At 69.4% G+C, this 56,990-nt stretch carries 53 protein-coding genes (1 of these 53 running past the window's edge); 26 read left to right on the top strand and 27 right to left on the bottom strand.

The features are described 5' to 3' along the window. Nucleotides 1–142: 142 nt before the first annotated feature. Nucleotides 143–1,024: a radical SAM protein gene (locus ACFWPX_RS17380; protein WP_378928230.1), complete on the bottom strand. Its 882-nt coding sequence runs from the start codon at nt 1,022–1,024 to the stop codon at nt 143–145. A gap of 215 nt (nt 1,025–1,239) precedes the next feature. On the opposite strand from ACFWPX_RS17380, the gene ACFWPX_RS17385 reads away from it, so the two are divergent. Further along, complete coding sequence (locus tag ACFWPX_RS17385) at nt 1,240–2,496, top strand: amidohydrolase family protein (RefSeq protein ID WP_378928231.1); 1,257 nt, start codon at nt 1,240–1,242, stop codon at nt 2,494–2,496. Nucleotides 2,497–2,504: 8 nt separating this feature from the next. After that, nucleotides 2,505–2,807, top strand: coding sequence for a hypothetical protein (locus ACFWPX_RS17390; protein ID WP_378928232.1), 303 nt, complete (start codon nt 2,505–2,507; stop codon nt 2,805–2,807). 57 nt (nt 2,808–2,864) lie between these two features. Here the strand turns inward: ACFWPX_RS17390 and ACFWPX_RS17395 are convergent, their stop codons facing one another. Genes ACFWPX_RS17395 through ACFWPX_RS17410 form a run of 4 tightly spaced genes read right to left on the bottom strand, consistent with a single transcriptional unit; the run spans nt 2,865 to nt 7,885 of the window. Next, nucleotides 2,865–4,025 carry a thiolase family protein gene (locus tag ACFWPX_RS17395; RefSeq protein WP_378928233.1) on the bottom strand — a complete coding sequence of 387 codons (1,161 nt, stop codon included), beginning with the start codon at nt 4,023–4,025 and terminating at the stop codon, nt 2,865–2,867. Then, nucleotides 4,022–5,194, bottom strand: coding sequence for an OB-fold domain-containing protein (locus ACFWPX_RS17400; protein ID WP_378928234.1), 1,173 nt, complete (start codon nt 5,192–5,194; stop codon nt 4,022–4,024). Before ACFWPX_RS17400 ends, ACFWPX_RS17395 begins: the two co-directional genes overlap by 4 nt. A 19-nt stretch (nt 5,195–5,213) precedes the next feature. Beyond that, entirely contained in the window at nt 5,214–6,422 is a 1,209-nt protein-coding gene (locus ACFWPX_RS17405; RefSeq protein WP_378928235.1) for a CaiB/BaiF CoA transferase family protein, read from the bottom strand. Then, nucleotides 6,419–7,885 carry an aldehyde dehydrogenase family protein gene (locus tag ACFWPX_RS17410; RefSeq protein ID WP_378928236.1) on the bottom strand — a complete coding sequence of 489 codons (1,467 nt, stop codon included), beginning with the start codon at nt 7,883–7,885 and terminating at the stop codon, nt 6,419–6,421. Before ACFWPX_RS17410 ends, ACFWPX_RS17405 begins: the two co-directional genes overlap by 4 nt. A gap of 208 nt (nt 7,886–8,093) precedes the next feature. Between ACFWPX_RS17410 and ACFWPX_RS17415 the strand changes: the two genes are divergently transcribed. The 9 genes from ACFWPX_RS17415 (at nt 8,094) to ACFWPX_RS17455 (ending at nt 16,330) form a co-directional block, all read left to right on the top strand. After that, the gene (locus ACFWPX_RS17415) at nt 8,094–8,801 is read left to right on the top strand and encodes an SDR family NAD(P)-dependent oxidoreductase (RefSeq protein WP_378928237.1); all 708 of its coding nucleotides are present in this window, start codon (nt 8,094–8,096) and stop codon (nt 8,799–8,801) included. Nucleotides 8,802–8,832: 31 nt separating this feature from the next. Further along, nucleotides 8,833–9,693: a mycofactocin-coupled SDR family oxidoreductase gene (locus ACFWPX_RS17420; protein WP_378928238.1), complete on the top strand. Its 861-nt coding sequence runs from the start codon at nt 8,833–8,835 to the stop codon at nt 9,691–9,693. 14 nt (nt 9,694–9,707) lie between these two features. Then, nucleotides 9,708–9,905: a ferredoxin gene (locus ACFWPX_RS17425; RefSeq protein ID WP_378928239.1), complete on the top strand. Its 198-nt coding sequence runs from the start codon at nt 9,708–9,710 to the stop codon at nt 9,903–9,905. After that, nucleotides 9,902–11,248 (top strand): cytochrome P450, encoded by a 1,347-nt coding sequence (locus ACFWPX_RS17430; RefSeq protein ID WP_378928240.1) that lies wholly within the window; start codon nt 9,902–9,904, stop codon nt 11,246–11,248. Before ACFWPX_RS17425 ends, ACFWPX_RS17430 begins: the two co-directional genes overlap by 4 nt. Before the next feature lie 15 nt (nt 11,249–11,263). Further along, nucleotides 11,264–12,925, top strand: coding sequence for an OB-fold domain-containing protein (locus ACFWPX_RS17435; RefSeq protein ID WP_378928241.1), 1,662 nt, complete (start codon nt 11,264–11,266; stop codon nt 12,923–12,925). A 25-nt stretch (nt 12,926–12,950) separates the two neighbouring features. Continuing rightward, a complete protein-coding gene (locus ACFWPX_RS17440) occupies nt 12,951–13,907 on the top strand; it encodes an alpha/beta hydrolase (protein WP_378928242.1) in 957 nt (318 codons plus the stop codon). Nucleotides 13,908–13,912: 5 nt separating this feature from the next. Next, nucleotides 13,913–14,446, top strand: a complete 534-nt coding sequence (locus ACFWPX_RS17445; RefSeq protein ID WP_378928243.1) for a DoxX family protein — start codon at nt 13,913–13,915, stop codon at nt 14,444–14,446. Then, entirely contained in the window at nt 14,446–15,279 is an 834-nt protein-coding gene (locus tag ACFWPX_RS17450; RefSeq protein WP_378928244.1) for an NAD(P)-dependent oxidoreductase, read from the top strand. Before ACFWPX_RS17445 ends, ACFWPX_RS17450 begins: the two co-directional genes overlap by 1 nt. 241 nt (nt 15,280–15,520) lie before the next feature. Beyond that, the gene (locus ACFWPX_RS17455) at nt 15,521–16,330 is read left to right on the top strand and encodes an NAD(P)-dependent oxidoreductase (RefSeq protein WP_378928245.1); all 810 of its coding nucleotides are present in this window, start codon (nt 15,521–15,523) and stop codon (nt 16,328–16,330) included. 84 nt (nt 16,331–16,414) lie between these two features. Here ACFWPX_RS17455 and ACFWPX_RS17460 read toward each other — a convergent pair whose 3' ends face one another. After that, nucleotides 16,415–16,603: a ferredoxin gene (locus ACFWPX_RS17460; protein WP_378928246.1), complete on the bottom strand. Its 189-nt coding sequence runs from the start codon at nt 16,601–16,603 to the stop codon at nt 16,415–16,417. After that, complete coding sequence (locus tag ACFWPX_RS17465; protein WP_378928464.1) at nt 16,603–17,892, bottom strand: cytochrome P450; 1,290 nt, start codon at nt 17,890–17,892, stop codon at nt 16,603–16,605. Before ACFWPX_RS17465 ends, ACFWPX_RS17460 begins: the two co-directional genes overlap by 1 nt. A gap of 143 nt (nt 17,893–18,035) precedes the next feature. Between ACFWPX_RS17465 and ACFWPX_RS17470 the strand changes: the two genes are divergently transcribed. Then, nucleotides 18,036–19,172 carry an acyl-CoA dehydrogenase family protein gene (locus ACFWPX_RS17470; RefSeq protein WP_378928247.1) on the top strand — a complete coding sequence of 379 codons (1,137 nt, stop codon included), beginning with the start codon at nt 18,036–18,038 and terminating at the stop codon, nt 19,170–19,172. A 31-nt stretch (nt 19,173–19,203) separates the two neighbouring features. Beyond that, the gene (locus tag ACFWPX_RS17475; RefSeq protein WP_378928248.1) at nt 19,204–20,433 is read left to right on the top strand and encodes an acyl-CoA dehydrogenase family protein; all 1,230 of its coding nucleotides are present in this window, start codon (nt 19,204–19,206) and stop codon (nt 20,431–20,433) included. Between the two features lie 136 nt (nt 20,434–20,569). On the opposite strand, the gene ACFWPX_RS17480 is transcribed toward ACFWPX_RS17475, so the two are convergent. From ACFWPX_RS17480 to ACFWPX_RS17490, 3 genes are read right to left on the bottom strand one after another with little or no spacing between them, the layout of a single operon-like run. Next, nucleotides 20,570–21,337, bottom strand: a complete 768-nt coding sequence (locus tag ACFWPX_RS17480; protein ID WP_378928249.1) for an enoyl-CoA hydratase/isomerase family protein — start codon at nt 21,335–21,337, stop codon at nt 20,570–20,572. Next, nucleotides 21,337–22,608 (bottom strand): acetyl-CoA hydrolase/transferase family protein, encoded by a 1,272-nt coding sequence (locus ACFWPX_RS17485; protein WP_378928250.1) that lies wholly within the window; start codon nt 22,606–22,608, stop codon nt 21,337–21,339. The genes ACFWPX_RS17480 and ACFWPX_RS17485 overlap by 1 nt, the downstream gene beginning before the upstream one ends. Further along, a complete protein-coding gene (locus ACFWPX_RS17490) occupies nt 22,605–23,828 on the bottom strand; it encodes a CaiB/BaiF CoA transferase family protein (protein ID WP_378928251.1) in 1,224 nt (407 codons plus the stop codon). Before ACFWPX_RS17490 ends, ACFWPX_RS17485 begins: the two co-directional genes overlap by 4 nt. Nucleotides 23,829–23,902: 74 nt before the next feature. On the opposite strand from ACFWPX_RS17490, the gene ACFWPX_RS17495 reads away from it, so the two are divergent. From ACFWPX_RS17495 to ACFWPX_RS17515, 5 genes are all read left to right on the top strand, one after another. After that, nucleotides 23,903–25,420, top strand: a complete 1,518-nt coding sequence (locus ACFWPX_RS17495; RefSeq protein ID WP_378928253.1) for a class I adenylate-forming enzyme family protein — start codon at nt 23,903–23,905, stop codon at nt 25,418–25,420. Continuing rightward, nucleotides 25,417–26,193: an SDR family NAD(P)-dependent oxidoreductase gene (locus tag ACFWPX_RS17500; RefSeq protein WP_378928254.1), complete on the top strand. Its 777-nt coding sequence runs from the start codon at nt 25,417–25,419 to the stop codon at nt 26,191–26,193. The genes ACFWPX_RS17495 and ACFWPX_RS17500 overlap by 4 nt, the downstream gene beginning before the upstream one ends. 102 nt (nt 26,194–26,295) lie before the next feature. Continuing rightward, on the top strand, nt 26,296–27,279 hold the full coding sequence (locus ACFWPX_RS17505) for an MDR family oxidoreductase (RefSeq protein WP_378928255.1): 984 nt from the start codon (nt 26,296–26,298) through the stop codon (nt 27,277–27,279). Nucleotides 27,280–27,291: 12 nt separating this feature from the next. After that, a complete protein-coding gene (locus ACFWPX_RS17510; protein ID WP_378928256.1) occupies nt 27,292–28,485 on the top strand; it encodes a MaoC family dehydratase N-terminal domain-containing protein in 1,194 nt (397 codons plus the stop codon). 12 nt (nt 28,486–28,497) lie between these two features. Continuing rightward, a complete protein-coding gene (locus ACFWPX_RS17515; protein WP_378928257.1) occupies nt 28,498–30,189 on the top strand; it encodes a class I adenylate-forming enzyme family protein in 1,692 nt (563 codons plus the stop codon). 89 nt (nt 30,190–30,278) lie between these two features. Here ACFWPX_RS17515 and ACFWPX_RS17520 read toward each other — a convergent pair whose 3' ends face one another. From ACFWPX_RS17520 to ACFWPX_RS17555, 8 genes are all read right to left on the bottom strand, one after another. Next, nucleotides 30,279–30,875, bottom strand: coding sequence for a GNAT family N-acetyltransferase (locus ACFWPX_RS17520; RefSeq protein ID WP_378928258.1), 597 nt, complete (start codon nt 30,873–30,875; stop codon nt 30,279–30,281). Next, the gene (locus ACFWPX_RS17525; protein WP_378928259.1) at nt 30,872–31,480 is read right to left on the bottom strand and encodes a TetR/AcrR family transcriptional regulator; all 609 of its coding nucleotides are present in this window, start codon (nt 31,478–31,480) and stop codon (nt 30,872–30,874) included. Before ACFWPX_RS17525 ends, ACFWPX_RS17520 begins: the two co-directional genes overlap by 4 nt. 78 nt (nt 31,481–31,558) lie before the next feature. After that, nucleotides 31,559–32,557 carry an NAD(P)H-dependent flavin oxidoreductase gene (locus ACFWPX_RS17530; RefSeq protein ID WP_378928260.1) on the bottom strand — a complete coding sequence of 333 codons (999 nt, stop codon included), beginning with the start codon at nt 32,555–32,557 and terminating at the stop codon, nt 31,559–31,561. A 197-nt stretch (nt 32,558–32,754) separates the two neighbouring features. Further along, nucleotides 32,755–33,795 carry an acyl-CoA dehydrogenase family protein gene (locus ACFWPX_RS17535; protein WP_378928261.1) on the bottom strand — a complete coding sequence of 347 codons (1,041 nt, stop codon included), beginning with the start codon at nt 33,793–33,795 and terminating at the stop codon, nt 32,755–32,757. Further along, nucleotides 33,792–35,189: an acyl-CoA dehydrogenase family protein gene (locus tag ACFWPX_RS17540; protein ID WP_378928262.1), complete on the bottom strand. Its 1,398-nt coding sequence runs from the start codon at nt 35,187–35,189 to the stop codon at nt 33,792–33,794. The genes ACFWPX_RS17535 and ACFWPX_RS17540 overlap by 4 nt, the downstream gene beginning before the upstream one ends. Continuing rightward, entirely contained in the window at nt 35,186–35,959 is a 774-nt protein-coding gene (locus tag ACFWPX_RS17545) for an enoyl-CoA hydratase/isomerase family protein (RefSeq protein ID WP_378928263.1), read from the bottom strand. The genes ACFWPX_RS17540 and ACFWPX_RS17545 overlap by 4 nt, the downstream gene beginning before the upstream one ends. 4 nt (nt 35,960–35,963) lie before the next feature. Then, nucleotides 35,964–37,109 carry an acyl-CoA dehydrogenase family protein gene (locus ACFWPX_RS17550; RefSeq protein WP_378928264.1) on the bottom strand — a complete coding sequence of 382 codons (1,146 nt, stop codon included), beginning with the start codon at nt 37,107–37,109 and terminating at the stop codon, nt 35,964–35,966. Nucleotides 37,110–37,138: 29 nt separating this feature from the next. Beyond that, nucleotides 37,139–38,308 (bottom strand): acyl-CoA dehydrogenase family protein, encoded by a 1,170-nt coding sequence (locus tag ACFWPX_RS17555; RefSeq protein WP_378928265.1) that lies wholly within the window; start codon nt 38,306–38,308, stop codon nt 37,139–37,141. Nucleotides 38,309–38,432: 124 nt separating this feature from the next. On the opposite strand from ACFWPX_RS17555, the gene ACFWPX_RS17560 reads away from it, so the two are divergent. The 8 genes from ACFWPX_RS17560 (at nt 38,433) to ACFWPX_RS17595 (ending at nt 49,298) form a co-directional block, all read left to right on the top strand. Beyond that, complete coding sequence (locus ACFWPX_RS17560; protein ID WP_378928266.1) at nt 38,433–39,239, top strand: FadR/GntR family transcriptional regulator; 807 nt, start codon at nt 38,433–38,435, stop codon at nt 39,237–39,239. A 311-nt stretch (nt 39,240–39,550) separates the two neighbouring features. Continuing rightward, complete coding sequence (locus ACFWPX_RS17565; RefSeq protein ID WP_378928267.1) at nt 39,551–41,146, top strand: SMP-30/gluconolactonase/LRE family protein; 1,596 nt, start codon at nt 39,551–39,553, stop codon at nt 41,144–41,146. After that, nucleotides 41,143–42,000, top strand: a complete 858-nt coding sequence (locus tag ACFWPX_RS17570; RefSeq protein ID WP_378928268.1) for an SDR family NAD(P)-dependent oxidoreductase — start codon at nt 41,143–41,145, stop codon at nt 41,998–42,000. Before ACFWPX_RS17565 ends, ACFWPX_RS17570 begins: the two co-directional genes overlap by 4 nt. A 29-nt stretch (nt 42,001–42,029) precedes the next feature. Further along, nucleotides 42,030–43,403 (top strand): aromatic ring-hydroxylating dioxygenase subunit alpha, encoded by a 1,374-nt coding sequence (locus ACFWPX_RS17575; RefSeq protein ID WP_378928269.1) that lies wholly within the window; start codon nt 42,030–42,032, stop codon nt 43,401–43,403. Between the two features lie 25 nt (nt 43,404–43,428). Next, on the top strand, nt 43,429–45,252 hold the full coding sequence (locus ACFWPX_RS17580) for a flavin-containing monooxygenase (protein ID WP_378928270.1): 1,824 nt from the start codon (nt 43,429–43,431) through the stop codon (nt 45,250–45,252). Beyond that, nucleotides 45,249–46,181 (top strand): SDR family NAD(P)-dependent oxidoreductase, encoded by a 933-nt coding sequence (locus ACFWPX_RS17585; RefSeq protein WP_378928271.1) that lies wholly within the window; start codon nt 45,249–45,251, stop codon nt 46,179–46,181. Before ACFWPX_RS17580 ends, ACFWPX_RS17585 begins: the two co-directional genes overlap by 4 nt. After that, on the top strand, nt 46,162–47,868 hold the full coding sequence (locus ACFWPX_RS17590; protein WP_378928272.1) for a thiamine pyrophosphate-binding protein: 1,707 nt from the start codon (nt 46,162–46,164) through the stop codon (nt 47,866–47,868). The genes ACFWPX_RS17585 and ACFWPX_RS17590 overlap by 20 nt, the downstream gene beginning before the upstream one ends. A 2-nt stretch (nt 47,869–47,870) precedes the next feature. Beyond that, the gene (locus ACFWPX_RS17595; RefSeq protein WP_378928273.1) at nt 47,871–49,298 is read left to right on the top strand and encodes an aldehyde dehydrogenase family protein; all 1,428 of its coding nucleotides are present in this window, start codon (nt 47,871–47,873) and stop codon (nt 49,296–49,298) included. 46 nt (nt 49,299–49,344) lie between these two features. On the opposite strand, the gene ACFWPX_RS17600 is transcribed toward ACFWPX_RS17595, so the two are convergent. The 9 genes from ACFWPX_RS17600 to ACFWPX_RS17640 all read right to left on the bottom strand — a co-directional run. Continuing rightward, the gene (locus ACFWPX_RS17600; protein WP_378928274.1) at nt 49,345–50,496 is read right to left on the bottom strand and encodes an acyl-CoA dehydrogenase family protein; all 1,152 of its coding nucleotides are present in this window, start codon (nt 50,494–50,496) and stop codon (nt 49,345–49,347) included. A 15-nt stretch (nt 50,497–50,511) separates the two neighbouring features. Continuing rightward, on the bottom strand, nt 50,512–51,654 hold the full coding sequence (locus ACFWPX_RS17605; RefSeq protein ID WP_378928275.1) for a thiolase family protein: 1,143 nt from the start codon (nt 51,652–51,654) through the stop codon (nt 50,512–50,514). A gap of 2 nt (nt 51,655–51,656) precedes the next feature. After that, nucleotides 51,657–52,493 (bottom strand): enoyl-CoA hydratase/isomerase family protein, encoded by an 837-nt coding sequence (locus ACFWPX_RS17610; protein ID WP_378928276.1) that lies wholly within the window; start codon nt 52,491–52,493, stop codon nt 51,657–51,659. A gap of 114 nt (nt 52,494–52,607) precedes the next feature. Further along, on the bottom strand, nt 52,608–53,882 hold the full coding sequence (locus tag ACFWPX_RS17615; RefSeq protein ID WP_378928277.1) for a CaiB/BaiF CoA transferase family protein: 1,275 nt from the start codon (nt 53,880–53,882) through the stop codon (nt 52,608–52,610). Continuing rightward, nucleotides 53,882–54,646 (bottom strand): SDR family NAD(P)-dependent oxidoreductase, encoded by a 765-nt coding sequence (locus ACFWPX_RS17620; RefSeq protein WP_378928278.1) that lies wholly within the window; start codon nt 54,644–54,646, stop codon nt 53,882–53,884. Before ACFWPX_RS17620 ends, ACFWPX_RS17615 begins: the two co-directional genes overlap by 1 nt. Continuing rightward, nucleotides 54,646–55,812 carry an acyl-CoA dehydrogenase family protein gene (locus tag ACFWPX_RS17625; protein ID WP_378928465.1) on the bottom strand — a complete coding sequence of 389 codons (1,167 nt, stop codon included), beginning with the start codon at nt 55,810–55,812 and terminating at the stop codon, nt 54,646–54,648. The genes ACFWPX_RS17620 and ACFWPX_RS17625 overlap by 1 nt, the downstream gene beginning before the upstream one ends. Before the next feature lie 29 nt (nt 55,813–55,841). Then, on the bottom strand, nt 55,842–56,201 hold the full coding sequence (locus tag ACFWPX_RS17630) for a hypothetical protein (RefSeq protein ID WP_378928280.1): 360 nt from the start codon (nt 56,199–56,201) through the stop codon (nt 55,842–55,844). Continuing rightward, nucleotides 56,198–56,959, bottom strand: a complete 762-nt coding sequence (locus ACFWPX_RS17635) for an ABC transporter ATP-binding protein (protein ID WP_378928281.1) — start codon at nt 56,957–56,959, stop codon at nt 56,198–56,200. The genes ACFWPX_RS17630 and ACFWPX_RS17635 overlap by 4 nt, the downstream gene beginning before the upstream one ends. Further along, nucleotides 56,956–56,990, bottom strand: partial view of an ABC transporter ATP-binding protein gene (locus tag ACFWPX_RS17640; RefSeq protein WP_378928282.1) — the 3' end only. Its footprint extends 679 nt past the window's final position; the window shows 35 of its 714 coding nt (coding positions 680–714); its start codon lies beyond the right edge, outside the window; its stop codon occupies nt 56,956–56,958. The genes ACFWPX_RS17635 and ACFWPX_RS17640 overlap by 4 nt, the downstream gene beginning before the upstream one ends.

A 56,990-nucleotide genomic window follows, 5' to 3' on the forward strand; every position in this document is an offset into this window, starting at 1 on the left:
ATATGAGCCGGGTTTTCACGCACCTGCTCACCTCACAATCGCCGCTACCCCACCCCCCCCGCCCGCGCGCGCCCCGTGGGGCGCGGGGGGCGGGCGTCGATTCGGTGCCGCTAAGCGGCCGCGAACAACATGACCGGACCGCTCAGGCGCCGCGCGCGACCGCGGGTGCGGCCGGGCAGCCGCCGGTGCGGGCGTGGGCGAGCAAGGGTGCCTGTTGCCAGAGTGCGGCGAAGCCGCCCTTGGCCCGGATGGTGCCGACCGGTGGTGCCGGGCGGGGCACCGGGCAGGCGAACACCAGGCCGGTCGCATCGATGCGGCAGGTGTCGATGCCCGCGCCGCAGGTCTCGGCGAGGTCGCCGGTGAGGTGCGGGCCGAGGCGGATCTCGCCGCCGTGGGCGCGCAGCCAGGCCGCCAGTGCGCGGCGTTGTCCGGCATCGGGGGCCGAGTCGGTGGGGCGGTCGCCGGTCAGCCGGAGTCGGGCACCGAACAGGTCGGCGACACCGGCCAGCGCGTCGAGGTGATCGGCCGTGTGCCGGGTGAGGGGTGCGGTGACCTCGAACTCGTAGTCGCCGGTTGAGGCGAGCAGTTCCATGGCGCGCACACTCGCGCGGTACGCACCGGCGCCACGCACTACGTCGTCGGCGGCCGAAGTGGCCGCGGACAGGCGGATCCGGGCGGTGAGCCGGTGGTCGCCGGCCAGGCGCCGGGCCACCGCCGGGGTGATCCCGGTGCCGTCGGTGTCGAAGGCCAGGCTCATCCCCCGCTCGCGCACGCGGTCCACGATCGCCCAGAAGTCGGCGCGCTCGGTGGGTTCGCCGCCGCCGATCTCCACCGCGTCCACCCCGATCCGGGCGAGATCATCGATCAGCTCGAAGCAGGCGGTGGTGCCGAGCAGATGATCGCCGGGCACCACCGGCCGACGCCGGGCGGGGTCGTCGCGACGGGTGGCGAGTTCCCAGACGACCGAGGTAGGTGGGTCGAGCGGCACCGAACCCGCTCCGGACAGATACCGACGAGCCGTCATGCGCCCTCCAGGTGAGAATGTCATTCTTTTCGGCCATGTTACCCATCAGTGCCGGAAACAGGCCATTATCGGCCCACCGATCCTCCCTACCTTCAGTCCGATCACCGTTCTCGTGCGGTATGATTTTCCAATTGCGAGAATTTCATTCTCGCTAGGTGGGTCGCCTGTTTCGATCGTGCGATCCCAGCGCAGCACCTGACAGAGCGAGGAGTCCCGTGAACACCGACGACCTGATACTCGTGAGCATCGACGACCACGTGGTCGAGCCACTCGATATGTTCGACCACCACGTCCCCCGCAAATGGGCCGATTACGCACCGCGGGTGGTCGCCGACGAGAAAGGCATCGACCACTGGATCTACCGGGACCGGCCGACCGGCGTCGCCGGGCTCAACGCCGTGGTCACCTGGCCCGCCGAGGAGTGGGGCCGCGACCCGGCCGGGTACGCGGAGATGCGCCCCGCCGTCTACAACGTGCACGACCGCGTGCGCGACATGGACGCCAACGGCGTGCTCACCTCCATGTGCTTTCCCACCTTCACCGGTTTCAGCGCGGGACATCTGAGCCGCGGCGGCCAGGACGAGATCACCGTCGCGATGATCTCGGCCTACAACGACTGGCACCTCGAGGACTGGGCGGGCGCCTATCCCGGCCGCTTCATCCCGATCGGCATTCTGCCCATGTGGGATCCGCAGCTGGCGGTCGCCGAGATCGAACGCCTCGCCGCCCGCGGCTGCCACTCGGTGACCATGCCCGAACTGCCGCATATCGACGGCCTGCCCAGCTATCACGACATCGACTACTGGGCGCCGGTGTTCCATGCGCTGCAGGACAACGACACAGTGATGAACCTGCACATCGGCCAGGGCTTCGGCGTGCTGCGCCTTGCCCCGGACGCACCGATCGACAACCTCATGGTGCTGGCGCCGAGTATTTCGCTGATCGCGGCCCAGGATCTGCTGTGGGGACCGGCTTTCCGGCAGTTCCCGAAGCTGAAGGTCGCGCTGTCCGAGGGCGGTGTCGGCTGGATCCCGTTCTTCCTCGACCGCTCGGACCGGCACTACACCAACCAGCGCTGGCTGCGCCGCGACTTCGGCGGCAAGATGCCCAGCGACGTCTTCCGCGAGCACGTGCTCGCCTGCTACGTCACCGACCGGACCGCGCTGAAGTTCCGCCACGACATCGGCATCGACAACATCGCGTGGGAATGCGACTACCCGCACTCGGATTCGATCTGGCCCAACGCGCCGGAGTTCGTGCTCGAGGAACTCCTGGCCGCGGGTGCCGACGACGACGACATCCACAAGATCACCTGGGAGAACGCCTGTCGGCACTTCAACTGGAATCCGTTCGGGCACATCCCGCGCGAGCGGGCCACCGTGGGCGCGCTGCGCGCCACCGCCACCGACGTGGATGTCTCCACCCGCTCGCGCGCCGACTACGCGGCCGCCTACACCCGCCTGCACGGCTGAGGACTGCCATGACAGCTCGACTGATGGTATTCGCCACCCCGCACGACGGGATGGACGACGAGTACAACCGCTGGTACACCGACGTGCACATCCCGGAGATGCTCACCATCCCCGGTGTGGTGTCGTGTGAGCGGCACAAACTGGCCAGGGGCGGACCGGAGGAGGCCCGCTACCTGTCGGTGTTCGTGCTCGACGGCGAACCGTCCACCGTGCTCGCCGAACTCGGTGCCCGCGCCGCGGACGGCCGGATGACCGTGACGGCGGCGGCCGACTCCGCCCGCACCCGGCTCACGGTCTGGCATTCCCTCTGACCACCACGAGAGCCCGGTCCCCGTTCGGGGGCCGGGCTCTCGTGTGTCGCGCCGGACTCAGCGGGCAGGGCCCTCGAGAATCGTCACCGCGGCGACCGCGGTCGGCCCACCCAGGTTGTGCGCCAACCCGAAACGCGCGCCGTCGACCTGGTTCACCGCGCTACCGCGCAATTGCTCGAACAGCTCGACGCACTGGGCGATGCCGGTGGCGCCGGGCGGGTGCCCCTTGGTTTTGAGACCACCGCTGGGATTGACCGGCAGCGCACCGCCGACCGAGGTCGCTCCGGTCTCGAGGAGCTTGTGTGCCTCGAATTTCTCGGCGAAGCCGAGATCCTCGTAACTCATCAGCTCGATGCCGGTGAAGTAGTCGTGTACCTCGGCCACATCGATGTCGGCCGGGCCGAGACCGGCCATGGCGAACGCGCGGCGGGCCGCCCGCAGGGTCGCCGGGAAGGTGGTGAGATCCGCCCTGTGCTGCACCATGATCGAGTCCAGCCCCAGCCCGACCCCGCGCACCCACACCGGCGCGTCGGTGTAGCGGTCGACCACGTCCTCGGCGACGAGCACCAGCGCCGCGGCACCGTCGCTCTGCGGCGCGCAGTCGTACACCCCGAACGGGTCGGCCACGATCGGCGCCTGCAGCGCCTGCTCCATGGTGATCTCGAAAGGCAAGCGCACCTTCGGATTCCGCGCACCGTGCCGGTGGTTCTTCACCGCCACCATGGCCAGGTGCTCGCGGGTGGCCGGTGACTCGTGCAGGTAGCGACTCACGTGCAGGGCGAAGCCCGCGGGTGCGAACAGGCCCAGCTCGTAGTCCCAGGCGCGATGCCTGGTCATCGACTCCCATTCGCGGAGCATGTCCTTCTCCGCAGTCTCGCGCAGCTTGTCCGCGCCGATCACCAGCGCGACGTCCACCGCACCGGAAGCGATGGCGTACAAGGCATTTCGTACCGCGTCGTTGCCGGTGGCGCACGAGTTCTCGATGTGGGTCACCGGCAGGTCGGGCAGGCCGAGCGCTTCGGCGAGGATCCCGGACGGGAACCCGTCGGTGGTCCGCAGCGCGCCGAACCACGCGGCCTCGATGTCGTCGATGCGCAAGCCCTTGTCGACGGAGGCTGCGCATTCGGCGAAGGCCATCGGCAGCAGATCGCTCAGACCGAAGGCGAAGTGTTCGGCGAACGGGGTCATCCCCGCGCCGACGACGGCGACTCTTCTCATACCGTTTCCCTTTCCGGCTCGAACGCGTATCCGTAGTCCGGGACGCCCGAACGTATCGCCACCCGGCGCAACACCATTCGGCCCCGCACCCCGATCCCGGCGGTGCCTGCGTCGGCGCCGGTCACCTTCGCCAGCGCGCGCACGCCGATGTCGTCGAGTTCGACGACCACCAGCGTGTACGGGCTCTTCTGACCGGGCACGGGCATGCGCACGGTGGTCGCGGTATAGACGGTGCCGGTGCGCGGCAACGGCACCAGGGTGTAGGCGGTGGCGAGGCTGCCGTCCGCGCCCAGCCGATAGCGGGGCGGGAAGTCCAGCTCGTCGGTGCCCTCGTGTCTGCCCGCCTCCCAGCGCACCTTGGCTTCGAAGGCGCGCTCGTAGGCGGCCAGCGAGAGCGGCAGGTCCGTCCCTGGTTCGATGACGCCCTCCAGTTGCGGGCGCGCGGGCGGCTCGAGCCGCCGCAGCGCCAGCGGGCCGGGCACCACCGTGACACCGGACAGGCTCGCCTGCTCCACCCCCACCAGCAGCCCCGCGGCATCCCGTTCCGCCATCGCGGCCAGCGCGAACAGCGCCGACGACGCGCCCGTGGTCGGCAGCTGGGGCGGCGTCCCGCACAGGGCGGCCGCCTGCTTGTACTCCACTCCGGCGACCGCGACCGGGGTGTCGAGCCAGGCCGCTGACAGCGACGCCACCAACCCGCGCTCGCGCAGCAGCCGGGGATCGCCGTAGTCGTGGACACCGTCGGCGTGGCGGGTCCGCACCGGCAGACTGCGCGCGACCCTGGCCGTGGTGCGCACCTGCACACCGTTGCGGTCGGAGATCCACGCGGCGGCCGCACCGGCGGGCTCGAGATCCACGCCGATCACCAGCGTGCGCGGCCGGGCCGAACTCAGCGCGTCCAGGGTGGCCGGGGCGCCACCCAGCCGCTCGGTCACCTCGAGCTCGGGATCGAGACCGAGCCCCGCCAGCAGCACCGCGGTATTGCTGCTCTCCACCAGCGGCAGCTCGCGGCTGACCAGCACCACCCGTTCCACCGGTTCGCCACCGGCGAGCGCGGCCCGGCCCGCTTCCACCGCGAGGGTGACCGCGTCCTCGTCGTCCCCGGCGACACGATGATGCCGGTCCCCCCAGCAGGGTAGATACGTCCCCATCGACGCGACGTTCGGCATATCGATTCCTTCCGGACGACTAGGTGACCGCGCCCGCGGTCTTGAGCGTGATGATGCGATCCCAGTCGAGCCCCAGTTCGAGCAGGATCTCCTCGGTCTGCGCGGCGAACTCCGGTCCTGGCCGCAGCTGAGGCGGCGCCACGTCGAACTGCACCGGGCTGGAGACCAGCTCGAGCTCGCCCGCGGGCAGCAGATAGTCGTTCGCCCTGATCTGGGCGTCGGCGAGCAGCTGGACCGAATCCTGTACCGGCGCCCACGGACCCGCCAGCGTGGCGAACCGTTCGGTCCACTCGGCGAGGGTGCGCCCGCCGATCACCTCGCGCAGGATCGCCACCGCCTCGGCGGTGTGCTCCGCGATCGACGCGGCGTCGGCGAAGCGGGGATCCTCGGCCAGCTCGGGCCGGTCGACGTGGCGGCACACGTCGGCCCAGAACTTGGCGGGCTGCAACATGACGAACGACAGGTAGCGATCGTCGGAGGTGGCGTAGAGGCCGGAGAGCGGATTGGTCGGCGCGCCGTGCACACCCGGTCGCGGCGCGCGCATCGGCTGCTGCTGAGAGGCCGACAGCGCGATCGTGTGCCCGAGTGCCCACAGCCCGCTGCCGAGCAGCGACACGTCGACCACCGAGGTCTCGCCGGTGCGTTCGCGTTTGAGCAGCGCGGCGGCGATACCGCCTGCCAGGTTGGTGCCCGAGATGGTGTCGCCGAAGGCCGGGCCTGGCGGCTGGATCAGCCCTTCGGTGCCCTCCGGGGTGATGGTCGCGGCGATCCCGCCGCGGCACCAGAAGGCGGTCATGTCGTACCCGCCGCGGACGGCCTCGGTACCGCGGGGACCGAGCGCGCTGCCCCTGGCGTAGACGATGTCCGGGTTGACCGCGCGGATGTCGTCGACGTCGATGCCGAACTTGGTCCGCGCGGACGGCAGGAAGCTGGTGAGGAACACATCGGCGTTCTTCGCCAGCGCCGTGATCACCTCGCGGCCCTCCGGCACGGACATGTCGACGCCGATACTGCGCTTGCCCCGATTCGCGTGCTCCACATTGGGATTCGGGTCGCCCTCAACGGTGAAGGCACCCACCCGGCGCAACCCGCGCTGCGGATCGCCCCCGCTGGCGTGCTCCACCTTCACCACATCGGCGCCCCAGTCCGACAGCACGGCCCCGGCCGACGGCACGAACCCGTACATCGCGACCTCGAGCACGGTGATGCCCGTGAGCGGCCCGCTCACGCGAGGACTTCCGCGAGGGTCTTGTGCTCGAGGAACTCCTCGAACCCGGCCACGCCCATCTCCCGGCCGATACCGGATTGCTTGTAGCCGCCGAACGGCGCGTCGGGGTGGAAGTAGTTGCCGCCGTTGATGCTGAAGGTGCCGGTGCGCACCCGTCGCGCCACCGCCTTGGCCCGGTCGGCGTCGGCGCTGAAGACCGCGCCGGACAGCCCGTAGATCGAGTTGTTGGCGATGCGGACCGCCTCGTCGTCGTCGGAGTACGGAATCAGCGCCAGCACCGGGCCGAACACCTCCTCCTGGGCGATCTCGCTGTCGGGGTCGACATTCGCCAGCAGGGTCGGTGCGTAGAAGAAGCCGGGATCCAGCTTCTTCCCTCCGGTGACCAGGGTGGCGCCCGCGGCGACCGCGCGCTCGACCATCGCGTGCACCTTGTCGCGCTGGGTGGCGCTGATCAGCGGTCCCATGTAGGTGGTCGGTTCGTTCGGATCACCGTGGCGCACATGGGCGAAGTTGGCCGCGACCAGCTCGGCGACCCGGTCGTGATCGGCGGCGGGCACCAGCAGCCGGGTGGTGAGCGCGCAGCCCTGCCCGGCGTGGGTGACGACGCTGAACGCCGCGAACACCGCCGCCTGGGTGTAGTCGGCGTCGTCGAGCAGGATCATCGCCGACTTGCCGCCCAGCTCGAGGAACACCTTCTTGAGGGTGGCGCTCGCGGCCGCCATGATCTGGCGTCCCACCGGCGTCGACCCGGTGAAGGTGACCACATCCACGTCCGGATGCGTGGTCATCCGCTTGCCCACCTCGATGTCGGAGGACGCGAGGACGTTCACCACCCCGGCCGGGATCTCGGTGTGCTCGGCGATGAGCTCGCCCAGCGCCAGCGTGGCCAGCGGGGTGTCCGGCGCGCCCTTGAGCACCACCGTGCAGCCGGCGGCCAGCGCGGGCGCGAGCTTGGCCAGGGCGAGCTGATGCGGATAGTTGTAGGCGGCGATCGCGGCGACCACGCCTGCCGCTTCCTTCTCCACCCACCGGTGATGCTGCTGCCCGCGGATCTCGACATTGCCGAGGTCCTCGGTCCAGGCGTAGCTGTCGAGCAGATCGGTGTAGTAGCGCACGATCTCGAACGGGGTCTCGAGCTGATTGCCCGCGGTCAGCGCGCGCGTCGCGCCGACCTCGGCGATCGTCAGCGCGCGCAGTTCCTCCACGTTGTCGCGCAGTGCGCGGTAGAGCTGGCGCAGGCAGCGCGCGCGGAACCGGGGATTGGTCGCCCAGGTGGTCTCGTCGAACGCGCGGCGCGCGGCGGCGACGGCGTCGTCCACGTCGGCCACCCCGGCTTCGGGCGCGTACCCGTACACCTCGCCGGTCGCGGGATCGAGCGAAGCGAGCGTCTGCCCGGTTTCGCGCAACTGCCCGTCGACGAGCAATCGACGTGTCACCGTGCCCGCCACTTCCTGCGTTGACATCCCGCCTCCTAGCTGGGACCCATGTCCCGTGGAAATCACATTCTCTCAAGTGAGAATGCTACATGCAACAAGCGGGACGGTAGCAGGGATCGGCGAGCGAATCGGCACATTTCGTCCACATCATCATCGGGTGCCCGAATTCGGCCGCAGCCCTTGCTAATCGAATCGAGGCGAGAGTACGGTTCTCACATCCGGAAGGGAGATTCTTGTGAAAACAGCGGTGGTCACCGGGGGCGCGTCCGGCATCGGGCTCGGCATCGCCGAGCGGTTGCGCGGCGACGGATTCCACGTCGCCACCCTCGACCTGAACCCGTCGGCCGACGACGACTACGCCTTCCAGGCCGATGTCACCGATCCGGAACAGATCGCGGCCGCGCTGGACGCGGTCCGCACGAAGTTCGGCCCGGTCGCGGTGCTGGTGAACTCGGCAGGGCTCGACGGCTTCAAACGTTTCGGGAAGCTGTCGTTCGCGGAGTGGCAGCGGGTGATCGATGTGAACCTGCACGGCGTCTTCCACACCATTCAGGCCGTGCTGCCGGACATGGTCGAGGCGGGCTGGGGCCGCATCGTCAACATCTCCTCGTCGAGCACGCACTCGGGCCAGCCGTTCATGGCGCACTATGTCGCGGCCAAGTCGGCGGTCAACGGCCTCACCAAAGCCCTTGCGCTGGAACTGGGTCCGTCCGGCATCACCGTCAACGCGGTGCCGCCCGGGTTCATCGACACCCCCATGCTGCGCAAGAACGAACAGGCACAGCGCCTCGGCGGCACGGTCGAGGACCACATCCAGCGCACGCCCGTCCGCCGGGTCGGCACGCCGGCCGACATCGCCGCGGCGTGTGCCTTCCTGATCTCCGAGGAAGCCTCCTACATCACCGGGCAGATCTTCGGGGTCAACGGCGGACGCAACACATGAGCATCGAACACCCCGAACGAGAGGAACTCCCATGGGACGCGTAGCAGGCAAAGTCGCCTTCGTCACCGGAGCGGCACGCGGCCAGGGCCGTAGTCACGCGGTCCGGCTGGCCGAAGAGGGCGCCGACATCATCGCCGTGGACATCTGCCACGACATCGACACCATCGGCTACGCGCTCTCGCGCCCCGAGGACCTCGAGGAGACGGCGCGACTGGTGGAGAAGGCCGGGCGCCGGATCCTGACCAGGCAGGTCGATGTGCGCGACGCCGCCGCCCTCAAGACGGTCATCGCCGACGGCGTAGCCGAATTCGGCCACCTCGACATCGTGATCGCCCAGGCGGGCATCGCCGGGATGAAGGGCACGCCGCAGTGGCAGGCCTGGTCCGATGTCATCGACACCAACCTGATCGGCGTCATCAACACCATCCAGGCCGCGCTGCCGCATCTGCGCGAAGGCGCCTCCATCATCGCGACCGGCTCGGTCGCGGCGCTGATGGACATCGCCAAGGTGGACCAGCCCGGCCGCGATCCGGGCGGCATCGCCTACGTCGTCGCCAAGCGGGGTCTCTCGGAGTACGTGCACCATCTGGCCCTGCACATCGCGGCACAGCGCATCCGCGCCAACGTGATCCACCCGACCAACTGCGATACCCCGATGTTGCAGAGCGAGCCGATGTACCGCTCGTTCCGCCCCGATCTCGAGCACCCGACCCGCGCGGACGCCGAGCCGGCTTTCGGTGTCCAGCAGGCGATGCCGATCCCCTACGTCGAGACCCGCGACATCAGCGACGCCGTGCTGTTCTTGGCGTCGGACGAGTCGCGGTTCATCACCGGAACGCAGCTGCGCGTCGACGGCGGCGGCTACCTGAAGTGGTACGAGTACCACATCTGAGAGGAAGATTCATCGTGAAGGTCCAGGTCGATGCGCAGCGCTGCCAGGGGCACACGCTGTGCGCCATGATCGCGCCGAAGGCGTTCGAACTCAGTGATATCGACGGACACTCCTCCCCGGTCGAGGAGCGGGTGCCCGCCGATCAGCAGGAGCAGGTGCGCGAAGCCGCGCACTCGTGCCCCGAGCGGGCCATCTCGCTGGCGGAGCAGTGACCGCCGACGACACCCGCCACCAACCCCGGTTCCACTTCGACCGGTACGCACCGCAATACCGCGAAGAGTTCCAGGACATCACCGAGACGATGCAGCGCGAGTGCCCGCTCGCCTGGACCGACACCTACGACGGGCACTGGGTCGCGGCGGGCAACCGCGAGGTCTTCGAACTCGCGCGCTGCCCGCACGTGTCCAACGACCACGATCCGCACGGTGTCCGCACGGGCTACCGCGGCATCTCCATCCCGCCCGCTCCCCGGGCGCGGGGGATCCGCGGTGGCATCCTCGAGATGGACGAACCCGAGCACCGGGAGCTGCGTTCGGCATTGAACCCGTACCTGTCCCCCGCCGCCGTGCGACGGTGGGTGCCGTTCGTCGACGAGGTCGTGCGCGCCGCGATCGATGAGCACATCGAGAGCGGCCGGATCGATTTCGTCGACGACCTGGCCAATGTGGTGCCCGCCGTCCTCACCCTCGGCATGCTCGGTGTGCCGCTGGCGAAGTGGACCATCTACAACGAACCGGTCCACGCGGCGGTCTACACCCCGCCGGATTCCCCGGACTATCCCCGCATCGCGGAGATGCACCGGACCATGGGATTGGATCTACTCACCAACCTGGCCGAGATCAGGGCGACGCCGCGACCCGGCCTGATCCACGCGGTCGCGACGGCGCAGGTCAACGGGGAACCGTTGCCGGACATGGAGATCCTGGGCATGCTCAGCCTGCTCATCGGCGGCGGGTTCGACACCACCACCGCGCTCACCGCGCACGCCCTGGAATGGCTGTCGGACAATCCCGACGAGCGCGCCTCGCTCAGCCGCGACCGCGAGGCGCTGCTCGATCCGGCCACCGAGGAGTTCCTGCGCTACTACACCCCGGCACCGGGCGACGGGCGCACGCTCGCGGCCGATTGCGAGGTGGCGGGCGCGTCCTTCCGGGAGGGCGACCGGCTGTGGTTGTCGTGGGCGATGGCCAATCGCGACCCGGCCGTGTTCACCGACCCCGAGCAGGTCGTGCTCGACCGGAAGGGCAACCGGCACTACAGCTTCGGGCTCGGCATCCACCGCTGCATCGGCTCCAATGTGGCACGCACGGTGTTCAAGCGGATGCTGGTCGCGGTCCTGGACCGGATGCCCGACTACCGGGCCGTCGCCGAGGAGACCGTGCACTACGACACCATCGCGGTGATCCAGGGGATGCGGCATCTGCCCGCCACCTTCACCCCGGGCCGGCGGCTCGGTCCCGGCCTGGACGAAACCCTGGCGAAGCTGCAGACGGTCATCGACGAACAGCGGCTCGCCGAGCCGGTCACCCAGAATCGCGCCGACGCGCAGATCTGATCGAGGAGGAAACCTGTGGCGGCGGACAGCACACCCGCGTCCGGGCGGCCGCTGCCGCAGCTCGGCCCGGACAACGAATTCTTCTGGACCGCGGGCGCCGACGGCGTCCTGCGCGTTCAGGAGTGCCGCTCCTGCGCCGCCCTGCTGCACCCGCCGCAGCCGGTGTGCCGCTACTGCCGCGGTCACGAACTCGGGGTCCGTGAGCTCTCCGGTCGCGCGACGCTGATCGCGTTCACGGTGAATCACCGCTTCGCCGTCCCCGGCCTCGACCCGCCGTACGTGGTGGCCACCGTCGCGCCGGTCGAGGACACCCGGGTCCGGCTGACCACCAATATCGTGGCGGCCGAACCGGATTCGCTCGAACTCGGCATGCCGGTCGAGGTGAGCTTCCAGCCCGACGGTGACGTGTGGCTGCCGCTGTTCCGCCCGGTCCCCGGCGAACCGGTCGCGCTGCCGGTGGACGAGATCGCCCCCGACGCCTATGCCGCGCGCATCCGGCCGATGGTGCGCAGCGACAAGTTCGAGGACCGGGTCGCGCTCACCGGCATCGGGATGTCGCAGATCGGCCGCAGGCTCATGGTGCCGCCGCTGTCGCTGACCGTGGCGGCCTGCGAGCGCGCGGTCGCCGACGCCGGACTCACCTTCGACGATATCGACGGGTTGTCGTCCTATCCCGGCGGCGGCAATCTCGGCGGGTTCGGCGAGGGTGGGGTGACCGCGCTCGAAGCCGCGCTCGGCATCCGGCCGACCTGGCACAACGGCGGTATCGAAACCTTCGGCCCCGGTGGCTCGGTGATCGCCGCGATGACCGCGGTGGCCGCCGGGCTGGCCCGGCACGTGCTGTGCTTCCGCACCGTCTGGGAGTCCACCTTCGCCGAGCACATGAAGGCGGGCCGGATCACCCCGAGCGGCGGCCGCACCGCCAGCTGGCTGGCCCCTTTCGGCGCCACGTCCGCGGCGCACACCCTCGCGCAGAAGGCGCAGCGCCACTTCCACGACTACGGCACCACCAGGGAGACTCTGGGCTGGATCGCGCTCAATCAGCGCGCCAACGCCGAACTCGACCCCACCGCGGTCTACCGCGACCCGATGACGATGGACGACTATCTCGCGGCCCGCCCTGTCACCAGCCCGTTCGGGCTCTACGACTGCGATGTCCCGTGCGACGGCGCGGTCGCGGTGATCGTCTCCGCGGTCGACACCGTCGGCGATCTGGCGAGCACCCCGGTGTTCGTCGAGGCGGTCGGCACCCAGATCGTCGAGCGCATCGAATGGGACCAGAGCACCCTCACCCACGAACCGCAGGTCCTCGGCCCGGCCGCGCACCTGTGGACACGCACCGAGCTGCGGCCCCGCGATGTCGATGTGGCCGAACTCTACGACGGCTTCACCTTCAACTGCCTGTCCTGGATCGAGGCACTCGGGTTCTGCGGAATCGGCGAGGCCGCGGACTTCCTCGACGGCGGCAAGAACATCGCCCGCGACGGGCTGATCCCGGTGAACACCCACGGCGGGCAGCTCTCCCACGGCCGCACCCACGGCATGGGTCTGCTCCACGAGGCCATCGCGCAGTTGCGTGGCGATGCCGGACCACGACAGGTGCCCGGCGCCCGGGTCGCGGTGGTGTCCAGCGGCGGGCTCACCCCCGGCGGTGCGATGTTGCTGCGCGCCGGGTGACGAGCGCGAAGGAAAGCGAGACGATGTGACCCTCACCCGATCCGAACTCCATACCGTCGATGACGACGCACCGGCGACCGTCGTCACCGACGTCGACGGCATCGCGGTGTCCGCGCTGTTCGCCGAGTCGCCCGCGCCACGCGCGGTGCTGATCGCCCTGCACGGCGGATCGACGACCTCGGCCTACTTCGACTGCCCGGGGCATCCGGAGCTGTCGCTGCTGCGGGCCGCGCACCGGCTCGGCTACACCGTCCTCGCACCGGACCGCCCCGGCTACGGTAGTTCCGCGCCCCACGCCGACCGGCTGATCCCGGCCGCGGTCCGGGTGGACCTGATGTTCGAGGCCGTCGAGGCCTTCCTACGCGATCGTCCGCGCGGCGCCGGGGTGTTCCTCACCGCCCATTCGGCCGGCGCGGAGCTGGCGATGCGGATGGCGGGCGATCCCCGGTTCGGCGATCTGCTCGGTGTGGAGCTGGCCGGCACCGGCTACCGCTATCACCCCGACGGCGCGGGCATCCTGCGGACCGTCGGCCCCGATTCCCCGCGGCCGCCGGGCGTCGGCGACCTGATCTGGAATCCGCCGCGGCTCTACCCCGCCGACGCCCGCCGGGGCGCCTCGATCGCCGTGCCCGCCCCACCGTCCGAGACCGAGGCCGTCGCCGACTGGGCCACGCAGGTCTTCCCGGCGCTGGCCGCCGGAATCCGGGTGCCCGTGCGCTTCTCCGCGGGTGATCACGAGCGGGTCTGGTGCAACGATGTGGCCGCGCTGGCCGAGGTGGGCGCGCTGTTCACCGCCGCGCCGCGGGTCGTGCTCAACCGCCAGCCCAACACCGCGCACAACATCAGTGTCGGCAACACCGCCGCGGCCTATCACCTGGGTCTGCTCGCCTTCGCCGAGGAGTGCCTGGTGGCCGCCGAACACGGCGAGTTCACCGGTCCCACTACACAATTGGACGGCGGCACGGTGCCGCCGGAGAGGTGAATGCGATGGACTCGACCGATACTGCCCTGCTCCTGCTGCGAGTCGTGGTGGGCGCCACCATGATCGCGCACGGGGTCAACCACTGGCTCGGCGGCGGAAAGATCGCCGGTACCGCCGGGTGGTTCACCGGGCTCGGCCTGCGCAACGGTGTGCTGCAGGCATGGGCCAGCGTGGTCACCGAGATCGGCGCGGGCGTGCTGCTGGTGCTCGGACTCGGCACGCCACTGGGCGCGGGCGCGGTGGTCGGCGTCATGCTGGTGGCCGGGCTGCTCGCGCACCGGAAGAACGGGTTCTTCGTGTTCAAGGAGGGCTACGAGTACATCCTGGTGCTCGCCGTGGCGGCGATCGCGCTGGGTGCGCTCGGGCCAGGCCGTGTCTCCCTCGATCACGCCTTCGACATCGCCGTCACCGGCTGGGCGGGCGGACTGCTCGCACTCGGACTCGGTGTCGCCGCGACCATCGGCCTGCTCGCGGCGTTCTATCGCCCGGCACCGGCGCACGTCGTCGGCAGGGAAGTCGACAGAGAGGAGGCGCGCTGATGCGCGTCGGATTCATCGGATTGGGCAGTCAGGGCGGGCCCATGGCGCGGCGCATCGTCGAGGCCGGGTACCCGACCACGCTATGGGCGCGCCGGTCGGCTTCGCTCGAGCCCTACGCCGATACCGCGGCGAGTACCGCCGACTCCCCTGCTGCGCTGGGCGCGGCCGCTGATCTGGTGTGCGTGTGCGTGGTAGGTGACGCCGATGTCCGCGAGGTCGTCACCGGTGAGCACGGCGTGTTGGCGGGTATGTCCGCAGGCTCGGTACTGGCCGTGCACTCCACCGTGCATCCGGACACCTGCCGCGAATTGTCGGAAATCGCCGCGCGCCAGGGTGTCTCGGTCGTCGACGCACCGGTGAGCGGCGGTGGGCCGGCCGCCGCCGATGGCCGGTTGCTGGTGATGGCGGGTGGGCCCGGCGACGCGGTCGAGGCCGCCCGGCCGGTGTTCGCGACCTACGCGAACCCGATCGTGCACCTGGGCGACGTGGGCGCCGGACAGTTCGCCAAGCTGCTCAACAACCTGCTTTTCACCGCGAACCTCGCGACCGCACAGGGCACGCTGCGCCTCGGCGCCGACCTCGGCCTCGATGTCGCGCGGCTCGGGGAGGTCATCACCCACGGCACCGCCGACAGCTTCGCGCTCGGCCGGGTGGTGGCCTCGGGCGGCACCCTCGACGGCCTGGCCGTGCGCGCCGGCGATCTGCTACGCAAGGATGTCGGCCTGCTCGCCGACCTGGCCTCCGCTGCGGACGCGGCACCCGGAATCGAGCTCGCCGCCGCCGATGCCGCCCTCGCGGTGATGAATCGGGAGCGACAGGTGCTGCCCCACTGACGAATCCGCGGGCTCACCGGTCCGGCGAACAGCCGACTGCGCCTCGGGCTGCACCGTGATCGATCGGCTCACCTAGTCGCCCCGATCCCCGAAAGCGCGTTGCGCCGGCCCACCGATCCGGCGGACAACGAACGAATCCCGTTGTCGGTGTGAGGCACCGGTGAAGCCTCTTCGGCCTCCTGCCGCCCGATCGACTGTCACCAACGGCGAAAACTGTCACCTACAGAGAAGAGAGCACAGGATGCGTGTGGGTTTCGTGGGCGCCGGCCGGATGGGTATGCCGATGATCGTCCGTCTCGTCGATACCGGGCACACGGTACGAGCCCTGGCACGGAATGCCGAGGCGCAGGCCGGGGTAGCCGCTGCCGGCGCTACCCCCGTACTGTCCACCACCGAGGCGGCCCTGGGCGCCGAGGCACTGATCGTCTGTGTGTTCAGTGACGATCAAGTGCGCGAGATCTGCCTGGACGGAACACTTCTCGCCGATCTACCCACCGGCGCCCTCGTCATCCTGCACACCACCGGAAGCCCGGAGACCGCCGCTACCGTCGGGACCGCGGCAGCTCGGCGGGGTATCGACGTGGTCGACGCACCGGTCAGTGGCGGCCCACACGATATCGCCGCCGGCATACTCACCGTCTTCCTCGGTGGGTCCGACGCCGATGCTCACCGCGCGACCGAAATTCTCGGCGCCTATGCCGATCCGGTCCTGCACGTCGGTGGGATCGGCGACGGTCAGCGCGTGAAGCTGGTCAACAATGTCCTGTTCGCGGCGCAGATCGGACTCGTCGCCGACGCGGTGCGGCTGGGCACCGTCCTCGGCCTGTCCGAGCCTGCCCTACTGGCCGCGCTGCCCCACGCGAGCAGCAGCGGTAATGCGATCACCCGGATCGCCGGCCGGGGGTCGGTCGACCAGTTCCGCACCACCGCAGGCGAATTCCTGCGCAAGGACATCGCGGTCGCCACCGAGGTCGCCACAGCACTCGGCGCGGACCTCGGCCTCCTCGAAGCCGCGATCCGCGCCGGTCTGACACCATCCGCGCCGGTCTGACACCGTCGGCGCCGATCACCCCGTCCCGAGCCCGGGTCACACCCGGAGAGGGGTTCCGCTGCACCGCAACGAAACCCCTCCACCTCACTCCACGACGATGGCCTGCTCCGGGCAGGCCGACACCGCTTCCTCCACCGCGCCGACCAGATGGTCCGGCACCGCACCAGCGGCCGTCTCGGCATAGCCGTCCACGTTCAGCGTGAAGACCTCAGGGCACAACCCCAGACACGCACCGTGGCCACGGCAGCGGTCCGCGTCGACAGTCACCTTCATCAGGCCTCCTCGGTGTCGAATTCCAGGTGCAGCGAGGTGAGCCCACGCAGGATGAAGGTCGGCAGGTAGTTGTACCGCCGCTCCTGCGCGGGCCCGTGCACCGTCTCGTCGATCCGTAGGTCGGTGGTGCGGGCGAGCAAGCGCTCGATGGCGATCCTGGCCTCCGCGCGCGCCAGCGGCGCACCGGGGCAGGTGTGCGCGCCACGTCCGAATGCGATGTGCTGGCGGGCATTCGAGCGCGCCGGATCGAAACTGGTCGGATCGTCGAAGCGGCGCGGGTCGCGATTGGCGGCACCGTTGACGACCATCAGCACGGTCCCCACCGGGACCTCGGTCCCGCCCACCGTGGAGGTCTTCTTGGCGAGCCGGAAATCGCCTTTCACCGGGCTCTCCATCCGCAGCGACTCCTCGATGAAGTTCTGGATGTGGCTCTTGTCCGCGCGCAGGTACTCCTGGATGTCGGGCCGTTCGGCGATCAGTTTCAGTGCCGAGCTCAGCAGCCGGACGGTGGTCTCCTGACCGGCCGAGAAGACATTGGCGGCCACCCGCACCACGTCGAGTACCTCCGGCTGCGATCCGTCCGGGAACGTCGCGGTGGCCAGGCTGGTGAGCACGTCGTTGCGCGGGTTGCGGCGGCGATCCTCGATATAGGCGGAGAACCTGCTGTACAGGAACTCGATCGGGTTGTGCGACATGCCTTCACCCTGCGTGGAGCCCACGCTGGCACCCTCGCGGTGCGGGTCGCGCTGCAGGGTGTGCAGGAACTCGTCCTGGTCCTCCCTCGGCACGCCGAGCAGGTCGGCGATCACGTACAACGTGAAGGGACCGGCGAATTCGCGCATGCAGTCGCCGCCGGTGACCAGGTAGTGATCGAGCATGCGGTCGGCGATCGACCACATCGCCTCCTCGTTCTCCTTCAGCCGCTTCGGCGTGATCAGCCGCATGAGCAGCGCGCGGTGATCGGTGTGGGTCGGCGGATCCAGCGTCGGCAGCTGATCACTCATCGGCAGGCTGTCGCGATGCTCGGCGATCACCGCGTCGACATCGCTGTTCTCGTCCAGCGGAACCGGGAATCCGGGGAACGGACCGGTGACGGCGATGCACGAGGAGAACCGGTCCACGTCGTTGTAGACCTCGAGCGCCTCGTCGTAGCCGGTCACCATCATCACGTCGTGATGACGCTCGCGGGTCACCGGGCATTGCTCGCGCAGCGAATCGAAGTACGGGTAGGGATCTGCGACCAGCTCCTGTCCGAGAAAGAAGTCCAGATCCTGGAAGTTGTTCACCACGCGACGGGTCCCTTCGAGATTCCGGTCGACGCCACCCATCGGATGTTGGTGCCAGTCGACTTCCGTGATTGAGAATAAGCCTCTCACATGTGAGTATGAGATTTCCACATTGCTCGCTGCGCGTCAACCGGAGGACCGACCCCATGCCCCACGATCCCACCGCGGACCAGCGGTTTTTTCAGATGACCACCCGTGAATTCCTCGCGGGCACCGTCCCGATCGAGACCGTGCGCGCGCTCGCCGACGCCGGAACCGGCTTCGATCGGGACTGGTGGCGACGCGGCGCCGAACTCGGATGGACGGCGATGCTGGCACCCGAAAGCCTCGGCGGCGGTTCGGTATCCGGTCACCCGATGACCGAGCTGGCCCTGGTCGCCGAGGAACTCGGCAGGGCCGCCGCGCCCGGCCCGTTCGTCACCGTCACCGCGGCGCTGGCTGGCCTGCGGGCCACCGCCGACCACCTCGCCGAGACGGTCGCCGCGATCGTGGCGGGCACACTCGTCGTGACCTGGGCGGTGTACGAGCCCGGTGCCGGTTTCGGCGTGCTCACCGGCGAGTTCGGTGGCACCAGGGCGGTGCCCGCCGGTTCGGGCTACCGGCTGACCGGGGTCAAGGACCGGGTGGAGGCGGCCGATCAGGCCGACCTGTTCCTGGTCACCGCGACCGGTCCCGACGGCCCGATCCAGCTGCTCGTGCCCGCCGAAGCGCCGGGCGTGACCGTTCGCCCCACCTGGACCATCGATCTCACCCGGCGCACCGGCAAGGTCGTGTTCGACGATGTCGTCGTCGGTGCCGACGCGGTGACCCACACCGGCGCCGCGGCAGTGGCCGCGGTGCGCGCGCAGGCAGGCGCCGCCGCGCTCGTCACCGCCGCGGAGTCCGCCGGTGCGGCCGAGCACGCCCTCACCCGCACACTGACCTGGCTGTTCGAGCGCTACACCTTCGGGCGGCCGCTGGCCTCGTACCAGTCGCTCAAGCACCGCATGGCCGACAACAAGACCTGGCTGGAGGCCTGCCGCGCCACCGCGCTCGCCGCGGCCGCCGCCTGGGACGCCGAGGCGCCGGAGACCGACGAGTACATCAGCATCGCGAAATCGTATGTGGGCGCGAAAGCTCCGGTGATCGCCCAGGACTGCGTGCAGTTGCACGGCGGGATCGGTGTCACCTGGGAGCACGATCTGCACCTGTTCCTGCGCCGGATCACCCTCGGTCGCGCGCTGTACGGCACGCCAGAGGAACACCGCCGCCACATCACCGATCTGCTCGACTCCGCGGCATGACCGCACCGTCCTCTCAGGAAGGCATCGTCGTATGACCACCGACATCGAGACCGTCGAGGAATTCCGGCTCCGGGCACGGGACTGGCTGCGAGCGAACATGTCCCCGGCACCGTCCACGATCGCACCCGCCGACACCGAGGAGGCATGGCAGCACGCCCGCCGGTTGCAGCGCCGGCTCCACGACGGCGGTTTCGCCGGTATCTGCTTCCCCCCCGAATACGGCGGTCTCGGCCTGAGTCCCGAACATCAGGAGGCCTTCACCGAGGAGTCGCTCCCCTACGAGTTGCCGCTGCTGCTGAACGTGCCGACGCTGGCGATCTGCGCGGCCAGCCTGCTCGATCTCGGCACCGAAGAGCAGAAACTGGACCATCTGCCCGCGGTGCTGCGTGGCGAGGAGATCATGGTGCAGTTCCTGTCCGAGCCGCGTGGTGGCTCGGATCTGGCCGGGCTCACCTCCCGCGCCGACCGCGACGGCGACCGGTGGATCCTCAACGGCTCCAAGATCTGGAGCTCGGGCGCCTACGCCGCCGACTACGGCCTATGTCTGGCCCGCACCGACTGGTCGGTGCCCAAACATCAAGGGCTGACCCTGTTCCTGGTGCCGGTACACGCCGCAGGCGTCACGGTGCAGCGGATCAAGCAGGTCACCGGTTCCACCGAGTTCTGCCAGGAGTTCTTCGACGATGTGGTGCTGCCCGCGGACGCGGTGGTCGGGCAGGTCGACGGCGGCTGGGAAGCGGCCTCGCGCTTGCTCTTCCACGAACGGGCGGCCCTCGGCGGCACCTCGCCCTACACCAGCGGCGCCCGCCCGCACCTCGGCGGCGAGGCCGACCAGCTACTGCGCCTGGCGAAGGCGACCGGCCAGTCGGCGGACACGCGCGTGCGCGAGGACATCGGTGAGGCACGTGCCATGAACGTGGTCCGTGACCAGCTCATCGCCCATGTCACCCGTGCCATCACCACCGGCACCCTGCCACCCACCTCCGGCGCGATCCCTCGCCTGTTCTCCGCCGAGAACGCCTGGCTGCAAACCGATACCGCCCTGCGCATCGCCGGCTCCGACGGCGCGACCTACACCGCGGGCGCCGAGGCCGACACCGAAACCGTCGGCTTGGACTACCTGTTCCGCGCCGCGTGGAGCCTGGCGGGCGGCAGCACCGAGATGGCGCGCAATGTCATCAGCGAACGGGTCCTCGGCATGCCACGCGAGGACAGCGCCGACCGTGATGTGCCCTTCGATCAGGTGCCCCACGGTCGATGAGGTCCGGGTGAGCGGAACCGCGCGGTAAGCGGGAGCCGCTCACCCTCGGCTCCGCGAACAGTGTGGCCCGGCGGCGCCTCACCGGGTCACACTGTGGCGGTCGGCGCCGAGAGCCGGGCCGCCGACCACCGCGCGGTCAGTGGCCGGTCCAGCGTGGAGTTCGCTTCTCCGCGAAGGCAAGTGGCCCTTCCTGCGCGTCAGCGCTCTGGTAGCAGGGCACCGAGGCGTGCCGGGCCGCATGGAGCGCGGCGGCGCGGCCCATCTCGGTGGCGAGCATGACCGTGTCGCGGGCCGCGCGCACCGACAGTGGTGCCGCCTCGGCGATCTCGCGGGCCAGTTCGAGTGCGACGGGGAGCAGGTCGGCCGGTTCGGTGAGGCGGTTCACCAGGCCGATCTCGTAGGCGCGGCGGGCGTCGATCGGCTTGCCGGTCAGCAGGATCTCCATCATGATCCGCTGCGGGATCATGTGGATCAGCGGTGCGGCCCATGGCGAGCTGCGGCCCACCTTCACCTCGGTGACGGCGAAGCTAGCCTCGGTCGAGGCGACGCACAGATCGCAGGCCTGGGCGATCATCCAGCCGCCGGCGAAGGCGGCGCCGTTGACCGCGGCGATCGTCGGTTTGCTCAGTTCCACGGTGTCGTAGGGGACCGGGAACATGTCGCGGGGCGGGACCGTCATCCCGGTCGCCACCATCTCCTTGAGGTCCCCACCGGCGCAGAAGGTCCGGCCCGCACCCGTGAGCACCGCGACCCGCAGCGTGGGGTCCGCCCCGAAACGTTCCCACGCCGCGAACAGTCCCGCCCGTACATCGCGGGCCAGGCAGTTGCGGGTCTCGGGACGGTTCAGGGTGATCACCGCGATCCCGTCCGGTCTCGCTTCGAACAGCACTGCGTCCTCGGACATCAGAATCCTCTCCGCTGGATCTCGTAGGCCGTGCGCTCCAGCTCGTCGCGAAAGTCGGGGTGCGCCACCGTGATCAGCGCGCGGGCGCGTTCGGCCATGGTCCGCCCGGCCAGTGCGGCGGCTCCGTATTCGGTGACGATCACGTCGACATCGCTACGCGCGGTGGTAACCGGACCCGACAATGCCGCGCAGATCCGGCTCACCGTCCCGCGCCGGGCCGTGGACTGCAACGCGATCACCGACCGTCCGCCGGGCGACCGCAGACCCGCACGCACGAAGTCCACCTGCCCGCCGGTGCCGCCGAAATACGCCGTACCGCTCTGCTCGGCATTGACCTGCCCGGTGAGATCGACCTCAACGGCCGAGTTCACCGTGACCAGGCGACTGAGCAGGCCGAGCACCGCCGGGTCGTGGGTGTAGGCGGTGGTGCACATGCGGATCAGCGGATTGTGGTCGGCGAACCCGTAGAGCCGCTCGGTGCCGATCAGCGCGCCGGTCACCGAGACCCCGCGATCGATCTCCTTGCGCGCGTTGGTCACCACCCCCGCCTGCACCAGATCGACCAGAGCATCGCCGATCATGCCGGAGTGCACACCGAGATCGGTGCGGTCGCGCAACAGTCGCAGCACCGCGTCCGGTACCGCGCCGATCCCGACCTGCAGCACCGTGCCGTCCTCGACGAACTCGGCGACGTTCCGGGCGATCGCCTCGTCCACCGGCCCGATGGCGGCAGCGGTGACCTGCACCGGCTCCCGGGAGACCCGGATCGCGTAATCGATGTCGCCGGCGTGGATCCGCTCGCCCACGGTGCGCGGCACCCGGTCGTTCACCTCCGCCACCACCACCCGCGCCGCCCGGATCGCCGACAGCACATGGTCACTGATGAGGCCGAGACTGTGCATACCGTCCGCGTCGGCAGGCGCGACCTGCACGAACGCGACATCACAACGCAACTCACCCGCCTCGATCATCGGACCGACCCGGCTGACATGGCACGGCACCACACTCAGCAGATGCTCCGCGGTGAGCCCCCGCAACGCCCCGATCGCGCCCATACTGACCGGCTCGAACGCCGCCGCGGCGGCCGGGGTGAGCAGGCCGGAGAAGCTGGTGGCGATGAACAGCGACAGGTCAGCGATATCGCCACCCTGTGCGATCAGCGCCTCGATCAGGGTGGTCGGCTCACCACACGCCTGCCCGGCAACGATCCGGTCGCCGGGGCGCAAGATCATCCGCAGGTCGAGGTCGGCGCTCGACAGCACGGCGGTCACCGGTCCCACCCGCCCTGGGCGGAAGAGCCGGAGCGCATCGGGGTTTCACCGGGTGTCATCGGCGACGCTTGCCCGGGGACGGCCGCGCGGAGCTGGTCGAGGACCGCGTCGGTGTCGGCGCCGAGTCGTGGTGCGGGGCCGGCGATCCGGCCCGGAGTGCGGGAGAAGCGGGCTGGTGGGCCGGGGAAGCGGACGGGGCCGTCGGGGGTGTCGACGGTCTGGAAGAAGCCGACGGCGGCGAGGTGTTCGTTGTCGAAGAGGTCGTCGAGGGAGCGCACCGGTGCCGCCGGGATCTCCAGCGAGCGCAGGATCGTCAGCCACTCCTCGGTGGTACGTTCGGCGAAGGTCTCGGCGAGGCGGGCGTAGACCACATCGATCCGGGCCGCCCGCTGGGCCAGGGTGGCGAATTCCGGCCCGGCCCAAGCCGGTTGGACGGCCTCCACGAACGCGGTCCACTGCTTGTCGTTGTAGACCAAAGCCGCCAGATAGCCGTCGGCGGTCCGGTATGGCCTGCGGTCCGGGGTCACCGCCCGCGGGTAGGCCGCGGGGCCGAGCGGCGGCGAGAACATGGCGCCATTGGCGTGTTCGACCAGCATGAACGCCGCCATCGTCTCGAACATGGCGACCTCGACCTCTTGGCCCTCCCCGGTCCGCTGCCGATGGAACAACGCCATCGTCGTGGCGTACACCGCGGTCAGGCCCGCGACCTTGTCGGCGATGATGGTGCCCACGTACCCCGGTGTGCCGGTGAGCATTTCCTGCACGGCGGGGAGCCCGCACGCGGCCTGGACCGTGTCGTCGTAGGCGGGCAGCCCGGAGTCCGGCCCGCCGCGGCCGTAGCCGTAGCAGTTCGTGTAGACGATGGCCGGGTTCAGCGCGGCCACGTCCCGATACCCGAAACCGAGCCGCTCGATCGCCGCCGCCCGCATGGAGTGCACGAAAACATCGGCCCCGGCGACCAGTTCACGCAGGGCCGCCGCGCCGTCCTCGGTCCGCAGGTCGAGGACCACGCTGCGCTTACCCCGGTTGACATTGACGAAGACCCCGCTCATACCCGGCTCCGGACCCACCGAGATGTAGCGGGTGTCGTCACCGCGCGGCGGTTCGATCTTGATCACCTCGGCGCCCATGTCAGCCATGATCTGCGTGCAGTACGGGCCCATCACCATCGCGGTCAGGTCGACGACCCGAATCCCTGCGAGCGGACCTGTGTGTTCCATCGCGTCCCCTTTCGACCACCACCCGATCGGGCTATCTGGTGAATCTTTGCAAGGATAGTGCTATCAAGGAAGTCGTGGACAGCTTCACCGGCAACATCCGTGCCCCGCGCCCCATCGCGACCGTGCTCGACGATCCGCTGCGGGCGCGTCCCGACGCGCCCGCGATCATCGCCGCCTCGGGGACGTGGAGTTACGCCGACCTCGACGAACAGGCCGCTCGCGCAGCGGGAGCGCTGTGGTCGCTCGGTGTCCGGCCCGGCGACCGGGTCGGCGCCTGCCTGCCCAACGACCTCGCCATCATCGCCGCGTTCCACGGCGCGCAGCGCATCGGAGCGATCTGGACCGGTATCGGAGAAGCAAATTCTCCTGCCGAGCAACAGTACTTGCACGACCTGTGCGATCCCGCTGTCGTGCTGGCCGGTCCCCGCTGGGGCGGGAGCTCACCGCACGCGGTACACCCGGACCACTGGGCGGACCTGATCACGAAAGCCGACCCCGCACCGACCGTCACCCACGACATCGACGCACCCGCGGGAATCGCCTTCACCAGTGGCACCTCCGGGCGACCGAAGGCGGTGGTCCACAGTCAGCGCAATCTGCTGCTGCCCGGCGCGGTGGTCTCGGCCACTCGGGGCTGGGGCCCTGACCTGCGCCGCGGCGACAGTTTCCCGCTCACCATCTTGAACATGATGGTGCTGTCCACCCTGACCACGGCTCAGGCCGGTGGGTGCGCGGTGATCATGGACCGCCGGGATGTCGACGGAGTCGCCGAGTGGATCGCCACGCATCGGGTGACGGTGTGGAACGGCGCCCCCGCCCAGCTCTACGACCTGGCCCGCAAGCCCGACGCGAATCTCGCTTCGCTACAGGAGGTCTGGAGTGGTGGCAGCGATACCCCCGATCCGGTCCGCACCGCCTTCGCCGCCGCCCACCACGGCCTCGTCCCGCGCACCACCTACGGCCTCACCGAGGCACCAACGGTCGTCGCCATCGATCCACCGGGCTCCGGCTGGACTCCGGGCAGCAGCGGTCGGGTGCTCCCCCACCTCGATGTCGCCGCCTACGACGACGAGAACCGGCGACTGCCACCGGGTTCCCTCGGCGAACTCCGCCTGTCCGCCGCCACGCACGGCCCCTGGGCCGGACTCTGGCGTCCCACCCTCGGCTATTGGTCCGACGGCGCCGTGCGTCCACCGGAACCAGGCCCCTTCCCCACCGGCGACATCGGCACCGTCGACGACGAGGGCCGTCTGTCGGTGCTGGACCGCAAGAAGATGGTCATCATCCGCGGCGGCGCGAACGTGTATCCCCTCGAGGTCGAACGGGTGCTCGCCACCCATCCCGGGGTCACCAAGGTGGCGGTCTGCCCGATACCGGACGAGCGGCTCGGTCAGAAGGTCGCCGCTGTCGTCGAAAGCAACAGCGGCACAGTGGATTTCGATGAGCTGGCGAGGCTGTGCCGACGCGAGCTGGCCGGGTACAAGGTGCCCGAGATCTGGGCCAGGGTGGACGCACTACCGGTGAACGCCATGGGCAAGGTGGAGCGCACCGGGCTCACCGCACTCGTCACCGCCCAGCAGGAGAACCGATGAGCGACAAGCGCGACAAGGCACTCGAACTGTTCGATCTCACCGGCCGTGTCGCTGTGGTCACCGGCGCGTCCTCGGGACTCGGCGCCGCCGTGGCCGAGACCCTCGCCGGCCTGGGCGCCCGGGTCGCGGTGGTGGCCCGGCGCGCCGACCGGCTCACCGAACTCGCCGACCGCGTCGACGGACTCGCCGTCGTCTGCGATCTGGCCGACCCGGTACAGATCGCCACCGTGGCGCAGCGGGTCGCCGACCGGCTCGGCGCGCCGACGATCCTGGTGAACGCGGCAGGCAACCGCTTCACGACGGCACGCGCCGAGGACGAACCGCTCGATGCCGTGCACCGCACCCTCGGACTCAACCTCGTGGCGCCGTTCCTGCTGGCGCAGAGTCTGTTTCCGCACATGCGCGATGCGGGCGGCGGCTCGGTGGTCAATGTCTCCTCGATCAGCGGGCAGGTCGGCGTCCCCGGCATCCCGCAAGCCTCCTACGCGGCGAGCAAGGCCGGATTGTCCGGGCTCACCACCGAACTCGCGGTCCAGTGGGCACGGCATTCGATCCGGGTGAACACCGTGGCGCCCGGCTTCTTCCGCAGCGAGATCACCGACAGCCTCTACGACAGCGAGCGCGGCGCCGAGTACCTGCGCCGCAACACCCCGCTCCCCCAGGAGGGCACCGCCAAGGACATGGTCGGCGCCATCACCTGGCTGGCCGGCGACGCCGCCCGCTACGTCACGGGGCAGACGATCGTGGTCGACGGCGGCTGGACCGCCCGCTGACGACACCGCCCGTTCCGGGCGATTGACACCGAACACTCCCGATGAAAACATATCCATACCTACGCGAGAATTGCATTCTCGCAGGAGAGAGGGGTAGTCCCCATGTTCTCGGCCATCCTTATCGAGAAGAGCGGAACACCACCCGAAGTCAGCGCGACCACCGTGTCAGAGGACGCGCTGCCCGAGGGCGACGTCACCGTCGACATCGCGTATTCCACGCTCAATTACAAAGACGCCCTGGCCATTACCGGAAAGTCGCCGGTGGTCCGTTCGTTCCCGATGGTGCCGGGCATCGACCTGGCCGGGGTCGTGGCCGAGAGCAGTCATCCGGACTGGTCGGCCGGTGACAAGGTCGTGCTCAACGGCTGGGGCGTCGGCGAGACCCACTGGGGCGGCCTCGCCCAGCGCGCCCGCGTCCGCGGCGACTGGCTGATCGCCCAGCCTGCGGCTTTCACCGCCCGCCAGGCGATGGCGATCGGCACCGCCGGGTACACCGCGAGTCTGTGCGTGGAGGCACTGGCCGGTCACGGGCTGCTCCCGGCGGACGGTGAGATCCTGGTGACGGGTGCGACCGGCGGCGTCGGCAGTGTCGCGATCGCCCTGCTCGCCGCCGCCGGGTACACGGTGGCCGCGGCCACCGGAAAGCCCGCCGAGGCAGGCTATCTGAAGGATCTCGGTGCGAGCACGGTCATCGACCGGGCCGAACTGGCCGAGCGTGGCAAGCCGCTGCAGAAGGAACGCTGGGCCGGTGTGGTCGACGCCGCGGGCAGCCACACGCTGGTGAACGCGAGCGCGCAGGTCCGCTACGGTGGCGCCGTCGCCGCCTGTGGTCTGGCCCAGGGCATGGACCTGCCGGGCACCGTCGCCCCGTTCATCCTGCGCGGGGTCACCCTCTACGGCATCGACAGCGTCATGGCGCCGACCCCGCGCCGGATCCGGGCGTGGGAGCGGCTGGCCCGCGACCTCGATCCCGCCGCCCTGGACACCATCGCCACCGAGGTCCCGCTGAGCGAGGCGATCGCCGCCGCGAGCCGGTTCATCGACGGCACCGTGCGCGGCCGTCTCGTCGTCGACGTCAACCGCTGAACAGGAGTATCCGTGGCAACGAAGAAGCGCAGCGCCGCAGTCGAACTCGACCTCAGCGATGTCGACCACCGAGTCGGTAAACCGATCGGCGGCGGGCAGCTGTGGGATCCGTGCAGCACCTCCGACATCCGCCGCTGGGTGATGGCGATGGACTATCCCAATCCGCTGCACTGGGATCAGGAATTCGCCGGGGAGTCCCGCTACGGCGGGTTGATCGCACCCCAATCCATCGCGGTCGCACTGGATTACGGGCACGGCGCGGCACCGGCGTGCGTCGGCCGCATCCCCGGCAGTCACCTGATCTTCGGTGGCGAGGAGTGGTGGTTCTACGGAACGCCGGTGCGTCCCGGCGACACCCTGTTCCAGGAGCGCCGTTTCCACGACTTCAAGGTCGCGGAGACGAAATTCGCGGGGCCGACCATGTTCTCGCGCGGGGACACCACCCATCGCAATCAGCATGGCGCGCTCGTCGCGCGCGAGCGTTCGACCGCTATTCGCTACCTCGCCGAGGAGGCGACCAAGCGCGGTATGTACGACAACCAGGTCGGTGAGATCAAGCGCTGGACGGCCGCCGAACTGGCCGAAGTCGACACACTGCGCACCGAGTGGCTGCATTCCAATCGCCTCGGCGTCTCCCCGCATTTCGACGAGGTGAAAGTCGGCGACAAATTGCCGCGCCGGGTGATCGGCCCGCATTCCATCGCGAGTTTCACCACCGAATATCGCGCCTTCCTCTTCAACATCTGGGGCACATTCGGCTGGGTCGCGCCCGAGGGGATCGCGGATCCGTGGGTGTATCAGGATCCGGGCTGGACCGAGGGTTTCGGATTCGACGAAGAGGGCGCCAAGATCGATCCGCGGTTGCGTGACGGGCTCTATGTCGGCCCCTCCCGCGGTCATATCGATGCCGACAAGGCCGGCGAGGTCGGCATGGCGCGCGCCTACGGTTACGGCGCGACGATGGGCGCCTGGTGCACCGACTATCTGGCCTACTGGGCGGGCAACGACGGCATGGTGCGCCACACCAAGGCCGATTTCCGGCTGCCCGCCTTCGAGGGCGACGTCACCTATTTCGATGCCGAGATCATCGGCAAACAAGCCCATTCGACCTGGGGTGCCCCGCTGGTCGAGGTGGAACTGAAGCTCACCGACCAGAACTTCGGCACGCTCGTGAAATGCGTGGCCGAGGTCGAACTGCCGTTCTGAGAAAGGTCGACGATGACCGAGGAAGTTTCAGACCGGGCCGTCGCGTCCGGTCCACCACTGGCCGAGGAATCCGGGCTCGGCCCACTCACCCTGCCCGGATTCCTGCGGGAAGTGACCCGGCGTTACGGCGAGCGGGAAGCGCTCGTCTTCCACGACGGCACCGATGTCACCCGCTGGACCTACGAGGAGCTGTGGGAACAGTCCGTCGCGGTGGCGCGCGCACTGCGCGCCGCCGGGGTCGGCAAGGACAGCCGGGTCGGCGTGCTCATGACGAATCGACCGGAGTGGCTGGCGGCCGTATTCGGGACCGCCATGGCCGGTGGGGTGGCGGTCGCGCTCAGCACGTTCTCCACGTCGGCGGAACTGGAGCACCTGCTGGGGTTGTCCGGTGTTTCGGTGCTGCTGTTCGAACGTGCCGTCGCCGGTAAGGATTTCGCGGCGGTACTCACCGGGCTGGAACCGGAGATCGGTACGGCGGCTCCCGGGGCGGTGCGGTCGGCGGCCTATCCGTTCCTGCGCCGCCTCGCCGTGGTCGGTGCGCCGGTGGACGGTGGCGCGATCGAGACCTGGGACGCCTTCGTGGCCGCCGGGGCATCCGAACCGGTCGAACTCGTCGAGGCCGCCGCGGCCACGGTGTCGCCGAGCGATACCGCGGTGCTGTTCTTCTCCTCCGGAACCACGAGCAAACCCAAGGGAATTCGCAGCGCGCATCGTGGTGTCACCATCCAGATGTGGCGGTTCCGGCGGATGTTCGGCTTCGGCCCCGACGACCACGTCCGCTGCTGGACCGCCAACGGCTTCTTCTGGTCCGGCAATTTCGGGCAGGCGCTGGGTTCGACCCTGGCCGCGGGCGGGTCGCTGATTCTCCAGTCGACCTTCGACGGCGCGGCGGCACTGGAATTGATGCAGGCCGAACGGGTGAACTTCCCGGTCGCCTGGCCCCATCAGTGGGCCCAGCTCGAGGGCGCGCCCAACTGGGCGACCGTGGATCTGAGCACCCTGCGGTTCGTCGACGTCGACTATCCGGCTGCCCATCATCCCACGGTGACCACCACCTGGACCGAGCCGGGACGCGCCTACGGCAATACCGAAACCTTCACCATTACAACATGTTTCCCCGCCAACACTCCCGAGGACACGATCGCTGGCAGCAGCGGCGAACCGCTACCCGGCAATACGATCAAGATCGTCGACCCGCTCACCGGGGCCGTCCTGGCGCGCGGTGAACACGGTGAGATCTGCGTCAAGGGCCCCACCCTGATGCTCGGCTACGTCGGCATTCCCCTCGACGAAACCCTCGACGCCGACGGCTATTTCCACACCGGCGACGGCGGCTACCTCGACGACGTCGGCAGGCTGTACTGGGAGGGCAGGCTCACCGACATCATCAAGACCGGCGGCGCGAACGTCTCCCCACTCGAGGTCGACGAGGAGCTCAACCGCTATCCGGGCGTGAAAGTCGGTCGCACCGTGGGCATTCCGCACGACACCCTCGGCGAGGTCGTGGTGGCCTGCGTCGTTCCGCACGCCGACACCGCCCTCGACGGCGAGGCGATCCGGTCGTTCCTGCGGGAACGGCTCGCCAGCTACAAGGTGCCCCGGCACGTGCTGCTCTACACCGAGGACGATTTCACCCTCACCGGCAGCGCCAAGATCAAGTCCGCCGAGCTGCGCGAACTGGCCGCGGCCCGGCTCGCGACCTAGGCCGTGTTGATCAACCGGTTTCGCTGTCGGCTGGGTGAGCCTTGAACCGTGACGCGACAGGAGATCTCTGACGAGGTGTCCAACACGGCCTAGCGAGCAGTCGTCTTCAGAGTCATCGATACGTACGCGGAGAACCCGGCACGGGCGGCGAACCTCACCGGACGAGTGCTCGATTCGCTGAAGCCGAGTTTCCGATAGAGGCCGAGCGCGGGTGCGTTCGTGTCCTTTATGTCGCGAAGCACGAATTCGTCGTACGGCAGCTGCAGCAGGTGCCCCATCAGCGCCGTCGCGACGCCCTTCCCCTGGTGCTGCGGTGCGGTGGTGACGAAGCCGATCTCGGCCAGACCGGGACGCGCACCGTCGTACGCTCCGAGGAACTGACTCCGCACGATGAAGTAGCTGATCAGGCCGTGCAGCCCGCCGAGTCCGCGCCGCATCTCTCGACGGTTGGGCTCGAAGCACTCCTGACTGCCTACCGTGACGGATGCGATCGCGGCGGGTTCCCCGTCGACCAGCGCCACGTAGAAGCGCTCGAGGATGATCATGTGCTCGAATGCGTCCGCGAGGGCCCGTGGGTCCTTCGAAAAATACTCGAAGTCCTCGGCGAATCCCTGAACGAGGACCTCGGTGATACGCCGGCGGTATCCCTCGCCCAGCACGTCGCCGCGCTCGAGCTCGATGGTCACGAGGCTCCTTTTCGTATCAGCAGGCGAAGCACGAGGTCGACGCCTGTCTCGGTCAGCGCGCCCGGGATGACCGTTCGCATGCCGGCGATGCCGGACAACATCGCGAAGTAGTAGGCCGTCAGCTGAGCAGGCTCGCCGTCCTCGAACTGACCGGCCGCTTGACCGCGACGCACGAGAGCTGCGAAGGCGTCCCACAGTGGGCGCTGGGCGGTCGCCAGCCGCTCCGCGGTTCCGACCGGAGTATCCGTCAGAAACCCCTGGTTGATAACCAGGAAGAACTCGGCCTCGCCGTTCCCGTTTGCGAGGTCGGTCAGGAAAACGCACGTGAAGTCGCGCACCAGGGTGAGCGGATCCGCGTCGCTCGAGAGCGCGGCAGACGCTGCGACCAGACCGGACGCGGCCTGCTCGAGCAGCGCGTCGAACAGCGCTTCCTTGCTCGCATAGTGGCGGTAGATCGACCCCGTGCTGAGACTGGCCTCTTCCGCGATGTGCCTGATGCTCGACGCGGTGAATCCGCGATTCGCGAAGACACGGACGGCCGCGCCCTCGATGGTCTCGCGCGTCGCGTCGCGCATCGCCGCGTTCTGCTCTGGTGTTCTCGTCAACCCTGCTCCAATAGAATGAACTCTTGTTCATTCTATGACGGAGGTTCCGGCGGTGCCGATACCGCCGGAACCTTCGCCCTAGCGCGCAGGCGCCATCGCACCGGCGAGGTGGCCGACGGTGGACGCGAGGTCACCGCAGGCCTGCTCGTACTGTCCGCGCAGGGTCGCGACGAGTTCGGCGGTGGTTCCGGCTTCGGTGATGGCGCCGATGCCCTGGCCCGCGCCCCAGACATCGCGCCAGGCCTTGGCGTCGCTGCCGGAGGAGCCGAAGTTCATCTTCGAAGGGTCCGACTCGGGCAGGTTGTCCGGGTCGAGGCCCGCGGCGACGATGCTGCCGCGCAGGTAATTGCCGTGCACGCCGGTGAACAGGTTGCTGTAGACGATGTCGGACGCGGACGAGTCGACCACCATCTGCCGGTAGCCGGGCGCCACGTTGGCCTCGGCGGTGGACAGGAACGCCGAGCCGACATAGGCCAGGTCGGCGCCGGCGGCCTGCGCGGCCAGGATCGACCGGCCGTGCGCGATCGAACCCGACAGCAGCAGCGGACCGTCGAACCAGGTGCGGATCTCCTGGATCAGCGCGAACGGCGACTGGGTTCCGGCGTGCCCGCCCGCCCCCGCGGCGACCGCGATGAGCCCGTCGGCGCCCTTCTCGATCGCCTTGCGCGCGAAGTGGTTGTTGACCACATCGTGCAGCACGAGACCGCCGTAGGAGTGCACGGCGTCGTTGATCTCGGTCCGCGCGCCCAGCGAGCTGATCACGATCGGCACCTTGTGCTCGACGATGACCGCCATGTCCTGCTCGAGCCGGTCGTTGGAGCGGTGCACGATCTGATTCACCGCGAACGGCGCCACCACCGCCTCCGGATTCGCGGCCGCGTACGCCGCGTTCTCCTCGACGATGCGATCGAGCCAGTCACCGAGCATCGAGGCGGGCCGCGCGTTCAGCGCCGGAAACGATCCGACGATTCCGGCCTGACACTGGGCGAGGACAAGCTCGGGGCCCGACGCGATGAACATCGGCGAGGCGACCACGGGCAGGGACAGGCGGCTGGAGAGCCACTGGGGCAGTGCCATTGAATCCTCCGAAACAGGACGGACCAGCGGCTGAGCCGCCGGGCGGTTACGTCAGTACCAGCACGGTAGGACGCGGGCAGTGCCCTATGCAACCAGTTGCATAGGGATCGTGGCGTGGATCACCGCGCCTGACGTCATTCGCGCGGCAGGGTGATTCGCGGGTGTGCGGGTTCTGGTGTCGCAGGATCGCGACGGACTCAGCGATACCGGGCAGCCAGCATTCGCCGGTGCTCGGACGGCGTGCCGAAGAGCGCGCGGTTCAAGGTCGCCCGTTTGAGGTGGACGTGGATGCCGCTGTCCCAGGTGTAGCCGAATCCGCCGTGTAGTTGCAGTGCGGCGCCGGCCACCCGCACCGCGGCGGTGGTCGTGTACGACTTCGCTCGCGCGGCGGCGAACGTCACCTCGGCCGAACCCTCGGTGATCGCCTGGACGGCGGCGGCGACGAGGTGCCGTGCGACGGTGACCTGCACCAGCATGTCGGCACAGGCGTGCTTGACCGCTTGGAACGAGCCGACCGGGCGCCCGAATTGTTCGCGCACGCGCACATAGGCGACGGTCGCAGCCAGCATGGCCTCGGCGGAACCCAGCGAGTCACAGGCCACCGCGACGGCGGCTCGTGCACGGAGCGTTTCCGGTGCCTTGTGGTCGGGGAAGCGCCACACGGCATGAACGGCTACCCGATCGGCGGTCACCGCGGCGGCCGAGCGAGTGGCGTCGACCAGCGGTGTCGAGGTGATGGTCAATCCGGTGGTGCCGGGGACCATCGCAACGAGCGCGTCGCTCGCCCGGATCGGGACGAGCAGCAGGTCTGCGACCGGTGCGTCCAGAACGAAGGCCGCCGATCCGGTCAGCACGGATCCGGCGGGACCGGATTCCAGGACGAAGGCCGGGTCCGTATCGCCCGCGTCGAGGACCAGCACCGGCACCGCGCGGCCGGCGACCGTCTCGCGGAAAATAGTGTCGCGCAGGTCGTCCGCGGCGACCTCGGCGAGTGCCGGGACCGACAGTGCCAGCACCGTGGGCAGCGCCGTGACGGCGGCGGCACGGCCCACCTCGCCGAGCAACACCGCCACCTCGGCGAAAGTGGCTCCCGCACCGTCGAATTCGGACGGCGCGGCCAGCCCCGGCCAGCCGGCTTCGGTGATGGTGGCCCACGGCACCGGCTCGCCCGCCGACTTCGCCAGCAGGTCCCGGGCGAGGGCGCGTAGTTCGTCGTGGAATTCGGCGAAGTCGGTCATCGCTTGTCTCCCGCCGGTTCGCGTGGCAGCCCGAGGCCGCGTTCGGCGATGATGGTTCGCTGGATCTCGCTGGTGCCGCCGGGAATGGTCCACTCCCAGGAGCCGAGGAAGTCCAGGACCCAGGCACCGGACTCCCAGCCCCCCGACATCGGTTTGCGCAGTACTGTGTGCGCGTCCACCCCACCCAGCTCGGCGCCGAAATCGGTCATCCGCTGGAGGAGTTCGCTGTAGTACAGCTTCACCACCGAGGCGTCGGCCGGACCGACCGTGCCCGCAACGTGTCGTTCGACCAGGTCGCGGCACAGCGCGCGCAGGCCGGTGATCTCGATCTCGAGCTCGGCGAGGCAATCGGCCACCACCGGGTCGTCCAGTGCGCGGCCGCCGGGGCCGGGGCGCGCGGCATCGGCCAGCAGCATCCGGAACCCCGCATTGCCGAGCCGCTCGGCCAGTTCGAGCATGGTCAGGCCGCGTTCGGCACCGAGCGTGCGCTGGGCGACCTGCCAGCCCGCGTTCTCCGCGCCGATCAGCCCGCTCGCGGGCACCCGCACGTGATCGAGGAAGATCTCGCAGAAGTGGGATTCGCCGGTGGCCTGCCGGATGGGCCGCACCTCGATGCCGGGACTGCGCATGTCGAGCAGGAAGTACGAAATACCCTGTCGCACAGGCGCGGACGGGTCGGACCGGGCGAGCAACAGGCACCAGTCGGCATATTGCGCGCCGCTGGCCCACACCTTCTGGCCGGTGACGACCCAGTCGTCGCCGTCGCGGTGGGCGGCGGTCCGCAGTGCGGCCAGGTCCGAGCCCGCGTCGGGTTCGGAGAACCCCTGCACCCAGATCTCCCCGTCGAGAATGGCGGGCAGATGTCGTGCGCGTTGCTCGGGGGTGCCAGCGGCGAGCAAGGTGGCGGCCGCGTGATGGATGGCGACGAAGGCGAGCACGAGCCGGGGCGCATCATGGGCGGCGAGTTCCTGATACAGCACGATCTGGTGCCCGACCGGCATCCCACCGCCGTACTCGACGGGCCAGTGCGGCACCGCGAAACCGGCGGTACGCAGCCGCTGGAACCAATCCTGCTGGAACCGCGCGAATTCCGCGTCGGAGGCACCCAACTGGGTCTGCCGCCAATCGCCGGGGATCTGCGTGCGACACCAGTGGCGGACATGCGCACGGAACGCGGAAAGGTCAGCGGGCCAACGCTCCCCCACGCCCACCCCAGCGGTCGACGCCAGCGAGCGAGCTCCCGCCGAATCCGCCAGGCCCGTCGACTGGGCGCCCACCCTATCCGCCGGTGGCGTCGAGCGCGCCCCCAGCACATCCGCCGGAGTTATCGGGTTGTCGTGCACGGCATCTGCCGGTGCCGTCGGGCCCGAGCGCGCCTCATCCGCCGGTGTCATCGGGCGCTTCGGCGGAGGCCGAGCAGGCGGTCGCGGTGCTCGGTGGTTTGCATGGAGACGATCTCGGCGGCGAAGCCGGCCTGCATCGGGCCGGCCAGTGCCTGGCTGAGGTACATGTTCACGACGCGCTTGGTGCCGCGAACCGCTTCGGGTGGCTGAGCGGCGATTCGGTGGGCGAGGGCGAGCGCCTCGGTCATGAGCTGGTCCGGGGTGACTACGCGGCTGGCCAGGCCGACGTCGACGGCGGTGGCGGCGTCGATGCGGTCGCCGGTGTAGAGGTATTCGCGGGTGCGCAGGATCGGGGTGAGCAGCGGCCAGAAGGCGGCGCCGCCGTCTCCCGCGACCAATCCGACCGCGACGTGCGGATCGGCCAGGTAGGCCCGCTCCGACATCAGCACCACATCGCACAGCACGGCGATGCTCGCGCCGAGGCCGACCGCGGCACCGTTGACGGCGGCGATCACCGGTAGCGGGAAGCGCAGCATCTCCTCGATGATCTGCGCGCCTTCCCGGATGCTCTCGTCGCGGGCGGCCGGGTCGTCGAGGAAGGAGGTGATCCAGTCCAGGTCGCCGCCCGCGCTGAAAGTCCTTCCGGCGCCGGTGAGTACGACCACCCTGGCCTCGGTGTCGGCGGCCAGGTGCCGCCAGACCTCGGCCAGCGCGCGGTGCAGGTCGGCGTTCACGGCGTTGAGCGCGTCGGGCCGGTCGATCAGCACGGTCCGCACCTGGCCGTCGGCGGTCACGGTGAGTCCGGGTGGCAGCGGGTCCACGGTGTCACGCTCCTCGCGGATCGGAGAACGGACCGGCCAGCCCGCGGGCACCGATCCGACGGGTGAGCAGGTCCTCGGTGCCGGTGATGCCCAGCGGCAGCCGCCGCAGCGGCAGACTGTGCCGCGACAGCCACGACAGCGTCGTCTCGTCACAGAACCCGACCGCGCCGTGCACCTGATGCGCGACACGGAAGACGATCTCGGCGGCTTCCAGCACGGCCAGCCGCGCAGCGAGCGCGTCGGCGACCGCGTCGGGCTGTCCGGTCTGGATGCTCCACAGCGCGTACCGGGCCAGCATCTCCACCCCCTTGCGCTCCACTTCGGCATCGGTCAGCTGGAACTGCACCGACTGGAAATCCGCCAGCCGTCGCCCGAACTGCTCCCGCACCAGCACGTGATCCCCGGCCAGCTCCATCGCACGGTCCAACATCCCGAGCAAGGTCCAACACGGCAGTACCAACGCCAACGCCAGATCATCGGCACCGCGAGTGTCCAACGGCCGCACAGCAATCGGCGTCACGAATACGGTCTCCCGCGCGGTTCTACCGTCCGTCGGAGCAACGGTCCCCTCCACCGTTCCCCCACCGGCCCGTCCGACCGACTCCCCACCTACTCCCCCGCCGAGCCGCACAGCGAACTCCCCGCCGAACCCCCCACCCAGCCGGACAGCGAACTCACCATCCATCCGTGTGTCGGGCCGGGTGAAGGTCTCCCCATGGACTTCCGCGTCGAGCCCGGTGCGCTTTCCGGCACGGCGAGCGGTGACCGTCCCCCGCCGACCCTCGGGATCGACCGCGACGACCCGCAGGTCGAGGCCGTCGATGGCGGCGGCGGGCTCGGGTCCGGCGACCACCACGAGTGCGTCGGCGTCGAGGTCGGCCGGCCGGGACAGGCGCTCCGCCACCGGATACGGGATGGCCCAGTAGCCGGCGCTGCGGCACAGTGCCGCGGCTGCTTCCAATTCGATCGGGTCGCGACGCGGGCTCAGGTCCCACGCGCCGAGGCGCTCCAGGACGGCCGCGATCGTCGTGTGCCGGGTCGTCGGATCGGTCTCGGCCCGCTGGACCAGGTCGTCACCACCGGCGGCACGCAGGGCGCGCGCGGCTTGGAGGCCGAATTCGACGGCCTCACTGGACAATTCGAGATTCATGTGGCCCCCTGGTGGTATCGCGGCCGAACTCACGCGGCCGCCCCGGATCGCCGGGTTCCGGACAGCAGCGACCTGGCCAGCAGGATCTGCTGTATCTCGACGCTGCCCGAGGCCACGGTCGCGGCGTTGGCGTAGCGCCAGTGGTCCTCGACGGCGCGGCGGAACTTCCGGCGTGTGCCCTTGTCGTCGGCCACGTGGGCGGCCAGTTCGGTGAGCAGCGCGGCGCTCTCCTGATCCAGCCGGGTGACCGCGATGCGGTAGGCGGCGGCGTCGCCGGGTGCCACCCGACCCGTGTTCTGCATGGCGACAACCTGATACGCCAGCAGCCGCGCCCGCCGGGCCCGGGTCAGCGCCCGTGCCCATCGGCCACGCAGGGCCGACGGCAAGGTTTCCCAGCGTTCGCCGAGTGCGGTCGGCGCGAGTTGCAGCAGCCGTTCGCAGCGGGCGTAGCGGGCGATGCCGACCCGCTCGAAGGCCAGCACTTCCTGCACCACGGCCCAGCCCTCGTCCACGGTGCCGAGCACATCGGCCGGGCCGACGGGCACGTCGTCGAAGAAGACCTCGTTGAGGTGGTGCGGCCCGAGCATGGACCGAATCGGGCGGACCTCGATACCGGGTGCCGTCATGGGCAGCAGAAACACCGTGAGCCCCTGCTGTTTACGGCCACCGGTCGAGGTGCGGGCGAGCAGGAAGCACCACTGCGCCATGGTGGCGTAGGACGTCCAGATCTTCTGCCCGGAGATCCGCCAGCCGTCACCGTCGGGGCGGGCGGTGGTGCGCAGCGAGGCCAGGTCCGACCCGGCGTCCGGCTCGGAGAAGCCTTGGCACCAGATCACCTCGCCCGCCGCGATGGGCGGCAGGTGCAGGCGCTGCTGCTCGGTGGTGCCGTGCCGCATCAGGGTGGGCCCGACCCAGTTGACGCCCATGTACTGCGCACCACGCGGTTCGTGGTGGGCCCACATCTCCTCACGCACCACGGTCTGCTCCCACACCGAGGCACCCCGTCCGCCGAACCGCTCCGGCCATGCCGCGCAGAGCAATCCACGCTCGGCGAGCACCCCACAGAATTTCTGGGCCGTCGCGAGATCGGTGGGGTCGTCGGTGAACGCGCCGAGAAAATCGTCCGGAACCTCCGCGGCGATCAACCGCCGGAGCTCGCTGCGCAGACCCGCTGCGGCTTCGCCCATGGTGAAGTCCATACGACGCACAGTACGTCAATCCTCATAAGGATAGCAATATTTGTGGGGTCAACAGCGCCACGACTAGACTGCCGCCCATGGCGGAGACGACGACCCGGGATGCAGTGCGCGACAGGCGAGCCGCATGACCGGCCCACGCCGGGGGCGTGTGCCGCAGCGCCGGATCGCCGAGACCGTCGCCGCCGAACTGCGCGCCCGCATCCTGACCGGCGACGCGGACTACCGGCTGCCCACCCAGGACCAGCTGGTGCAGGACTTCGGTGTCAGTTACCCGTCGATCCGCGAGGCGCTGCGCATCCTGGAGACCGAGGGCCTGGTCACTGTCCGCCGCGGCAATGTCGGCGGCGCCGAGGTGCATCGACCCGACGAGTCCTCGGCCGCTTACCATCTCGGCCTCGCCCTGCAGGGCGCCCGGGTGACGCTCGGCGATCTGGCCGTCGGCCTGCGCATGTTCGAGCCACTGTGCGCGGCCGCCTGCGCGGGCCGGCCCGACCGGGCGACGACGGTGGTGCCCGCCCTGCTCGACAACGTCGAGAAGTCCGCGGAGCTGCTCGACGACGGCGCCGAATTCACCCACACCGCAAGAGAATTCCACGATCTGATCGTGGCCCACACCCCCAATCTCACCGTGCGCTACATGGTGAGTTCGCTGGTGACACTGTGGTCGGCGCAGGAGCAGGCGTGGGCGGTGGAGCTCACCCAGGAGGGCCAGTACCCCTCCCGCGAGCAGGCCGATGCCGCCGTGCGCACGCACCGCCGGATCGCGGGCGAGATCGAGGCAGGCCGCGCCGCCGAGGCCGAGCGGCTCTACCGCAGCCACCTCTCGGCCACCCAGAGTCTGGTGCTCGAACGGTACGACGCCGACATGATCAGCGCGTCACCCCAGGGCGCCCGGCCGACGACGCGGATGCGCCCGGGCACCCGAATTTGAGCCCGGATATCCACTGCACCAGCGGATTCACGGATATCGGCCCATCGATACCCGGTATTGGATAATCTAATTCTCACGTTCTTACATATCTAGTTCCCTTGCCTTTTCGACGAGTCGCCCGACCTCGATCGTCACTTTCGCGGCACCGCATCACCCCTCGGAGCGCCTCGTCATACAGCCATGCCCGCACCCATAGAAGAGGCGCTGAGCAGGGGTTCCTCCCGGGAAAATCCAGTATTGCAATCATTGTGAGGATTGACGTACCGTGACCCGCAACACCCACTGATCCGACCGTAGGGGAGGGCCCCACAGTGACCCGAGGGGCGCGCTACCGCAGCGAGACACCATTCACCGTCGCCGAGGGCTGGAGCCTGCGCCGACTCACACCACCGAGCCGCCTCTTCGGCGCCAACGGCCTACGCACCGGCGCGGACAACCGCATCTACGTCGCGCAGGTGGCAGGCAGCCAGATCAGCGCGCTCGATGTCACCACCGGCGAACTCGAGACCGTCAGCGCCAAGGGCGGCGACATCGTCGCCCCCGACGATCTCGCCTTCGACACCGAGGGCAATCTCATCGCCACCGAGTACATGGACGCACGCGTCAGCGTGCGCAGCCCCGACGGCACGTCGCGCGTCCTTCGTGCCGACCTGCCCGGCGCGAACGGCATCACCTTCCACAACGGCAGGCTCTTCGTCAACGAGTGCCGGGTCGGCGGCCGCCTGATGGAACTGCCGCTCGACGGCAGCGCCCCGCGTGTCCTGCAGGACAACCTGCCGATGCCCAATGCCATGGAGTTCGGCCCCGACGGGCTTCTCTACTACCCGGTCATGGGCACCAACGACATCTGGCGCATCGACCCCGACGGCGGCGAACCCGAACGGGTCGTCGGCGATCTCGGCGTGCCCGACTCGGTCAAGTTCGATGCCGAGGGTTTCCTCGTCTCGACCCAGGTCGGCACCGGCGAGGTGCTGCGGATCGACCCGCGCACCGGCGAGCGGCGGGTTCTGGCCGCGCTGGCACCCGGTCTGGACAACTGCGCCTTCGTCGGCAACCGGCTGTTCGTGTCGAGCTTCACCGGCGAGATCACCGAAATCCTCACCGGTGGCGCGACGAAAGCCGTTCTGGAAGGCGGTCTCATGTGGCCGCTGGACCTCACCGTGACTCCCGACGGCACCCTCTACGTCGCCGACGGCACCTACCTCTACGCATACGGTGACGCCGGGCTCACCCAGGTCGCCTCACTGTTCAGCCTCAACACTCCCGGCTATGTCCGCGGCGTCACCGCCGTCGGCCCCGGCGAGCTCCTGGTAGCCACCTCCTCGGGCGAGATCGCCTCCTACCGGCCGGGTCCCGAGCCCGTCACCGAGGTACTGGCCGAAGGTTACGACCAGCTCTACGGCATCGCCGCCACCGCGGACGGCACCGTCGTGGTCGCCGAATTCGGTGCGGGACGGGTGCTTTCGCTGCGCGGCGGCTCGGTCGAGGTGCTGGCGAGCGGACTGGACCGCCCGCTCGGCGTGGCCGTCGGCCCCGATGACACCGTGCTGGTCTCCGAGTCGGGCAGCGGACGGATCGTCTCGATCGGCAGCGGCGGGGTGGACACGGTCGTCGACGGATTGGACACGCCACACGGAATCCTGGTGCGCGGCAATCAATTGCTCATCGTCGATGTCGGGCTCAAAGCGCTGATCGAGTTCGACCTCGCGACCAAGGTCCGCAGCGTGCTCGCCGCGAACCTGCCGGTGGGTGTGCCCGAAGGCGTGGTCGCCAAGCCACTGCTCGGCACTCCACCGTTCTCCGGTCCGATGGGCCCGTTCGCGGGCATCACCGCCGGACCCGACGGCACCGTGTACCTCTCCGCTGACGCCGAGGGCAGTGTGCTCGCCCTCCAGGTGCGGGCATGAGCGCGGCGGCGGGCCTCGACGGCCTGGGGCTGGGCGGGCGGATCGTCATCGTCTCGGGCGCGGGCGGCGGTGGCATCGGTACGGCGGTCACCCGCCTGGTCGCCACCGCCGGGGCGACCGTGGTGGCGGTGAGCCGGTCGAAGGACAATCTCGACACCCATATCAATCCCCTGGCCGCCGAAGGCCTTTCGGTGATCCCGGTCGCCGCCGACGCCGGCACCGACGAGGGGATCGCGAAGGTCCTCGACCGAGTCGCCGACCTGCCCGGCAGCCTGCACGGACTGGTGAACGTGGCAGGCGGCGCCGACCCCGCCACCTGGATGCCCGCCACCCGCGTCACCCGGGAGGACTGGCGCGCGCTGTTCGCCCAGAACCTGGAGACCATGTTCTTCATGAGCCAGGGTGTAGCCAGGGCACTGCGCGAACAGGGCAGCCCGGGGTCGATCGTCTCGGTCTCCTCGATCAGCGGGATGAACACCGCGCCCTTCCACATCGCCTACGGCACCGCCAAAGCCGCCCTGGTGGCGGCCACCCGCACGCTGGCCGTGGAGCTGGCCCAGGACGGTATCCGGGTCAACGCAGTCGCGCCCGGTGTCACCGAGACCCCGGCCTCGCGGGCCTATGTCGGCGCCGACCCCGACCGCGACCAACGCGCCATCACGATGGGCAGGCGCGGGCAGCCCGAGGAACAGGCCGGGCCGATCCTGTTCCTGCTCTCGGACCTGTCGACCTATCTCACCGGTCAGACGCTGCTCGTGGACGGCGGCCTGAATCTGCGCTGGACCCATCTGGGCGGTGACCACACCTCGTTGTTCCTCGAGAACGAGGACTTCCGCGCCGCCATCACCCGCTGACAAACCACGGTGTGCATCAGGAGGATGTCATGACCGAAACCGCCGAGAACGCCGCCGATCCCACCACGGACCCGCTGTCGACCCCGATGACCATCGGCGTCGAGGCCTACATTTCCCCGGAGTACGCCAGGGCCGAGGGCGATCGCCTCTGGGCCAAGGTGTGGCAGCAGGTCTGCCGGGTGGAGGAGATCCCCCGGGTCGGGGACTACCTGACCTACGAGATCGCCGCCGACTCCGTCATCGTGGTCCGCACCACGCCAGAGACCCTGCGCGCCTATCACAATGTGTGCGCGCATCGCGGCCGCCGACTGGTGGACACTCCCCCGGGCGCGCACGACGGGCGCGGCCAGGCCCGTCAGTTCACCTGTAGCTTCCACGGCTGGCGCTACGACCTCGACGGCCGCAACACTTTCGTCGCCGAACGCGAGGACTGGCCGTGCGGTCTCACCGCGCGCAACGACGGCCTCCAGAAAGTCCAGATCGACACCTGGGGTGGCTGGGTCTGGATCAACATGGACCCCGACTGCGAGCCCCTGCGCGACTACCTCGAACCCGCCGCGTCCCTGCTCGAGCACTTCGAGCTGGAGAAGATGCGCTACCGGTGGCGCAAATGGCTGACCTTCGACTGCAATTGGAAAGTCGCCTTCGAGGCGTTCATGGAGACCTACCACGTCCCCTACACCCATCCGGAGTTCTCCAACTTCGGTTCCTTCCTCGGCTGGGCCCGCGCGCAGGGCAAGCACAGCAATATCGGCTACGACGCCCCGAAGGGCATGGAGGAGAACCAGGCCAAGCTGCGGGTCGGTGGCGGCGCCGACGCCAGGATCTCCACCGCCCAGCTCCAGAACTTCACCTGGGACAACGCCAACACCAACACCACCCGCACCCTGGTCGACGTGGCGAACCGGCTCGTCGACGAACTGCCCGAGGGCACCCCGTCGGACCAGGTGCTGCGCTACTGGCTCGAAACCGCACGGGCCGAGGACCAGGCACGCGGCGTCGATTGGCCCAAGGTCGAACCCGACATCGTCGCCCGCAGCGGCACCGCCTGGCAGATCTTCCCGAACTTCCAGATCGGGCACGCGGTCAACAACATGCTCTGCTACCGGTTCCGCCCCTACGGCACTGATCCGGACAAGTGTGTCTTCGAGGCCGCGGTCTTCGAGCTGTTCCCGGAAGGCGAAGAGCCGCAGACCGAATGGGAGTACACCCCGGTCGGCGACCCCGGCTGGCGCACCGTGCTGCCGCAGGACTTCGACAATATGGCCGCGGTCCAGCAGGGCATGAAGTCGCGCGGCTTCTCCGGTCCCAAGCCCAACCCCTATCGCGAACGCAGCGTGGTCAACCTGCACCACAACCTCGCCCGGTACATGGACACCGGCGCGCCCCGCGATCTCGCCTGAATCACTCTCCAGCAAGGAAATCCGCATGAGCGACTGCGCACCCACGCAGACCCCCGACATCGACGTCGAGGAACTCCGGGCCGTCTACCTCGCCGAACGCGACAAGCGCGTGCGCACCGAGGGCCAGGGGCAGTACCTGGTCACTGACGGCGGCTTCACCGACTTCTACGAGGGCGACCCGTACACGAGAGTGGTGCCACGGGAACCGATCACCGACGAGATCGGCATCGCGATCCTCGGCGGCGGCTGGGCGGGCCTGCTCGCCGCCGCCCGCCTCGAGGAGGCCGGGATCACCGATTTCCGGATCATCGAGCTGGCAGGCGATTTCGGTGGCGCGTGGTACTGGAACCGGTATCCCGGCATCCAGTGCGACACCGACAGCTACGCCTATCTGCCACTGCTCGAGGAAACCGGCTACATGCCCACCGAGAAGTACGCGCGCGGCGACGAGTGCTTCGAGCACGCGCAGCGGATCGGCAAGCACTACAACCTCTACGGCCGCACGATCTTCAGCACGCTGGTGCAGTCGCTGCGCTGGGACGACGAGCTCGACCGCTGGCGCATCGGCACCAACCGCGGCGACGACCTGCGCGCCCGCTTCGTGATCATGGCGCAGGGCCCGTTCAACAAGCCCAAACTGCCTGGTATCCCCGGCATCTCGGAGTTCACCGGCCACACCTTCCACAGCGCGCGCTGGGATTACGAATACACCGGTGGCGGCATGCGGGGTGGGCTGGACAAGCTCGCGGGCAAGAAGGTCGCGGTGATCGGCACCGGCGCCAGCGGCATCCAGATCGTGCCGCATCTCGCCGAATCCGCTGAGCACCTCTATGTCTTCCAGCGCACCCCCTCCTATGTCTACGAGCGCGGTGACGTGCCGACCGATCCGGAGTGGGCCGCCTCGGTGCAACCGGGCTGGACCCGTGAGCGCAAGCGCAACTTCCACACCGCCGCGTTCGAGGCGTTCACCCCGGGCCAGGCCGACCTGATCTGTGACGGCTGGACCGAGGTCAGCCGCAACCTCGAGGCGCATCTCAGCGCCACCGGCGGGTGGGCGACGCTCACTCCGGAGAAGTTCATGGAGTTGCGTGAGCTCGAGGACTACAAGGCGATGGAGCGGGTGCGCGGGCGCGTCGACGAGATCGTCACCGACCCGGCCACCGCGGCCGCGCTCAAGCCGTACTACCGGTTCCTGTGCAAGCGGCCGTGTTTCAACGACCAGTACCTGCCCACCTTCAACCGCGAAAATGTGACCCTGGTCGATGTCGCGAAAACCAAAGGCGTGGAGCGGATCACGGCCAGGGGCATCGTCGCCGACGGCGTCGAGCACGAGGTCGACTGCATCATCTTCGCCAGCGGCTTCGAGATCACCACCGATCTGGACCGCCGCTTCGGTATCGCGCCGTTCGCCGGCCGCGACGGCCACTCGCTCTACGAGCACTGGGGCGACGGCTACCAGACCTTGCACGGCCTCACCACCCGCGGCTTCCCGAATCTGTTCTTCACCGGGTTCCTGCAGGGCGGGGTCACCGCGAGCACCACCGACATGTTCGATCAGCAGGCCGAGCACATCGCCTACATCCTGAAGCAGGCCGTCGACACCGGGGTCACCACGGTCGAGCCCACCGCCGAGGCGGTGCAGGAGTGGGTGACCACGGTGCGCGAGACCGCCGTCGACAACAGCACTTTCCAGCGCGAATGCACGCCGGGCTACTACAACAACGAGGGCGAGAAGAACATCCGCTCGCATCTCGGCGAACCGTACTGGCCCGGCTTCTACGCCTTCGGCGACCTCCTGCGGACCTGGCGCGACAGCGGCGACCTGCCCGGCCTGGAGCTGAGCAGATGACATTGCGATTCGACGATCGCGTCGCCGTCATCACCGGCGCGGGCCGCGGCCTCGGTCGCGCCTACGCGCTGCTGCTGGCCGAGCGGGGCGCCAAGGTCGTGGTCAACGATCTGGGCAGCAGTGTCCGCGGCGACACCGTCGAGGGTGATCCCGCCGCCGCGGTGGTGGCCGAGATCCGCGCGGCGGGTGGCGAAGCCGTCGCGTGCGGCGAGTCGGTCGCGACGCCGGCGGGCGGGCGCGCGATCGTCGACGCCGCGCTGTCGCACTTCGGGCGGCTCGACATCCTGGTGCACAACGCGGGCAATGTCCGCTACGGCTCGCTGAGCGAGCTGAGCTATGAGGATTTCGAGTCGGTGCTCGATGTGCACCTGCGCGGGGCGTTCCACGTGGTGCGCCCGGCCTTTCCGATCATGGCCGAGGCCGGATACGGCCGCGTCGTGCTCACCTCCTCGATCGGTGGGCTCTACGGCAACAAGGGCGTCGCCAACTACGCGGTGGCCAAGGCCGGGATGATCGGGCTGTCCAATGTCGTCGCGCTCGAGGGCGCGGACTCCGGCATCACCAGCAATGTCATCGTGCCCGCCGCGGTGACCCGGCTGGCGGACGGGCTCGACACCTCCGCCTATCCGCCGATGGGACCCGAGCTCACCGCCCCCGCGGTCGGGTGGCTCGCCCACGAATCCTGCTCGATCACCGGCGAGATGCTGGTGGCCGTCGCAGGCCGGGTGGGCCGGGCCTATATCGCCGAAACCCCGGGGGTCCATCGGCCCTCGTGGACGATCGAGCAGGTCGGCGAGCAGATCGACGCGATCCGCGACACCACGGATTCGTGGATCCTGCCGCCGGTTCCGGCCGGTCACACAGATCACCTCAGGAAGAGTTTCGCGCTAGTGACGGAGGCACACCGGCATGTCGGTCAAAGTCTATGAACGGATCCTTCAGCTCTTCGAAGCCGAAGGTATCAACACGATTTTCGGTATCCCCGATCCGAACTTCGTGCACATGTTCCATCTCGCGGAGGAGCGCGGCTGGAACGTGATCGCACCGCATCACGAGGAATCGGCCGGTTTCATGGCCGAGGCCGCCTCCCGGATGACGGGCAAGGCGGCGGTCTGCATCGGCACCCTCGGGCCCGGTGTCGCCAATCTCGCCGGCGCGATGATGTGCGCGCTGGTGGAGAACTCGCCGGTGATCTTCCTGGGCGGTCAACGCGCCCGGATCACCGAGCAGCGGGTGCGGCGCGGGCGCATCCAGTTCGTCAAACAGGCCGCGCTGTTCGAGAACTCGGTGAAGTACAGCGCCAGCATCGAATACGCCGACCAGACCGACGAGATCATCCGAGAGGGCCTGCGCAAGGCGCTCACCGGAACCCCCGGCCCGGTCTATATCGAATACCCCTCGCACGTCATCCTGGAAGAACTGGATGTGCCCGCTCCCCTGCCACCCTCGGCGTATCGCCTGGTCGGCCAGACGGCGGGCGCGGACAAGATCGCCGAGGCGGTGGAGCTGCTGCGGGCGGCGAAGCAGCCGATCCTGCTGGTGGGACACGGTGCGCACACAGCGCGCGCGGGTGCGTTGGTGCGGGAACTGGCCGAGCTGCTCGCGGTGCCGGTGATCCAGACCTCCGGTGGCACTTCCTACATCGAGGGGCTCGAGGACCGAACGTTCCCCTACGGCTTCTCCCCCTCGGCGGTCGAGGCCGTGGTGCAGTCGGATCTGTGCCTGGCGATCGGCACCGAGCTGGGTGAGCCGGTGCACTACGGGCGCGGCAGGCACTGGGTGGCGAACGAGGCGAACCGGAAATGGATTCTGGTCGAACAGGATCCGACCGCCATCGGGGTCAACCGGTCCATCGACGTGCCGCTGGTCGGCGATCTGCGCGCGATCGTGCCGCAGCTGGTCGATGCGCTGCGCGACACCCCGCGCACGGCCACCCCCGAGCTGGCAGGCTGGATCGAACAGGACGCCGCGCGGCTGGCCGAACTCGCCGAGACCGCACCCTCCGGGCGCACCCCGGTGCACCCGGCGCGGCTGATCGTGGAGGCCACCAAGGCTTTTCCCGCCGACGGCATCATGGTGCGCGACGGCGGCGCCACCACGATCTTCGGCTGGACCTACTCCCAGGCCAAGCCGCACGACGTGATCTGGAACCAGAACTTCGGCCACCTCGGCACCGGCCTGCCCTACGCGGTCGGCGCCTCGGTCGCCGAGGGCCGCAAGCGACCGGTGATGCTGATCTCCGGTGACTCCTCGTTCCAGTTCCAGATCGCCGAGCTGGAAACGGCTGTGCGACTGAACCTTCCGCTGGTGTCGGTGGTCGCGGTGGACTACGCGTGGGGCCTCGAGGTCGGGGTGTACAAACGCACGTTCGGGCAGGGCTCGCTCGAGACCGGCGTGCACTGGGGTACCGGAACCCGGTTGGACAAGGTGGCCGAGGGCTTCGGCTGCTACGGCGAGTACGTCGAGCGCGAGGAGGACATCGCGCCCGCGATCAAACGGGCCTACGCCAGTGGCAGACCGGGCGTGATCCACGTGGCCATCGACCCCAAGGCGAACTCCGAAGAGATGCCCTCCTACGACGAGTTCCGCACCTGGTACGCGGAAGGAACACAGTAGACATGCCAGATATCTCCACGTTCTATGTCGGCGGCAAGTGGATCGAGCCCGCCGGCACCGCGACCTTCGAGGTCGTCGACCCGGCCACCGAGGAGGTCTACGGCACCGTCGCCGCGGGCACCGCGGCCGATGTCGACCGGGCGGTGGCCGCCGCGCGCGGCGCGTTCGCGAGCTGGTCGACGAGTTCGGTCGACGAGCGCCTCGCCGTGCTGACCGCGATCGGTGTCGAGTTCGAGCGCCGTCGCGGCGATTTCGCGGCCGCGCTGACTGCCGAGATGGGCGCCCCGGCGGCGCTGGCAAGCGGGTTCCAGCTGAATCTGGTTGCCGGACATCTCGATACGTCGATCGAGGTGCTGCGGGACTACCCGTTCACCGAGCAGCGCGGTGCCACCCTGATCGCCCGCGAGCCGATCGGTGTCGCGGGGCTGATCACGCCGTGGAACTGGCCGTTGAGCCTGATCGCGGTGAAGGTGTTCCCCGCGCTGGCCGCCGGGTGCACCGTCGTGCTCAAGCCCTCGGAGCAGTCGCCGTTCAGCGCGCAGATCTTCGCCGAGGTCCTCGACGCCGCCGGAGTGCCTGCCGGGGTGTTCAACCTTGTCCACGGTGACGGGCCGGGGGTGGGCGCGCCACTGGCCGCGCACCTGGATGTCGACGTCATCTCCTTCACCGGTTCCACCCGGGCCGGGATCGAGGTGGCCAGGGCCGCCGCGCCGAGCGTCAAGCGGGTCACCCAGGAACTCGGCGGCAAGAGCCCCAATATCGTGCTCGACGACGAGCGGTTCGCGGCGAATGTCGCGGCGGGCATCGGTCCGCTGATGATGAACTCCGGCCAGACCTGTAGCGCGCTGACCCGGATGCTCGTGCCGCGGGCCCGGATGGACGAGGCGATCGCGGCGGCGAAGTCGGCCGCCGAGCAGCTGACCGTCGGCGATCCGACCACCGAGGTCACCCTCGGCCCGGTGGTGTCGAAGGCCCAGTTCGACAAGGTGCAGGGGCTCATCCAGCGCGGCATCGATGAGGGCGCGACCCTGGTCGTCGGCGGCACCGGCCGTCCGGACGGGCTGGCCAAGGGCTACTACGTCAAACCGACGGTGTTCGCGAACGTCACCAACGACATGACGGTCGCCCGCGAGGAGATCTTCGGCCCGGTGCTGACGATCCTGGCCTACGACAGCATCGATCACGCGGTGGAGATCGCCAACGACACCGAGTACGGGCTGGCCGGCAATGTCGCGGGCGCCGACCTCGACCAGGCGCGAGCGGTGGCGCACCGCATCCGGGCCGGGTACGTCTCGATCAACGACGGCTTCGATTTCCACTGCCCGTTCGGCGGGTTCCGTAAGAGCGGCAACGGCCGCGAATGGGGTGCTTTCGGTTTCGACGACTACCTCGAGATCAAGGGCATCCTCGGGTACGCGCCGACAGCCTGACGTGAAAAGCGCCGGAATCGTGGGATTCCGGCGCTTTCGCGTTCGGTCAGGACAAGCCGAGGTCCCTGGCGACGATCATCTTCATCACCTCGCTGGTTCCGGCGTAGATGCGGGCAACGCGGGCGTCGGTGTAGAGGCGGGCGATCGGGTATTCCGTCATGTAGCCGTAGCCGCCGAACAGTTGCAGGCAGCGGTCGACGGTGCGGGCCTGTACCTCGGTGCAGAACAGTTTCACGCGGGCGGCGTCGGCGCCGGAGAGCACGCCGTCGACCAGGTCCGTGACTGCCCGGTCGATCATGGTCTGCGCGGCCTCGACTTCGGTGGACAGTGCCGCCAGCTCGAACTTGGTGTTCTGGAACGAGGCCACCGGGGTGCCGAAAGCCTTACGCTCCCTGGTGTATTCGACGGTGGCGCCGATCGCCGCGCGCGCCTGGGCGACCGAGCCGACCGCGACGGTGAGCCGTTCCTGGGGCAGGTTGTGCCCGAGATAGCCGAAGGCCGCGCCCTCCTCCCCCAGCCGATTGGCCACCGGTACACGCACATCGGTGAACGACAGCTCCATGGTGTCCTGCACCTTGCAGCCCATCTTCTCCAGTTCCCGGCCGCGTTCGAAGCCGGACATCCCGTCCTCGACGACCAGCAGCGTGAGTCCGGCCCTCCGGTTGTCGGGGTCGGTGGCGGTGCGCGCCACGACGATCACCAGATCGGCGAGCAGTCCGCCGGTGATGAAGGTCTTGGCGCCGTTGAGGATGTAGTGGTCGCCGTCGCGGACCGCACTGGTGCGCATCCCGGCCAGGTCGGAGCCGGTGCCGGGTTCGGTCATGGCGACGGCGGTGAGCAACGATCCGGCGGCGAGGCCGGGGAACCAGCGCTCGCGTTGCGCGGCGTCGGCGTATTCGAGGAAGTACGGCAGGATGACGTCGAGCTGGGTGCGGACGGTCCCGAGCGTCACCAGGGCGCGGGCGGCCTCCTCCTGCAGGACCACGTTGTAGCGGTAGTCGCGCAGGCCCGCACCGCCGAACTCCTCGGGCAGCGCGATACCGAGCAGGCCGAGTTCGCCCATCTCGGTGAAGATCTCGCGGGGCATCCGCCCGGCGCGTTCCCAGTCCGCGTAGTTCGGTGCGATGCGTTTCTCGACGAAACCGCGCACCAGTTCCCGGAATGCCTCGTGATCGGGCGTGAACAATTCGCGACGCACGTGATCTCCCCGATCTCAGACGAGCTCGACGATGGTGGCGTTGGCGGTGCCGCCGCCTTCGCACATGGTTTGCAGGCCGTAGCGAATCCCGTTGTCGCGCATGTGGTGCAGCATGCGGGTCAGCAGGACCGCGCCCGAACCGCCGAGCGGATGGCCGAGCGCGATCGCCCCGCCCAGCGGGTTGAGCCGGTCCGGGTCGGCGCCGGTCTCGGCCAGCCAGGCCAGCGGCACCGGTGCGAAGGCCTCGTTCACCTCGTACACCCCGATCTCGGACAGCGCGAGCCCGGCGCGGCGCAGCACCTTCTCGGTGGCGGGAATCGGGCCGGTGAGCATGAGCACCGGATCCGAACCGGCCACCGCGCCCGCGCGATAGCGAGCCAGCGGGGTGAGCCCCAGTTCGCGCGCCTTCTCCGGTGTGGTGAGCAGCAGGGCGGCCGCGCCGTCGGAGATCTGGGAAGAGTTGCCCGCGTGGATGACTCCGTCGTCGCGGAAGGCAGGCTTCAGCTTCGCCAGCTTCTCCACGCTGCTCCCCCGCCGGACGCCCTCGTCGACCTCTACCACGTCGCTGCCGGTGATCACGGGCACGATCTGCTCGGTGAAGGCGCCCGCGTCCTGGGCGGCGGCGGCGAGTTCGTGGGAGAGCACCGCGAATTCGTCGACGCGGGTCCGGTCCAGGCCCCATTTCTCGGCGATGAGTTCGGCCGAGACACCCTGGTTGAACTCGAAACCGTCGTAGCGGGCCAGCGCCTGCGGACCGTACGGTGCGCCACCGGCTTTGGCGGCACCGAGGGGCACCCGGCTCATCACCTCGACCCCGCCGGCGACCACGACATCGGCCATGCCGGACATGACCGCCTGGGCGGCGAAGTCGACGGCCTGCTGGCTGGACCCGCAGGCGCGGTTCACGGTCGTGCCGGGCACGCTCTCCGGCCACCCGGCGGCCAGCACCGCGTACCGGCCGATATTGCTCGACTGGTCGCCCACCTGGGAGACACAGCCCCACACCACATCGTCCACGACGGCCGGGTCGAGGCCGGTGCGTGCGGCCAGTGCCGTGAGTACACGGGCGGACAGGTCGGCCGGGTGTACCCCGGCCAGACCGCCGTTGCGTTTGCCAACCGCGGTGCGGACCGCGCCTGCGATGACTACCTCGGGCATGTCTATCTCCCGTTCTCGGAGCTCGTGGGACGGATCGGTGGACGATGCACCGTCCACCGCCCGGTGAAGCGTGGTTCGCGCCGTTCGGCGAACGCGGCGAAGGCTTCCGGCGCATCGGCCGTGGCGAAGTTCAACCCCTGCGCGCGGGTTTCGGCGGCGAGCGCCTGGCGCAGGGTGGCGTCGGCGCCCTCGTGCAGCAATGCCTTGGTCTGGGCCAGCGCGACCGGTGGGCCCGCTGCCAGCCGGGCGGCGAGATCGTCGGTGAACGCGTCGATCTCGTCCGCGGGCCTGATCCAGGTGACCAGCCCCAGCTCGTGTGCTTCATCCGCAGCGATGGTTTCGGCGAGCAGCGTCAGCCGTTTGGCCTGCTGCATCCCGACCAGCCGGGGTAGCAACCACGAACCACCCAGGTCGAGGGTGAGACCGCGGGCCGTGAACACCTGCGCGAAGGTCGATTCCGGGGTCGCGACCACCAGATCGCATCCCAGCGCCAGATTCCACCCCGCACCGATCGCGGGCCCTGCGACCTTGGCGACCGTGGGCAGCGGCAGTTCGTGGAGCAGCGTCGCCACATCGGTGAGCGGACGCATGCGGTAGATCGGGTGCGCGTTGTCGGGCACCGAGATGTCGGCCCCGGAACAGAAGGCGCTGCCCGCTCCGGTGAGGACGAGCGCCCGCACACTGCGATCGGTCGCGACTACGCGCAACGCGTCGGCCAGGGTGGCGAAGAGTTCGGCGTCGATGGCGTTGCGCCGGTGGGGGCGATTCAGGGTCAGCGTGCGCACGCCGTCGCTGTCGGAGACCAGGAGAACCGAGTCGGCGGAGTCGTCACCGGTCATGGCGCCACCTCCCTCGGTATCGTGCGCGGTCGACGTCGGCCCAAACGTGCCCGTTCAGGGGGCCCCGGCCCTGGCCACTCGTCGGCGTCTCGGCCGAGCAGGCTCCGGTACCCGTCATGTCGCGACCTCGGTGCGGGCCGGTCCACCGAGGACGGCAGCGGCACGAAGACGGTCGATTTCCTCAGCGGTACAACCCAATTCGTTCAGGATGCGGTCGGTGTCGGCGCCGAGGGCGGGGACCGGACCCATGGGTGGCTCGTAGTCGGCGATCACCGCGGGTGGCAGGAGGGACGGGATGGGGCCTGCTGGGGTGTCGATGTCGCGCCAGCGGTTGCGCTGTGTCAGTTGTGGGTGGGAGATGACTTCGCTGGGGCGGTTGTAGCGGGCGTTGCCGATGCCTGCTTCGTCGGCGATGCGCTGGATGTCGGCCAGGTCGTGGCGTGTGCACCAGGCGGTGATGGCGGCGTCGAGTTCGGCGCGGTGGCGGGTGCGGCCGGTGTTGGTGCGGAAGCGGGGGTCGTCGGCCAGGTCGGGGCGTTGCAGGATGGTGGTCGCCAGGCGCTGCCATTCGCGGTCGTTGGTGGTGCCGAGGACGACGGTGTTGCCGTCGGCGGTCGGGTAGGCGCCGTACGGGGCGACGGCGGGCGAGCTCATGCCGAGGGGTTCCTGATCCACTCCGGCGTGCCGGGCGTAGGTGAGGTGGTAGCCCATCAGTTCGGCCATGGTGTCGAACAGGCTGATGCCGATCGTTGCGCCCTCGCCGCTCACCAGGTGGTCGAGGCGCTCAGGCCCGCCTGTGGCCGCCTTGGCGTCGCGACGGTACAGACACATCATGATGGAGAGCGCGGCGTACAGCCCGGTGGTCGCATCCGCCACGGGTGGACCGGGTTTGGCGGGTTGCCCAGCTGTCCCGGTCACCGCGCAGACTCCCGCCTCGGCTTGCACCAGCAGGTCGTAGGCGCGTTTGTGCGACAGCGGCCCGTCCCGGCCGAACCCGTCGATCTCGACCGCGACGAGCGAGGGATACCGGGCGGCGAGCTCGTCCGGCGACAAACCGAGCCGGGCGGTGGCCCCGGGTGCGAGATTGGACACCAGCACATCGGCACCGCTCAGCAGCCGATGCAGAACATCCAGCCCCGCATCGGTTTTCAGGTCGAGGGCAACCGATTCCTTGCCCCGGTTCACCCAGACGAAGTGGGCGGCCTGCCCGAGCACCACATCGTCGTAGTGCCGGGCGAAATCACCGCCAACCGGGTTCTCGATCTTGATCACCCGCGCACCGAAATCGGCCAGCACCCGGGTGCACATGGGCGCCGAGACGGCCTGTTCCAGCGCGATCACGGTGATCCCGGCCAGCGGCGCGGCCGCGGCCGGGTCGACCGGCGTCATCAGATCACCGTGCCGCCGTCCACCGGCAGCACCTGCCCGGTGACGAAGGAGGCGGCATCGGAGGCCAGGAACACGAACGCGCCCGCCACCTCGTCCGGTTCGGCCCAGCGGCGCAACAGGATCCGGTCCAGCATCTGCGGCGCGAAGCGGTCGTCGGTGCGGATGGCTTGGGTCATCGTGGTCGCGGCCAGCGGCGCCACCGCGTTCACCAGGATCTGTTTGCGGGCCAGCTCTTTCGCCATCGACTTGGTGATGCCGATGACCGCCGCCTTGGCCGCGGAGTAGTTCACCTGGCCGAGCGTGCCGACGATGCCCGCCGCGGAGGTGACATTGATGATCCGCCCGGTCCCGTCGGTGGGCAGGTACGGCAGCGCCGCCTGGACACACTGGATGGCCCCGAGCGCGTGGATGTCGAACAGACGCCGCACCGATTCCCCGGTGGTCTTGTCCAGCATCGCCGGCGCGGTCACCCCGGCATTGTTGACCACGATGTGCAGCGCGCCGCCGGTGAGCGCGGCCGCTCGCTCGGCGGCCTCGGCCGCCGCGTCGGCGTCGGTGACGTCGAAGGCGAAACTCGCTGCGGTGCCGCCGTTTCCGGTAATTTTCTCCGCGACGGCGGCCGCGGCCGCACCGTCCAGATCGGTCACCAGCACCGCGGCACCCGCCGTGGCGAGCGCTTGGGCGACCGCGGCACCGATGCCACCCGCCGCCCCGGTCACCAGCGCCGAACGCCCGGTGAGGTCGAACAGTGTCTGTGGCGCCATCAGTAGCTCCTCGGTAGGCCAAGGGCGTGTGTGCCCAAAAAGTTCAAGATCATTTCCTGGCTGACCGGCGCGATCTTCATCACCCGCGACTCCCGGAAATACCGGGCGACGTGATATTCCTCCGCGTACCCCATCCCGCCGTGGGTCTGCAGGGCCCGATCGGCTGCGGTGAAACCGGCGTCGGCGCACAAGTACTTGGCCGTATTCGCCTCGCGCCCACAGGATTTGCCGTTGTCGTAACGCCAGGTCGCCTGGCGCAGAACCAGTTCGGCGGCGTCGAGCCGGGCCAGTGAGTCGGCCAGGGGGAACTGGATACCTTGGTTCATGCCGATCGGCCGGTCGAAGACGACCCGCTCCTTGGCGTAGCGCACCGCCCGGTCCAGGGCGACCCGGCCGAGGCCGAGCGCCTCCGCCGCGATCAGCATGCGTTCGGGGTTCAGACCGTCCAGCAGGTAGCGGAAGCCCTGCCCCTCCTCGCCGACCCGGTCCTCGACCGGCACCCGCAGATCATCGATGAACAGCTCGTTCGAGCTCACCGCGTTGCGGCCCATCTTGGCGATCGGGCGGATGTCGACGTGGGCACGGTCCAGATCCGTCAGGAACAGGGTCATGCCGTCGGTCTTCTTCTCGACCTCGTCGTAGGGCGTGGTCCGGGTCAGCAGCAGGATCTTCTCCGACTCGAGCGCCTTGGAGATCCACACCTTGCGGCCGTTCACCACGTAGTGGTCGCCGTCGCGGCGGGCCGAGGTGGTGATGCGCGGAGTGTCCAGTCCCGCACCGGGTTCGGTGACGCCGAAGCACACGTGCAGCTCACCGGCGGCGATGCGCGGCAGGGTGCGCTGCTTGAGTTCGGTGGAACCGTGCACCACCACCGGCTGCATCCCGAAGATGGACATGTGGATCGAACTCGCGGCGTTCATCCCGCCGCCGGAGCGCGAGACCTCCTCGGCCAGCAGGGTGGCCTCGGTGATGCCGAGGCCGTGCCCGCCGTATTCCTCGGGGATGGTGATGCCGAGCCAGCCGCCGTCGGCGATCGCCCGGTAGAACTCGGTGGGGAATTCGTGGTCCCGGTCGTGTTCGAGCCAGTACTGATCGTCGAACTTGCGGCACAGCTGGGCGACCGAGGAGCGGATGAGCTCCTGGTCCTCGGACAGGTCGAAATGCATGCCTTCTGGCATTGTGCGGTCTCCTTTCCTCAGCCGGCCGATCCGGACGGCATCGGCTCCCGGATCGTCCGTTCGGCGAGCCCGTCGAGCTCGTAGGCCTGCCGGGCCAGCCAGAACCGCAGGAAGTTGGTCAGCGAATAGCGCAGGAACACCGCGGAACCGGTGACGGCGGCAGCCACCCCGCCCAGCGCCAGCACGATCGCGTCGCGCTGGGCCAGTGGATCGGTGGTGTTGTGTGACATCAGGTAGGCCAGCGCGGCGAGCACCGGACCGGCCACCATGAGCACCACCCCGGTGCGCAGCCACAGCCCGGATCGACCGGCCGACGGGTCAGGAATCTTGAGTTCTCGCAGGTCACGGGTGAAACGGTCCGCGCGGGATTCGGTCATGATGGGTCACTTCCTAGATAGAGGGCAGCCAATTCGTTGCGGAGTCCGCTGTCCGGATGTCCTCGGCGCACCACGCGTCCGCGCACCAGCACGGCCGCGTGATCGGCGATGTCGAGAACGGCGGCGGCGAATTGCTCGACGACGAGCACCGCCACGCCCTGCCGGGCGATCTCGGCGACCTGTTCGTAGAGCCGTTCGACCACCAGCGGGGCCAGGCCCATGGACAGTTCGTCGAGCAGCAGCACCGCAGGGTCGGTGGCCAGTCCCCTGGCCAGGGCCAGCATCTGCTGCTCTCCGCCGGACATGGTGCCTGCCACCTGACCGGCGCGGGTGTGCAGGATCGGGAACCGGTCGAAGGCGATCTCCTCGATCTGGGCGCGGGTGCGACCGGTGCAGGTCATCATCCAGAGGTTCTCGCGCACAGTGAGATTGGGGAACACGCCGCGACCTTCGGGGATCAGGCAGACCCCGGCAGCGGCCAGATCGCGGCCCGCCGCCCCGGTGACGTCGCGCCCGCCCAGTTCCAGGCTGCCCGCCGTCACCGGGTGGGTGCCCGCCACCACGTGCAGAGCCGTCGTCTTGCCCGCGCCGTTGGGTCCGAGCAACGCGACGACCCGCCCGGCCGCGACCTCGAGGTCGACGCCGTGCAGCACGGTGATCGCACCGTAGGCGGCGCGCACGCCCCGCAAGGCCAGCAGGGGCGCCGGGCCGGTCGTCTCGGTCGAGGCCGCCGTGGCGGCCGGATGCACGGTGGTCACAGGTCCCCCAGGTAGGCGGCGAGGACGGCTT

It is taken from the genome of Nocardia sp. NPDC058518 (assembly GCF_042719655.1).
In the GTDB taxonomy this organism is placed as follows: Bacteria; Actinomycetota; Actinomycetes; order Mycobacteriales; family Mycobacteriaceae; genus Nocardia.

What these genes read in the sequence shown, in the direction of transcription:
- ACFWPX_RS17380 (WP_378928230.1), bottom strand. Translation starts at nt 1,024, where the DNA reads ATGACGGCTCGTCGGTATCTGTCCGGAGCGGGTTCGGTGCCGCTCGAC.
- ACFWPX_RS17390 (WP_378928232.1), top strand. Translation starts at nt 2,505, where the DNA reads ATGACAGCTCGACTGATGGTATTCGCCACCCCGCACGACGGGATGGAC.
- ACFWPX_RS17395 (WP_378928233.1), bottom strand. Translation starts at nt 4,025, where the DNA reads ATGAGAAGAGTCGCCGTCGTCGGCGCGGGGATGACCCCGTTCGCCGAA.
- ACFWPX_RS17400 (WP_378928234.1), bottom strand. Translation starts at nt 5,194, where the DNA reads ATGCCGAACGTCGCGTCGATGGGGACGTATCTACCCTGCTGGGGGGAC.
- ACFWPX_RS17410 (WP_378928236.1), bottom strand. Translation starts at nt 7,885, where the DNA reads ATGTCAACGCAGGAAGTGGCGGGCACGGTGACACGTCGATTGCTCGTC.
- ACFWPX_RS17420 (WP_378928238.1), top strand. Translation starts at nt 8,833, where the DNA reads ATGGGACGCGTAGCAGGCAAAGTCGCCTTCGTCACCGGAGCGGCACGC.
- ACFWPX_RS17445 (WP_378928243.1), top strand. Translation starts at nt 13,913, where the DNA reads ATGGACTCGACCGATACTGCCCTGCTCCTGCTGCGAGTCGTGGTGGGC.
- ACFWPX_RS17450 (WP_378928244.1), top strand. Translation starts at nt 14,446, where the DNA reads ATGCGCGTCGGATTCATCGGATTGGGCAGTCAGGGCGGGCCCATGGCG.
- ACFWPX_RS17455 (WP_378928245.1), top strand. Translation starts at nt 15,521, where the DNA reads ATGCGTGTGGGTTTCGTGGGCGCCGGCCGGATGGGTATGCCGATGATC.
- ACFWPX_RS17460 (WP_378928246.1), bottom strand. Translation starts at nt 16,603, where the DNA reads ATGAAGGTGACTGTCGACGCGGACCGCTGCCGTGGCCACGGTGCGTGT.
- ACFWPX_RS17470 (WP_378928247.1), top strand. Translation starts at nt 18,036, where the DNA reads ATGCCCCACGATCCCACCGCGGACCAGCGGTTTTTTCAGATGACCACC.
- ACFWPX_RS17475 (WP_378928248.1), top strand. Translation starts at nt 19,204, where the DNA reads ATGACCACCGACATCGAGACCGTCGAGGAATTCCGGCTCCGGGCACGG.
- ACFWPX_RS17480 (WP_378928249.1), bottom strand. Translation starts at nt 21,337, where the DNA reads ATGTCCGAGGACGCAGTGCTGTTCGAAGCGAGACCGGACGGGATCGCG.
- ACFWPX_RS17490 (WP_378928251.1), bottom strand. Translation starts at nt 23,828, where the DNA reads ATGGAACACACAGGTCCGCTCGCAGGGATTCGGGTCGTCGACCTGACC.
- ACFWPX_RS17500 (WP_378928254.1), top strand. Translation starts at nt 25,417, where the DNA reads ATGAGCGACAAGCGCGACAAGGCACTCGAACTGTTCGATCTCACCGGC.
- ACFWPX_RS17505 (WP_378928255.1), top strand. Translation starts at nt 26,296, where the DNA reads ATGTTCTCGGCCATCCTTATCGAGAAGAGCGGAACACCACCCGAAGTC.
- ACFWPX_RS17515 (WP_378928257.1), top strand. Translation starts at nt 28,498, where the DNA reads ATGACCGAGGAAGTTTCAGACCGGGCCGTCGCGTCCGGTCCACCACTG.
- ACFWPX_RS17530 (WP_378928260.1), bottom strand. Translation starts at nt 32,557, where the DNA reads ATGGCACTGCCCCAGTGGCTCTCCAGCCGCCTGTCCCTGCCCGTGGTC.
- ACFWPX_RS17535 (WP_378928261.1), bottom strand. Translation starts at nt 33,795, where the DNA reads ATGACCGACTTCGCCGAATTCCACGACGAACTACGCGCCCTCGCCCGG.
- ACFWPX_RS17540 (WP_378928262.1), bottom strand. Translation starts at nt 35,189, where the DNA reads ATGACACCGGCGGATGAGGCGCGCTCGGGCCCGACGGCACCGGCAGAT.
- ACFWPX_RS17550 (WP_378928264.1), bottom strand. Translation starts at nt 37,109, where the DNA reads ATGAATCTCGAATTGTCCAGTGAGGCCGTCGAATTCGGCCTCCAAGCC.
- ACFWPX_RS17555 (WP_378928265.1), bottom strand. Translation starts at nt 38,308, where the DNA reads ATGGACTTCACCATGGGCGAAGCCGCAGCGGGTCTGCGCAGCGAGCTC.
- ACFWPX_RS17560 (WP_378928266.1), top strand. Translation starts at nt 38,433, where the DNA reads ATGACCGGCCCACGCCGGGGGCGTGTGCCGCAGCGCCGGATCGCCGAG.
- ACFWPX_RS17570 (WP_378928268.1), top strand. Translation starts at nt 41,143, where the DNA reads ATGAGCGCGGCGGCGGGCCTCGACGGCCTGGGGCTGGGCGGGCGGATC.
- ACFWPX_RS17575 (WP_378928269.1), top strand. Translation starts at nt 42,030, where the DNA reads ATGACCGAAACCGCCGAGAACGCCGCCGATCCCACCACGGACCCGCTG.
- ACFWPX_RS17580 (WP_378928270.1), top strand. Translation starts at nt 43,429, where the DNA reads ATGAGCGACTGCGCACCCACGCAGACCCCCGACATCGACGTCGAGGAA.
- ACFWPX_RS17585 (WP_378928271.1), top strand. Translation starts at nt 45,249, where the DNA reads ATGACATTGCGATTCGACGATCGCGTCGCCGTCATCACCGGCGCGGGC.
- ACFWPX_RS17590 (WP_378928272.1), top strand. Translation starts at nt 46,162, where the DNA reads ATGTCGGTCAAAGTCTATGAACGGATCCTTCAGCTCTTCGAAGCCGAA.
- ACFWPX_RS17595 (WP_378928273.1), top strand. Translation starts at nt 47,871, where the DNA reads ATGCCAGATATCTCCACGTTCTATGTCGGCGGCAAGTGGATCGAGCCC.
- ACFWPX_RS17605 (WP_378928275.1), bottom strand. Translation starts at nt 51,654, where the DNA reads ATGCCCGAGGTAGTCATCGCAGGCGCGGTCCGCACCGCGGTTGGCAAA.
- ACFWPX_RS17610 (WP_378928276.1), bottom strand. Translation starts at nt 52,493, where the DNA reads ATGACCGGTGACGACTCCGCCGACTCGGTTCTCCTGGTCTCCGACAGC.
- ACFWPX_RS17615 (WP_378928277.1), bottom strand. Translation starts at nt 53,882, where the DNA reads ATGACGCCGGTCGACCCGGCCGCGGCCGCGCCGCTGGCCGGGATCACC.
- ACFWPX_RS17620 (WP_378928278.1), bottom strand. Translation starts at nt 54,646, where the DNA reads ATGGCGCCACAGACACTGTTCGACCTCACCGGGCGTTCGGCGCTGGTG.
- ACFWPX_RS17625 (WP_378928465.1), bottom strand. Translation starts at nt 55,812, where the DNA reads ATGCATTTCGACCTGTCCGAGGACCAGGAGCTCATCCGCTCCTCGGTC.
- ACFWPX_RS17630 (WP_378928280.1), bottom strand. Translation starts at nt 56,201, where the DNA reads ATGACCGAATCCCGCGCGGACCGTTTCACCCGTGACCTGCGAGAACTC.